The sequence below is a fragment of the Pseudovibrio ascidiaceicola genome (genome assembly GCF_900114245.1).
Classification (GTDB): Bacteria; Pseudomonadota; Alphaproteobacteria; order Rhizobiales; family Stappiaceae; genus Pseudovibrio; species Pseudovibrio ascidiaceicola.
On the sequence record NZ_FOSK01000012.1, the window covers coordinates 115,344 to 173,014 of the forward strand.

Annotated in this window: 47 protein-coding genes (2 of these 47 cut by a window edge); 20 read left to right on the forward strand and 27 right to left on the reverse strand. The window is 50.1% G+C overall.

The window, feature by feature from the left end; translation table 11 throughout:
• Positions 1 to 227 carry the 5' portion of an ABC transporter substrate-binding protein gene (locus BM231_RS20635; protein WP_093522372.1) on the reverse strand. The gene continues 796 nt to the left of window position 1, outside the view, so 227 of the gene's 1,023 nt are visible here — the first part of the coding sequence; it begins with the start codon at positions 225 to 227; its stop codon lies off the left edge, out of view.
• A gap of 313 nt (positions 228 to 540) precedes the next feature.
• On the opposite strand from BM231_RS20635, the gene BM231_RS20640 reads away from it, so the two are divergent.
• Together BM231_RS20640 and BM231_RS20645 are read left to right on the forward strand one after the other, a co-directional pair.
• Entirely contained in the window at positions 541 to 1,314 is a 774-nt protein-coding gene (locus BM231_RS20640) for a response regulator (protein WP_093522374.1), read from the forward strand.
• Positions 1,311 to 3,908, forward strand: coding sequence for an ATP-binding protein (locus BM231_RS20645; protein WP_093522376.1), 2,598 nt, complete (start codon positions 1,311 to 1,313; stop codon positions 3,906 to 3,908). The genes BM231_RS20640 and BM231_RS20645 overlap by 4 nt, the downstream gene beginning before the upstream one ends.
• Positions 3,909 to 4,163: 255 nt before the next feature.
• Here the strand turns inward: BM231_RS20645 and BM231_RS20650 are convergent, their stop codons facing one another.
• From BM231_RS20650 to BM231_RS20670, 5 genes are all read right to left on the reverse strand, one after another.
• Positions 4,164 to 5,354, reverse strand: a complete 1,191-nt coding sequence (locus tag BM231_RS20650) for an NnrS family protein (RefSeq protein ID WP_093522378.1) — start codon at positions 5,352 to 5,354, stop codon at positions 4,164 to 4,166.
• The gene (locus BM231_RS20655) at positions 5,351 to 6,163 is read right to left on the reverse strand and encodes an ABC transporter ATP-binding protein (protein WP_093522380.1); all 813 of its coding nucleotides are present in this window, start codon (positions 6,161 to 6,163) and stop codon (positions 5,351 to 5,353) included. The genes BM231_RS20650 and BM231_RS20655 overlap by 4 nt, the downstream gene beginning before the upstream one ends.
• Positions 6,153 to 6,935, reverse strand: coding sequence for an ABC transporter permease (locus BM231_RS20660; RefSeq protein ID WP_208860541.1), 783 nt, complete (start codon positions 6,933 to 6,935; stop codon positions 6,153 to 6,155). The genes BM231_RS20655 and BM231_RS20660 overlap by 11 nt, the downstream gene beginning before the upstream one ends.
• Positions 6,936 to 7,012: 77 nt before the next feature.
• Positions 7,013 to 8,002 (reverse strand): ABC transporter substrate-binding protein, encoded by a 990-nt coding sequence (locus BM231_RS20665; protein ID WP_093522382.1) that lies wholly within the window; start codon positions 8,000 to 8,002, stop codon positions 7,013 to 7,015.
• 270 nt (positions 8,003 to 8,272) lie between these two features.
• Entirely contained in the window at positions 8,273 to 9,178 is a 906-nt protein-coding gene (locus BM231_RS20670) for a ThiF family adenylyltransferase (RefSeq protein ID WP_093522384.1), read from the reverse strand.
• A 266-nt stretch (positions 9,179 to 9,444) separates the two neighbouring features.
• Between BM231_RS20670 and BM231_RS20675 the strand changes: the two genes are divergently transcribed.
• Both BM231_RS20675 and BM231_RS20680 read left to right on the forward strand, forming a co-directional pair.
• The gene (locus tag BM231_RS20675; RefSeq protein ID WP_139226379.1) at positions 9,445 to 10,713 is read left to right on the forward strand and encodes an N-acyl amino acid synthase FeeM domain-containing protein; all 1,269 of its coding nucleotides are present in this window, start codon (positions 9,445 to 9,447) and stop codon (positions 10,711 to 10,713) included.
• 193 nt (positions 10,714 to 10,906) lie between these two features.
• The gene (locus tag BM231_RS20680) at positions 10,907 to 11,392 is read left to right on the forward strand and encodes a DUF2478 domain-containing protein (RefSeq protein ID WP_093522388.1); all 486 of its coding nucleotides are present in this window, start codon (positions 10,907 to 10,909) and stop codon (positions 11,390 to 11,392) included.
• Between the two features lie 74 nt (positions 11,393 to 11,466).
• Here BM231_RS20680 and BM231_RS20685 read toward each other — a convergent pair whose 3' ends face one another.
• Positions 11,467 to 12,252: a FadR/GntR family transcriptional regulator gene (locus BM231_RS20685; protein WP_093522390.1), complete on the reverse strand. Its 786-nt coding sequence runs from the start codon at positions 12,250 to 12,252 to the stop codon at positions 11,467 to 11,469.
• 339 nt (positions 12,253 to 12,591) lie between these two features.
• Between BM231_RS20685 and BM231_RS20690 the strand changes: the two genes are divergently transcribed.
• From BM231_RS20690 to dld, 3 genes are all read left to right on the forward strand, one after another.
• Complete coding sequence (locus tag BM231_RS20690) at positions 12,592 to 13,656, forward strand: TRAP transporter substrate-binding protein (protein ID WP_093522392.1); 1,065 nt, start codon at positions 12,592 to 12,594, stop codon at positions 13,654 to 13,656.
• A gap of 102 nt (positions 13,657 to 13,758) precedes the next feature.
• The gene (locus tag BM231_RS20695) at positions 13,759 to 15,825 is read left to right on the forward strand and encodes a TRAP transporter large permease subunit (protein ID WP_093522394.1); all 2,067 of its coding nucleotides are present in this window, start codon (positions 13,759 to 13,761) and stop codon (positions 15,823 to 15,825) included.
• A 9-nt stretch (positions 15,826 to 15,834) separates the two neighbouring features.
• Positions 15,835 to 17,520, forward strand: coding sequence for a D-lactate dehydrogenase (dld, locus tag BM231_RS20700; protein WP_093522396.1), 1,686 nt, complete (start codon positions 15,835 to 15,837; stop codon positions 17,518 to 17,520).
• Between the two features lie 27 nt (positions 17,521 to 17,547).
• On the opposite strand, the gene gntR is transcribed toward dld, so the two are convergent.
• Complete coding sequence (gntR, locus tag BM231_RS20705) at positions 17,548 to 18,546, reverse strand: HTH-type transcriptional regulator GntR (RefSeq protein ID WP_093522398.1); 999 nt, start codon at positions 18,544 to 18,546, stop codon at positions 17,548 to 17,550.
• Positions 18,547 to 18,656: 110 nt separating this feature from the next.
• Here gntR and BM231_RS20710 point away from each other — a divergent pair, with 110 nt between their 5' ends.
• From BM231_RS20710 to BM231_RS20725, 4 genes are all read left to right on the forward strand, one after another.
• Positions 18,657 to 19,187, forward strand: a complete 531-nt coding sequence (locus BM231_RS20710) for a gluconokinase (protein ID WP_093522400.1) — start codon at positions 18,657 to 18,659, stop codon at positions 19,185 to 19,187.
• Between the two features lie 43 nt (positions 19,188 to 19,230).
• Entirely contained in the window at positions 19,231 to 20,250 is a 1,020-nt protein-coding gene (locus BM231_RS20715; protein ID WP_093522402.1) for a TRAP transporter substrate-binding protein, read from the forward strand.
• Between the two features lie 77 nt (positions 20,251 to 20,327).
• On the forward strand, positions 20,328 to 20,867 hold the full coding sequence (locus BM231_RS20720; protein WP_093522404.1) for a TRAP transporter small permease subunit: 540 nt from the start codon (positions 20,328 to 20,330) through the stop codon (positions 20,865 to 20,867).
• Positions 20,864 to 22,192, forward strand: a complete 1,329-nt coding sequence (locus tag BM231_RS20725; protein WP_093522406.1) for a TRAP transporter large permease — start codon at positions 20,864 to 20,866, stop codon at positions 22,190 to 22,192. Before BM231_RS20720 ends, BM231_RS20725 begins: the two co-directional genes overlap by 4 nt.
• A gap of 801 nt (positions 22,193 to 22,993) precedes the next feature.
• On the opposite strand, the gene BM231_RS20730 is transcribed toward BM231_RS20725, so the two are convergent.
• A complete protein-coding gene (locus BM231_RS20730; protein ID WP_139226380.1) occupies positions 22,994 to 23,197 on the reverse strand; it encodes a hypothetical protein in 204 nt (67 codons plus the stop codon).
• Positions 23,198 to 25,047: 1,850 nt separating this feature from the next.
• Here BM231_RS20730 and BM231_RS26885 point away from each other — a divergent pair.
• Positions 25,048 to 25,482 (forward strand): hypothetical protein, encoded by a 435-nt coding sequence (locus BM231_RS26885; RefSeq protein WP_139226381.1) that lies wholly within the window; start codon positions 25,048 to 25,050, stop codon positions 25,480 to 25,482.
• 84 nt (positions 25,483 to 25,566) lie between these two features.
• Here the strand turns inward: BM231_RS26885 and BM231_RS20750 are convergent, their stop codons facing one another.
• Positions 25,567 to 26,490 carry a LysR family transcriptional regulator gene (locus BM231_RS20750; RefSeq protein ID WP_093522416.1) on the reverse strand — a complete coding sequence of 308 codons (924 nt, stop codon included), beginning with the start codon at positions 26,488 to 26,490 and terminating at the stop codon, positions 25,567 to 25,569.
• A gap of 601 nt (positions 26,491 to 27,091) precedes the next feature.
• Between BM231_RS20750 and BM231_RS20755 the strand changes: the two genes are divergently transcribed.
• The 4 genes from BM231_RS20755 (at position 27,092) to BM231_RS20770 (ending at position 31,787) form a co-directional block, all read left to right on the forward strand.
• Positions 27,092 to 27,865 carry a hypothetical protein gene (locus BM231_RS20755; RefSeq protein ID WP_159437977.1) on the forward strand — a complete coding sequence of 258 codons (774 nt, stop codon included), beginning with the start codon at positions 27,092 to 27,094 and terminating at the stop codon, positions 27,863 to 27,865.
• 55 nt (positions 27,866 to 27,920) lie between these two features.
• The gene (locus BM231_RS20760; RefSeq protein ID WP_093522508.1) at positions 27,921 to 29,927 is read left to right on the forward strand and encodes an MFS transporter; all 2,007 of its coding nucleotides are present in this window, start codon (positions 27,921 to 27,923) and stop codon (positions 29,925 to 29,927) included.
• On the forward strand, positions 29,920 to 30,921 hold the full coding sequence (locus tag BM231_RS20765) for an ABC transporter substrate binding protein (RefSeq protein WP_093522420.1): 1,002 nt from the start codon (positions 29,920 to 29,922) through the stop codon (positions 30,919 to 30,921). Before BM231_RS20760 ends, BM231_RS20765 begins: the two co-directional genes overlap by 8 nt.
• A gap of 383 nt (positions 30,922 to 31,304) precedes the next feature.
• Positions 31,305 to 31,787 (forward strand): hypothetical protein, encoded by a 483-nt coding sequence (locus BM231_RS20770; RefSeq protein WP_093522422.1) that lies wholly within the window; start codon positions 31,305 to 31,307, stop codon positions 31,785 to 31,787.
• A gap of 390 nt (positions 31,788 to 32,177) precedes the next feature.
• Here the strand turns inward: BM231_RS20770 and BM231_RS20775 are convergent, their stop codons facing one another.
• The 12 genes from BM231_RS20775 to BM231_RS20835 all read right to left on the reverse strand — a co-directional run bounded on the left by BM231_RS20775 (position 32,178) and on the right by BM231_RS20835 (position 44,020).
• Positions 32,178 to 32,483 carry a hypothetical protein gene (locus tag BM231_RS20775; RefSeq protein ID WP_093522424.1) on the reverse strand — a complete coding sequence of 102 codons (306 nt, stop codon included), beginning with the start codon at positions 32,481 to 32,483 and terminating at the stop codon, positions 32,178 to 32,180.
• 672 nt (positions 32,484 to 33,155) lie between these two features.
• Entirely contained in the window at positions 33,156 to 33,599 is a 444-nt protein-coding gene (locus tag BM231_RS20785; RefSeq protein ID WP_093522429.1) for a hypothetical protein, read from the reverse strand.
• A 210-nt stretch (positions 33,600 to 33,809) separates the two neighbouring features.
• Positions 33,810 to 34,640 (reverse strand): site-specific integrase, encoded by an 831-nt coding sequence (locus tag BM231_RS20790; RefSeq protein WP_093522431.1) that lies wholly within the window; start codon positions 34,638 to 34,640, stop codon positions 33,810 to 33,812.
• Positions 34,641 to 34,733: 93 nt separating this feature from the next.
• Positions 34,734 to 35,282 carry a thioredoxin family protein gene (locus BM231_RS20795; protein ID WP_093522432.1) on the reverse strand — a complete coding sequence of 183 codons (549 nt, stop codon included), beginning with the start codon at positions 35,280 to 35,282 and terminating at the stop codon, positions 34,734 to 34,736.
• 170 nt (positions 35,283 to 35,452) lie between these two features.
• Complete coding sequence (locus BM231_RS20800; protein ID WP_093522434.1) at positions 35,453 to 35,830, reverse strand: carboxymuconolactone decarboxylase family protein; 378 nt, start codon at positions 35,828 to 35,830, stop codon at positions 35,453 to 35,455.
• Positions 35,831 to 35,844: 14 nt separating this feature from the next.
• A complete protein-coding gene (locus BM231_RS20805) occupies positions 35,845 to 37,296 on the reverse strand; it encodes an NAD-dependent succinate-semialdehyde dehydrogenase (protein ID WP_093522436.1) in 1,452 nt (483 codons plus the stop codon).
• Positions 37,297 to 37,404: 108 nt separating this feature from the next.
• The gene (locus BM231_RS20810; RefSeq protein ID WP_063310423.1) at positions 37,405 to 39,078 is read right to left on the reverse strand and encodes a BCCT family transporter; all 1,674 of its coding nucleotides are present in this window, start codon (positions 39,076 to 39,078) and stop codon (positions 37,405 to 37,407) included.
• 110 nt (positions 39,079 to 39,188) lie between these two features.
• A complete protein-coding gene (locus BM231_RS20815) occupies positions 39,189 to 40,655 on the reverse strand; it encodes an aldehyde dehydrogenase (protein WP_093522511.1) in 1,467 nt (488 codons plus the stop codon).
• Complete coding sequence (locus BM231_RS20820; RefSeq protein WP_093522438.1) at positions 40,655 to 41,701, reverse strand: LLM class flavin-dependent oxidoreductase; 1,047 nt, start codon at positions 41,699 to 41,701, stop codon at positions 40,655 to 40,657. The genes BM231_RS20815 and BM231_RS20820 overlap by 1 nt, the downstream gene beginning before the upstream one ends.
• 3 nt (positions 41,702 to 41,704) lie before the next feature.
• Entirely contained in the window at positions 41,705 to 42,622 is a 918-nt protein-coding gene (locus tag BM231_RS20825; protein WP_093522440.1) for a flavin reductase family protein, read from the reverse strand.
• Positions 42,623 to 42,639: 17 nt separating this feature from the next.
• Positions 42,640 to 43,446: an alpha/beta fold hydrolase gene (locus BM231_RS20830; RefSeq protein WP_093522442.1), complete on the reverse strand. Its 807-nt coding sequence runs from the start codon at positions 43,444 to 43,446 to the stop codon at positions 42,640 to 42,642.
• Complete coding sequence (locus BM231_RS20835) at positions 43,412 to 44,020, reverse strand: amino acid synthesis family protein (RefSeq protein ID WP_063310466.1); 609 nt, start codon at positions 44,018 to 44,020, stop codon at positions 43,412 to 43,414. Before BM231_RS20835 ends, BM231_RS20830 begins: the two co-directional genes overlap by 35 nt.
• 111 nt (positions 44,021 to 44,131) lie before the next feature.
• On the opposite strand from BM231_RS20835, the gene BM231_RS20840 reads away from it, so the two are divergent.
• Together BM231_RS20840 and BM231_RS20845 are read left to right on the forward strand one after the other, a co-directional pair.
• Entirely contained in the window at positions 44,132 to 44,830 is a 699-nt protein-coding gene (locus tag BM231_RS20840; RefSeq protein WP_093522444.1) for a GntR family transcriptional regulator, read from the forward strand.
• Entirely contained in the window at positions 44,830 to 45,120 is a 291-nt protein-coding gene (locus BM231_RS20845; protein WP_093522446.1) for a DUF1330 domain-containing protein, read from the forward strand. Before BM231_RS20840 ends, BM231_RS20845 begins: the two co-directional genes overlap by 1 nt.
• A 126-nt stretch (positions 45,121 to 45,246) precedes the next feature.
• On the opposite strand, the gene BM231_RS20850 is transcribed toward BM231_RS20845, so the two are convergent.
• Positions 45,247 to 45,468 carry a hypothetical protein gene (locus BM231_RS20850; protein ID WP_093522514.1) on the reverse strand — a complete coding sequence of 74 codons (222 nt, stop codon included), beginning with the start codon at positions 45,466 to 45,468 and terminating at the stop codon, positions 45,247 to 45,249.
• A 296-nt stretch (positions 45,469 to 45,764) separates the two neighbouring features.
• Here BM231_RS20850 and BM231_RS20855 point away from each other — a divergent pair, with 296 nt between their 5' ends.
• Both BM231_RS20855 and BM231_RS20860 read left to right on the forward strand, forming a co-directional pair.
• Positions 45,765 to 46,211 carry an RrF2 family transcriptional regulator gene (locus BM231_RS20855; RefSeq protein ID WP_093522449.1) on the forward strand — a complete coding sequence of 149 codons (447 nt, stop codon included), beginning with the start codon at positions 45,765 to 45,767 and terminating at the stop codon, positions 46,209 to 46,211.
• Between the two features lie 341 nt (positions 46,212 to 46,552).
• Positions 46,553 to 51,862, forward strand: a complete 5,310-nt coding sequence (locus tag BM231_RS20860; protein WP_093522451.1) for an autotransporter domain-containing protein — start codon at positions 46,553 to 46,555, stop codon at positions 51,860 to 51,862.
• Between the two features lie 106 nt (positions 51,863 to 51,968).
• Here BM231_RS20860 and BM231_RS20865 read toward each other — a convergent pair whose 3' ends face one another.
• From BM231_RS20865 to tssH, 4 genes are all read right to left on the reverse strand, one after another.
• Positions 51,969 to 52,868 carry a pentapeptide repeat-containing protein gene (locus BM231_RS20865; RefSeq protein WP_093522516.1) on the reverse strand — a complete coding sequence of 300 codons (900 nt, stop codon included), beginning with the start codon at positions 52,866 to 52,868 and terminating at the stop codon, positions 51,969 to 51,971.
• A 32-nt stretch (positions 52,869 to 52,900) separates the two neighbouring features.
• A complete protein-coding gene (locus BM231_RS20870) occupies positions 52,901 to 53,653 on the reverse strand; it encodes a type VI secretion system-associated protein TagO (RefSeq protein ID WP_208860542.1) in 753 nt (250 codons plus the stop codon).
• A gap of 112 nt (positions 53,654 to 53,765) precedes the next feature.
• Positions 53,766 to 55,337 carry a sigma 54-interacting transcriptional regulator gene (locus BM231_RS20875; protein ID WP_208860543.1) on the reverse strand — a complete coding sequence of 524 codons (1,572 nt, stop codon included), beginning with the start codon at positions 55,335 to 55,337 and terminating at the stop codon, positions 53,766 to 53,768.
• A gap of 37 nt (positions 55,338 to 55,374) precedes the next feature.
• Positions 55,375 to 57,671, reverse strand: the 3' portion of a protein-coding gene (gene tssH / locus BM231_RS20880) for a type VI secretion system ATPase TssH (protein WP_093522457.1). The gene runs 406 nt beyond the window's last position; only the last 2,297 of its 2,703 coding nucleotides appear in the window; the start codon falls outside the window, past its right edge; its stop codon occupies positions 55,375 to 55,377.

Genomic DNA, 57,671 nt, shown 5'->3' on the forward strand with positions numbered 1-57,671 from the left:
ATCTTAGGGTTGCTTGCTTCTGCACGTACCTGAGCGAGTGTTTCGCCAGTGCTTTTGCGAACCATCAGTACTTCGTTGCCGGTTTCATCCTCAAAACCGCGTGCCATCAGCTCACACCAGTCCTGCTCAGCACCGCAGACCATGTTGAGTTCTTCAGCAGAAGCCGTTGCTGGAAGTGCAGCAAGAAGGCCAACAGCAGCAAGACCACCTAAAAGAGCGTTTTTCATTATCTTCTCCCAAGTCTAAACGCATGTAGGTGTAACAACTTACAAGTACACCCACATATTCCCATAACTTGACTTGAAAATTACATGAAACATCACAGGATTGCTTATGATTTACAGTTAAGTATGTTCTCATTTAGCAGATATATATTTTAAATGTTACATTTATTACAGAAGTGAGTTACATATGAAATATTAGAATTATTGATGACAAGGCACTTTCCCGTGCATTGTCGCTGCAATCTGAAGAAAATCAAAAACGACCTCCAAGTATGCGTCTGGGAGCATGGTATGGGTTGCGAGGAAGGTTACTTAAATGGCCGAGAGTTGGGATAGGTCACCCTCAAAGGTAGCTGTCGTTGATGACGATCCGGCTATTCGTGAGGTATTGCAGGAACTGCTGCATGAGTATGGGTTTCAGGCACTGCCATGCCACGGAAGCAAAGAGCTTATCGAACTCAAAGAGCTGGAAAGCCTTGATCTGGCAATCATCGATCTGAAACTGGATGGTGAAAGCGGCATGATGCTGGCTCAGCGCCTGCGTACATCCTATGACTTTCCAATCATCCTGCTCACGGGCACTGGTGATGAAGTCGACAAGATCGTTGGGTTGGAAACGGGTGCGGATGACTTTCTGATGAAGCCATTCAATCCACGCGAACTGATTGCCCGCATTCGTGCGGTTTTGCGCCGTTACAAGAACAACGTTCCAGCAGAACGAGAGCCCGCTGCTGCCACACCTGCGCCGCATGCACCAAGCGCTGGCATCATTCCACTTGGTGAACTCTCTTTCATCTGCGATGAGCGGCGTTTGCTGGATAAGAACCTGCGTGAAATCAGCCTGACAAACTCAGAGCTGCGCCTGCTGGAATTTCTCATAGAGAACCCGAACCGCCCGATTGATCGCGTGGAACTGCTGGAGTATCTGGGCGGTGACCTTTCCCGTTATATGGACCGCACCGTCGATGTTTTGATCCTGCGCCTGCGACGGAAGATTGAGGCCAATCCATCCAAGCCAGTGTTTTTGCAAACCCGCCGCGGCAAAGGTTATGTCTTCGCACTGGATGAAGCCGCTGTAGATCTGCCATGACCCTTCTGCCCCAACGCTTGAAAGCTCTGCTTTCCATCAAAACACGTTTGCTGGCAGCCATCACGCTGCTGACTTTTGCAACACTGTTTGCAGGATCGATCGCTTGGTACTGGCTGGACCAAGCCAACGTGAAACTCGTTGGGCACTACCAAAAAACCATTGAAGCAATCGCAAGCTCACTCCAACTGGCTAATAAATCGGCAGGTCTGGTGAGTTCAGCTCCCTTCATCCTGAACCTTTCCTCGGTCTATCAGATTGAGAATGAAGGCTCTCGCTTGCTTGTTGAGCTGAGTAAGGCAGAACAGCAATATCGAGACAATTTCCCACTTGCACGGCAACAGGGCAGTCTCGGGCGTTTTCTGCCGCAAGTGCAGCAAAACCTCTCACTCATGCGCTCTCAGGTGGCTGTGCTGGTCAACGCAGCCCAGCAAATCAGCGAGTCTGAGGATCAGGTTCGCACCCTGCTTGTTGATCTCACTAAGATGGAGCGCCTCGCAGTCAAAAACTCCTCTACGTTCTACCAGAATGCAGAGGAACGTGAGGCATGGCAGGGGATTGGGCAAGCAGCTAATTTGCTGATTTCCGCAGCTCATGTGACCGATTTCCTCAGTCTGGGCGAGCTGCGTCGCCGCTATCATCTGCAGATGGCCGAGCTGGAAGGCGTATCAGCCCCTGAGGTTCAGGAGGCCGTTGAAGTTCTAAAGACAATAGCAGAGGACAACGAAGGCCTTTACGCCATCCGTCATCTGGCAATGGCGGGACAGCTGGAAGCTCGCAACGCGCTTTTCAAAATCAAATCCAGCGCGCAAGTGATCAACCAGCTGGTGGCTGAATTTGTACGTCTGTCTGGCAACGAAATCGCCAAACAAAGACAGGAAACATCCTCCTACATCTCCAGCGCACAGCTTGTTGTTCTGCTCACAGGCATCGCAAGTATTCTGCTGGCTTTAATGTCGGCACACTACATCGCCGGATATGTAACCAAAAACATCAACCGCATCTCCCATGCCATGTCCAGTCTGGCAAAGGGCAATCACACCACCGTACTCCCACGTCCTGTACGGCAGGATGATGAGATCACGCGGCTGTTGCACTCTTTCCGCATTTTCCGCGCCAACTCCATTCGGTTGCGCCGCATTTATGGCCAGTTGCAGCGTAAGACAGAGCTGTTCGAGACCACCTTTAACTGCATTGCTGAAGGGTTGGTTCTGACCAACGATGCCCATGATATGACGGCGTGGAACCCACGGTTGGCAGAAACGCTTCGCATCAGTGAGGCGGAGATCGATACGGCCAAAGACATTCGTGTGCTCATCCAGAACTCAGGGTTCAGATGGAAGGATGAAAACGTCCGCCCACATGGCACGCGCTTTCGTTTTGCAGAACTGATAGATAATGACGGTATCCTGATCGAAGTGCGCAAAAGCCCGCTACCTGAAGGTGGCGCAGTCTGGTCATTTTCTGATGCAACGGATCGCCGCTTTGTACAGGAACAAGCCCAACAGAAGCAAAAACTAGAGAGCCTTGGGCAGCTGACGGGTGAAGTGGCCCATGACTTCAACAACATCCTGACCAGCATCTCTGGCAGTCTCGGAATAATTGAGCGTAAAAGCTCAAAACTCATTGATCTGAAAGGCAACATCCAGCGCATTCACAGCGCGGTAGAGATGGCCACCAACCTGACACAGCGCTTGCTTGCCTTCGCCCGCAAACAGCACCTTGAGCCAGAGGTTGTTGAGATCAACCATCTCATTGAGAGTGTGGCTGAGATCATTTCCTTAAGCATCGATGAACGGATTGTCCTGACGACAGATTTACCAGAGGACGCAACCTATGTGCGCATCGATCCCGGTCAGCTGGAAAGCGCACTGCTGAACCTTTGCATCAATAGCTCCCATGCCATTTCAGATGCAGGCACCATCTCTATTCACGTCGTCGTCAATGGGTCCGAGAGCGTTTCCATCAGTGTGACTGATGATGGGTGCGGTATGGATCAGGAAACGCTAGAGCGTGTTTATGAGCCCTTCTTCACTACCCGACGCACCTCTGCAGGATCTGGGCTTGGTTTGAGCATGGTTTTCGGCTTCATCAAGCAATCTGGCGGGGAAATGGGTATCACCAGCGAGAAGAAGGAGGGGACAACAGTAACCCTCGTCATTCCGCAGGCACCACTGGAAGATTTTGTACCCAACACCGCGATCACATTTGACCAGCCTCGCCGCATTCTGGTGGTCGAGGATGATCTGCAAACTCTATTACGCGCCAAGACTATGCTGCAGGAGATGGGTCTCATCTGCATCGAAGCCAACAGCTACGGCTCTGCCAAGGTCCTTATCGAGAACGGAACCAAGTTCGACATTCTCTTCACGGATGTTCAGCTTGAAGATGGAAAAATTGGATGGGATCTCGCTGAAGCCAGCATCAAAGCCTGCGCAGACCAAAAAGTGGTCGTCACCTCAGGCCGTTTCCCCAAAGCACTGGAACCACAAACACAGAGCTTGGAGCGGATTACACGACTGGCTAAGCCTTACAGCAAGGAGCAACTGGCCGAAGCTTTGCTCAGCCAGATAAAGCAGTTTGAGGCTGCTGACTAAGGCTTTGCATCAGTGCCTGTTCTCTGCCCAAAGCGCATCAATGAATTGGTGTTGATCACAACCTGCATGACAAGCCTGCGAAAGAGCATAACACCGAGCATCATGACAAAACTCTCTGTCTTTCATACTGCAACCCTTGCCAGCTAATGCCGCTGCGCCGCACTCAGGTTCAAGGGCATGCGAAGCGAGGCCTTCAGAAAGGTCGGTTTTCTTCGGTTCAAATAATCTTGATAAAGAAAGCATAGTCAGTCGCCTTTATTCTACGAAGTTTTCGCGGAGAACCACGGGCAGGAAATGGATCAGGTATAGAGTGAAAGCGAGCGCAAACAGGCTCCAGGCCAGGGGCATTACATCCAGATCCGGGAGAAGCAGTGGGCCGAGTGAACGGACCAGACAAGCGCTTATGAGAGCGATGATCGCTGCTCCAAGCAGCTTGGAAAGCTTCAGCGAGTACCCCGCATGCCGCAGACCCGCTATGGTCAAAACCATAAAGGTCGCCAGAGATAGACCACCGATGAAGATCATATGCTGACCGGAAACGTAAGAGCCAGCTGACAGCAGTCCCAGCAATCCGCCAGCCTCCAAGGCAAAGCCAACTCCAAAGAACCAGTAAACCAGATAAAGCGCTTTTGCGAAGGAAGTTCGTAAAGCGCCAGCCATATGCCAGTCCTGCAGGATGTTGAGCACAGCACAGGCAGACGCCAGCGCCAGCCATCCTTGCAACGCATCAGAAACACCCAATACCTTGGCAAGAGTAAACGCAGAGATGCAGAACAGCGCTGCACGCCTCATTGGTGGGCGCGGAACAAAAACGGCGCCATCATCTCGCGTGGACAAAGCATCATTCACAATCACCATGGAAACAGGTGCAAGTGCGGTGAGGACCATCAGGACAAACGCCCCCTCCGCAATCGCGAGCCCTTGATTGAGAACGCCAATCTGCATGTACTCCCAAAAGCAAACAAGTTGCGCCACGCAAAGCAGAAGCACCGGCCACATGAGATGGCGCATCTTGGCACGCCAGAGCTTTGGCAAAATAACAATCAGTAATGCAGCAGGAAGGAGAGCCTGAACCACAAAGACAACAGTAGGCGAAAGCACGCCAAGCATCCAGAAAGCAACGCGGCCCGCCAGCCAAAGCGCGGCAAGCCCCGCCAATTGTGCGCCTGCAATTTTTGGTGTGTTTGACCAGGAGGGGACAGCAGTGGTCAAAAAGCCTGCCATCGCCCCTGTGAAAAAGCCAAAGAACATCTCATATTGATGGAAGAGGAGAGGGTCTGCATCCAGCGGCACTTGCAATACATCTGCAAGCACAAGCCCCCATACGACGATGGAGAACACCGCATAAAGCGCTGACAGCGGAAAGAAGACGCGGAACCCTTCAGAAAACACCGGAGCATCAAAAAAAGAAACCTGTTGTGCAGGCACATGGGAAAGCTCAGTCATACCAGCTGCTCCCAATTGCTCATGTTGAACAGCTGCGCAATCCGATCATCTGCCAGCAAGCTTGCCTCAAGTTCCAGAAGGTTTCGACGTGTACGCTCGGAGCGAGCCAGTGGCACTTCATATTCCTTGGCAAAATGACCCGGATCCGGCGCCATGACCAAAACACGGTCGCTCAAAGCCAAAGCCTCTGTCACATCGTGAGTGACCATCAGAACGGAACACTGTTTCTCATCAACTTCATGCAACACCAATCGGTAAAGATCGCGGCGACGGCCAATGTCGAGAGCGCTAAACGGCTCGTCCAAAAACAGCAGATCAGGTTCTACCGCGAGCGCACGTGCCAACGCTCCACGCTGACGCATGCCCCCGGAGAGCTCTGAGGGATACTTGATCAGATCATCCTCAGTGAAACCCATGGCATAAGCGACGGCCCGTGCTTTCTTCATACGCTGGAACTTGGAGAGTTTTTGTCCCTGAAGACCAAAGCTGATGTTGTTCAGAAGGCTCTTCCATGGCAGCAACCGGTGTTCCTGAAACAGGATCGCCGTTCGATCTGTAGTGCTTGAGATTTTCCCGGAACTTGCCTCAATCAACCCCGCTGCGATGCGTAGAAAAGTCGACTTCCCGCATCCAGATGGGCCAATGATACTGACCACTTCCCCTTTTTTCAGCTCCAGCGCACTCGGTGCCAGTGTTTGCTGCAAAGGATGATAGCGGTGGTCTTCCACTGACACAGATAAAACGGATGGCTTTGTATCTGCTGCACCACTTGGCACGACGGAGAGTAGGGGAGCTGTATCATTCAGCATGTTTCCAACCCTCCACATAATCTTTCACCGGGTTGAGCAACATACCTTCGATGACCAACAACAGCCCAACAACCACAACGATCCATGCCATGGTGGATGCTGTATCGATGTTGACGCGCGCTTCCGCAAGGCCAGCGCCAATGCCCCGCGTGCTGGAGAGCAGTTCTGCCATCACCACCACTTTCCAACTCAACCCCAACGCTGTTGCCCATGCTGGAAAGAGGTAGGAAACAATCTGCGGTGCCTGCACCTGCCAGAACCGTTGCACCGGCGGCACATGAAAACTTTGTGCCATCTCATCCAGCTCCTTCTCCCGCATCCGCACGCCTTGCAGAGCTCCTGCAAAAATGAGCGGGATCGTGGAGATAAACACTGTAAAGATCGGCGTGCCATCATCGCCACCAAACCAAAGCAGCGCGAGCACAATCCATGCAATTGGCGGCACCCCAAGGGCCACAGTGATGAACGGTTTACAGAGCAGCGACAGTGTGTTGGACCAACCGGCTATCAGTCCGAAGAAAATACCGAAAGCGCTCGCAAGCAGAAAGCCAGCAAAGGCACGCTTGGCAGTGATCAGGATGTATTCGAGCCCGGATGGCAAGGCGACAAGATCCACCAACCGGCTCAACGCTTCTAGTGGAGCGGGCAACACCAGAGACCCGAAGGCCTCAAAACCCACCTGCCACAGCGCGAAAATGAGAAATACCCCGGCAAGAGTGCCCCACCCACTCCAAAGCTTGCTCAGCAACGTCGATAGCATGTGATGGATCATCAGGTATTTCTCGTTGTTAGTTGGGCTCAGCAGACCAGGTGACCGTAACCTTTGTGCGGCCTGCCGAGCCTGCTTAGCTACAGATAGAAGTCTGCGTTCGGAAGTTTTCCGCCAATGATGGATGGGTTCTTTTCTGCCAGAATGGAGTAGAACTGCTCCAACTCAGACTGAATGTCTTTGGCGCGTTCTGTTGTCAGGTGCGTATGCGGAATGGACTTGGCGATCACAGGAGCAGGAAGCGTGATGCTTTCAGATGCAACGGCTGCTGCTTCCTTTGGATTTGCCTTCACCCACTCAGTGCCGGTGACGCAAGCTTTATGGAAACCTTCGATCAGCTCAGGTTGGGCATTGAGAAGGTCTTCATGCACCATCATGCCAGCCATCGGGAAGCGACCTTCGCCGCCAGTCACAGAAGCCCATTCACTGGCCAGGTCGATGGAACGATGGATCGACTTGCCCATCTTTTTGCCCTTGACCATGCCTGCTGTTGCAGCGGGTTCTGGCAGAACACAATGCTTGATGCGGCCAGAAAGCAGAAGCTGCAATGCCTCAAAGGGTGTGCTGACATAGTGCAGGGAGTAGTCTTTGCCCTCAGTCAGCCCGTTTTGCTGCATGACACGGCCAAACACCAGATCCGGCATATCATTGCGGAAGAACATGCCAATCTTCTCACCGGCCAGATCCGCTGGTGATTTCACAGAACCATCATAGCTGAGCACATAAAGCATGCCCCAGGTCATGATGTTTAGCATCTTCACTGGCAAACCTTTGTTAGCAAGGTTCGCGGCGACATAAGACGGAGTGCCGGCCAATTTCCAGTCACCGGACACGAAGCCGGCGCGAAGGACATCAGGGGATTTGTAAACGGAGAAGTCCACCTTCTCTGTAAACTCAGAGAGCAAGCCTTTGTTGGCAATGTAAGACAACACCACCGATGGCCCAACTGGCGGACCATGCAGAGAGAGAGCAGGATTAGCCGCCTGAGCCACAAATGGCAGCGTACTGCCCAGAGATGCTGCTGCAGTAAACCCTGCAGTGTGCGAAAGAAAAGAACGACGTGTGATCATTTTTGAGTTTCCATCGAAACGGGATAGAAAACGAACAGCTCGCAAATGCGAATGAATTGCAACTACTGTAGATCACGAACATTCCTTCGCTTATTTGACAAAAGTCAATAACCTGAAGATTAAACTCATATTAAGGCAATTTAGCCTGCGAAATCCCACTTAAAGCCTCCAAGATGCGCAGGAGCATTGCGCGACTTGCCCAAAACCGCACAATCTCTCTTTGTAAGGGAAAGCCTCCCACGCACCTATGTTCCTGCAATCATGCAGAAACTAGGTAAACTGCTGCATGGTCTTTTTGAGCCTGAGTTTCTGGAAAAAGTTGCCATTTCCGGACGGGAGGCGCTTGGTTACAAACTTTCCCTCATAGGCATCAAAGTGATGGTACCACGGCGCTGGCTTTAATGGCCCACGGCCCAGCAGCAGCTTGATGGCTTGCGCCCCAACCACCCCAGCGGCCAACTGGCACCCCGCAGCGGTGGATGGGCCACGTTCTTCCTTCAAGTTCAGCTGAGAGGTGTCTACCAGCGAATGACGATGTAACGCGCTTGGCGCCAAACCCAGCAGAAACTTGAAATACTGATGCAGCTCGTCTTCCCCTTCAAACTGGAAATAATCCTCAAAGCTCATGCCATCCGGAGTGAAGCACAGGTAGGCTGTGCCCATACCAAGCGGAGCAGCCGTTACCGCCGGAATCCCAAGTTCACGGCACTTTGCAAAGACCTTTCTGCGCATACCCAGCACAAAGAAATCAAAGCCATCGACAAACATATCAACGCCTTCCAAAAAGGCGTCTATGTTCTCATCGGTTACACCATCTGGAAAGGCACACAGATCCACTTCAGGATTAATGTTGCGCACCTGCTCAGCCATCACTGAGACCTTGGGCTCTTGCAGAGTGCTAACAGTGGCCCCAATCTGACGGTTGAAATTCACGATATCAAAGTGATCAAAATCAGCCACGCTGAACGCACCGATTCCTAATCGCGCTAATGTGACGGCATGGATACCGCCTACACCACCCATACCAGCAATCGCAACACGCTTACCACGCAGACTTTGTTGCTCCTCTGGCGTTACCCAGCCAATGTTGCGGGAAAAAGCAGCATCATATGAAAAGCCTGCACTTGCGTCCGCTGAAGGCCCTTGTGCCTGAGATGTAGCTAAAACAGTCAACATCTTCCTCCACCAATAAAATTTTTAGTTAGCGTGGGCAATAAAACCACACGCGCACAAATATTTATCGATTGCATACAAACTTATTACACAACCTAAATAAGATGATCTTTCACACATCAAGTATATGTCAATATTAATTATAATATTAACGTTAATAATATTTTTGCTCTATTCGAATCAATCCAGTCATTACAGAATTATAACTTTACGTAATATCGATTTTTATTCTCACTTGCACGACATTGTTCAAGTAAAGGTTATTGATCATGAGCAATACAATTAAGTCAAAACCGACCCAAAACGCCACGAATGCACGTCGCTTTTCCATTCACAGAAGAAGAGTAAGATTGCAAAACACACCGCCTGAGAATGTCATTTTCAAGCTTGCGGATACACCCGATGAACTCTCTCAGGTATGCAGACTGCTCTACGACTCCTACACTCAAGTAGGCTACATGAAGGAGGACGGAAGCGGTTATCGGTTCACCCCGTTTTATGTGCTCCCATCCTGCTACACCCTCATCGCAAAGCAGGGTGATACCGTCATTGGCACCACCACCATCATCATCAAATCTCTTGAAGAACTCCCCGTGGAGCAGATTTTTTCACTCAAACACATTCAACGCTGGAACCGCCGGATTGCCGAAGCATCCTCATTGACCATTCATCCTGACCATCGCTCTCAGGATGGCGCACTCATTCACGCTCTACTGAAGTACATGTTTCAAGTTGCCCGCGAAGATTTGGGTGTCCACGATCTCGTGATGGCCTCGACTCCCAAACACATGGTTTTCTATGAGGCGCTGCTGCTCTTTCGCAGACTTAGTGAAGAGGTGATTGACGCGTTTGACTACGTAAACGGCACAACAGCGACAGGAGCTTATCTCAATTTCACGGAAATGCACCAAGACTACGCCGCGATGTACAAAGACGTCCCAGACGAACGAAACGTTTTCAAATATTACATGGAATACGAGTTCAACACCTTTCGCAGCCTCAGCACAGCCGTCACAACTTACAACGGCAATCGCTGGCGACCAGAACACCTTAATCACTTCCTGCATGGACCAATTCAAGGCGCAAACTCAATCACGAAAGAAGACTTCGAACTGCTTCGCCGCCACTATTCCTCCAGTAACTACGACCAAGTTTTCGCTCGTCACAAACTTTCAAAGGCAACAGCGCTCATTGACGCAAACACAACGGGCATCATCCGGTCGAGTACTGGCAACAGGACACCCATCATCGTCCGCCGCATAGAGGAGGATCGGATCCACCTTACAGCAGAAAGGCCATATGAATTACTCGAAGGGAAAGAACTCCAGCTTCTCCGACAAGATCAGCAGACAGAACCAGTTCGGATTCAGTCTATAACCCTCACAGGAGAGTTAGATGCTACAGTTCGATACGACCCAACATCATCGCCTGGCATTATGGCTATGCTGACAAACGAGCAGACGACGCTATCTTCAAAAGAAGATACACTCCACAAAGCGCCCAGTTATCAAGAGGATCAGTTTACTCATGTAGGGTAGGGCGAAGAGCCACCTAAACCACAAGAAACCGGGCTGTCCTCTCTTGCGGTAAATGCGCGTAAAACCCGTTTCTCATGATAATTGTGCGCATTCGCCGCAGGGGTAACCTTGCGTAGATCAAACCAGTATTATTACAGTTTGATATGAGAGTTTTCACATAGCTGAAAAAACAGAAGCGCAAGGAAGACCCCAGATGAGAATTGCTTACACCCTACCAAAAGGGAAACTGGTGCTGACAGAGCTTTCCGAGAAACTTCGGGAAAACGGCATACGGACTTGCGGTATTGTGCAGGCAGATACGGTCAACGAAGATCGCCATCGCTGCGATATGGACGTTCTGGTCCTGCCAGACGGGCCACAAATCTCCATCACCCAATCCCTTGGCAAGGAGTCTTCCGGCTGCCGACTGGACACATCAGCCCTCGCGCAAGCTGCAGGCGAAGTTACTCAGCGGATCAACGAACCGTTTGACGTGTTCATCTTAAACAAGTTTGGCGAACAGGAAGCCAATGGCAGCGGATTTCGGGATTTGATCGTGAAGGCGCTAGAGAGCGGAGCGTCCGTTCTCGTTGGCACCAACCATATCAATATCGACGCCTTTAAAGAATTCTCCGGCGGTATGGCCGAATTTGTTGAGCCAAACATTGCAGATCTCACAGCTTGGGTTGAAAGTCGATAGGCATTAATAATATGGATCATTCGCTATGGCCTTTGCGAATGATCCTTTCTATTCCCAATACGTAAGAGTGGTAATTATTCTTCACCTCTTTGCAACGCAAAGAGTTTTGAGGAGATAAGCTCACGGCGCTGTTGATCCTGCCCGAGACGGAAGGATGTCTCCACGAAATCAATGTGCCGGTGCGCCGCCTCTTCGGCCTTTGCGCCATTTCGCGTGAAAATAGCCCTGCCAATATCCTCGTGCTGCTCTAACAATTGCTCGCCGGTCCCATCAATCGAGCGCAAGAACTCGCGATTATAGAAAACGCCCTTCTGCGTCAGCTCATAGATGGAAGACATCATATGAATAAGCATGGCATTGTGACCTGCATCCACAATCGCCAAATGGAACGCAATATCATTCTTCTTTGAAGCAATATCGTCCCCATTAGCCTGCGCTTCCCGAAGGTTTACGAGAATAACCTCAAGTCGCTCAAGATCCAGTTTGGTTGCACGCTCAGCGGCCAAACGAGCCGCAAATCCCTCCTGAACGCGCCGATATTCAAGGTAATCATAAAAGGCAGTCTGATTGCGGCTGATCAAATTGATCAAGGCTGGGCTCATAGCTGCACTGATGAGTGGCGCTATGAATGATCCTTCACCGTGACGAATAGCAATAAGATTGGAATCTTCCAGCCGTTTGAGCGCTTCGCGAACCTTCGGACGAGAGACGCCCATACGCTCAGAGATATCTCGTTCAGAGGGTAACTTCGTCCCCTCTTTCAGCACGCCGGCCAAAATGAGTCCTTCAATCTGCTCAGTTACAGAATCCACCACGGTATCGTGGTCGATAGGCTCAAAAAGATAATCTACAGACACCATTTTACACTTCCTGCCGGTCACAATTCCAATATTGGTCGATTTTATTTTCCAATTCAAGGGGAAGAGTGCCAAGAGCCACAATATTGATATATCAAAGCATGCATTACGCACTAATACGTTGTTTTACAGCGAATTTTCTACTCTTTAGGCACTTAGCTCCAAATTCTCTACGCATCCGCACCATTAGTATTTGCCCGCGTGTCAAGCCCGAAAAACGGCTAAAACCGCAAAATATATTTCTTGATTTATTTTAGAGGTCAATATTATTTACCATCAATCAGCTGCTTGGGAGGACAGCGCAAAAGCGCGTTTAGCAGCCGAATGCCATTTGGAGGAAACATGAAAAAATCTGTCTTAAGCCTTGCTCTCGCCGCCTCTGTAGCTGCATCTGTGCTCGCAGCTCCTATCGCAAACGCAGCTGACAAGCTGCTGCTGAAGACACCAATTGCCTTCTCTACCTCTCTGCCAGGTTTGGGAAGCCCAATTCCTCGTGTCGCTGATCAGCTGAAGCTGATGTCCGGCGGCTCCATTAAAATGAAGGTGTATGAGCCGGGCAAGCTGGTTCCACCGTTTGAAATTCTCGACGCTGTTTCTTCAGGCAAAATCAATTCCGGCTACACAACAGCTGGCTATTGGGCCGGTAAAATTCCTGCAGCTCCACTGTTCTCAGCCGTTCCTTTTGGTCCGGAAGCTGGTGAATACGCGGCTTGGCTTTATTACGGCAACGGCCTGTCCCTGTACCAGGAAATGTATGATCAGGCGGGCTACAACGTAAAAGTTCTGCCATGTGCAATCATCGCACCAGAGACTTCCGGTTGGTTCGCTAAAGAGATCAACTCTCCAGAAGACCTGAAGGGCCTGAAAATGCGCTTCTTCGGTCTTGGCGGTAAAGTCATGCAGAAGCTTGGCGTAGCAACTTCCCTGCTGCCAGGCGGCGAAATCTTCCCGGCGCTTGAGAAAGGCGCGATTGACGCGACCGAATTCTCCATGCCAGCCATTGATGCACGTCTCGGCTTCCACAAACTGGTAAAGTATAATTACTTCCCAGGATGGCACCAGCAGGCAACCGTCTTTGAACTGCTGATCAACAAAGACGTTTGGAACAAAGCAAGCGACACCCACAAAGCAATCATCGAGAATGCATGTAAGGCATCTGTGACTGACAGCTTTGCTGAAGGTGAAGCAATCCAGCACGAAGCTCTGCTCGACAACGTGAACAACAACGGTGTTCAGATCAAACAGTGGTCTCCTGAAATGCTCGACGTGTTCCGTTCAACATGGAACGACGTTGCTCAGGAAGAAGCTGCAAACGACGCATTCTTCGCGAAAGTTCTGGCTGACCTGACCCAGTTCCGCGACAACTACAAAATCTGGAAAGAAAACGCGTTCCTACCGCGTAAATAATAAAACTTGGGAGCGGCTCCCCCTTTGCCGCTCCCATTTTTGCTATTGGCCTCGGCCTTCCAGCCCAGATAGTTGCGACGTTGACCTGCAAGAGTGAATGCTATGATAAAAAATCCTCAGGACACATCAGATCCAATTGAGCTCTTTGAAGAAATTCTCGAGCACGAAGACACTGATAGACAGCCCATAGCCGTTGCACTGGATCACTTTGTAAAAGGCGTTGGCCACGTTGTAATGTGGGCCAACCTGCTGCTGATCCTCGCAATCGTCACTCAAGTAACGATGCGCTATCTGTTTAACTACAACTTCCCTAAGCTTGATGAGCTTCAATGGCACATCTACGGTCTGGTGACCATGGTGGGCATTTCCTACGCACTGGTTACAGACAGCCATGTACGTGTGGATCTGCTGCACATGCAGCTGAGCCCCCGGACACAGCGTTTCATTGAAATCATCGGCATTTCTGCGCTTTTAGTCCCTTTCATCTACCTCATGGTGGATCAGGGCTACGATTATTTCTACGACAGTTTCCGCGTAAGCGAACGCTCCTCCAGCCCAACTGGCCTACCTGCGCGTTGGGCACTCAAAGCCGTCATTCCGTTAAGCTTTGTTCTGCTGGGAGTTGCAGCACTCGCCCGCCTTATTCACGACGTTCATGCAATCTGGGTCAACAGTGAGAGCGAGCGTAAAGGAAAGGGCATCCGCCTGATCCTCTTTGCATTCCTTGGCTTTGCTACTGTTGCGTATGGTCTGTCTTTCCTCGTCGAGACTACCGAAGAAAAACTCGTCATCGCAATGTTCCTGAGCTTCATCGCACTGCTCTTTTCCGGCTACCCAGTTGCGTGGGTTCTGGCAGGTGTCGGCATTGCGTATTGCGGCTTGGCTTACCTGTTCGACAATGACTACATGGTCTGGACCGGCCTTGAAAGCACCTTCACCGGCCTCGACTATCTGACATTGGGCGCTACCGTAAACCGTGTTTATGCGACCATGTCCAATGCTGTTCTTGTCGCTCTGCCTATGTTCATCTTCATGGGCCTGATGCTGGACGAAAGCGGCGTGGCTGAACGCCTTATGACTTCCATGCAGAAGCTGTTTGGTACGGTGCGCGGCGGTCTCGCGATCACGGTTACGCTGATCGGCATCATCCTAGCAGCCTCTACCGGCATCATCGGTGCCTCTGTTGTACTGCTCGGCGTACTCTCTCTGCCGTCCATGATGCAGCAGAAATACTCTAAGTCCCTTGCAGCCGGTGTGGTCTCAGCTTCCGGTACATTGGGTATCCTCATTCCGCCATCCATCATGCTGGTGATTATGGCAGACCAGATGGCGCTGTCCGTTGGTGACCTGTTCATGGCAGCAGTCTTCCCGGGCATCATCATTGGCATGCTGTATCTGGTGTACATCTTCGTCGTTGCTCTTGTTAAACGCGATGCAGCACCAGTGCCAGAAGGCGCGAAGGCACCAGATTGGCACGCGATCAAGGATGTTTTGATCGCCGCCCTTCCAACCTTGTTGCTGATCCTTGCCGTGCTGGGCTCTATCTTCGCAGGTCTGACCACGCCAACAGAAGCTTCCGGCATCGGTGCACTCGGCGCAACTCTGCTGGCACTCGGTTATCGCAAGCTTACATTCCGCAAGTTGGTCAACGTGTTGAAGTCCACCTTCAACACCACCGCTTACATCTTTGCCATCTTCCTCGGCGCAACCATCTTCTCCTACGTCCTGCGTGAGATGGGCGGTGATGCACTGATTGAGGAGATGGTGGCTTCCACCGGCTTTGGTGCCAATGGAACAGTTCTGTTCATCCTGTTCATCGTTTTCCTGCTCGGCTTCGTGCTGGACTGGATTGAGATCACCTTGATCGTCCTGCCTCTGATGCGCCCTATCATCAACGGCCTTGGTCTCGATATTGGTGGCTACGGCGTGATTGATGAGCCTGCACTGATCTGGTTCGTAATCCTTGTTGCAGTCACCCTGCAGACTTCGTTCCTGACACCGCCCGTTGGCTTCGCCTTGTTCTATCTGAAGGGCGTGTGTCCGCCTGAGATCAAACTGACAGACATCTACCGCGGTATCATTCCGTTCGTGCTGCTGCAGTTGCTGGGCCTGATGCTGGTGTACTTCCTGCCTCCATTGGCCACATGGCTGCCATCCGTCGCCTATTAGGATGCCGAGATGAACAACGCAGAGCTGATCAAGCAGTTTGAAAAAGTCGTTGGCACTCGCCACGTTCTCAGCGACCCGAAAAAGACAGAGCGGTTCCGTAAAGGGTTCCGCTCTGGAGAAGGAGAGGCGATTGCAGTCGTACGTCCCGGCACGCTGTTAGAGCAGTGGAAGGTGCTGGAAGCCTGTGTTGCGGCAGACAAGATCGTCATCATGCAAGCCGCCAACACCGGACTGACGGAGGGTTCGACGCCAAAGGGGACGTATGAGCGCGATGTGGTGCTCATCAACACCAACCGGATGACACAGATTCAGGCTCTGGACGACGGCAAGCAAATCATCAGTTTTCCCGGCTCTACTCTGTTCGATTTGGAAAAATTGCTGGCTCCACTGGGGCGCCAGCCACACTCGGTCATCGGTTCGTCCTGCATTGGCGCCTCTATTATTGGTGGTGTCTGCAACAACTCTGGCGGATCGCTCATTGAGCGCGGTCCCTCTTACACTGAGCTTTCTCTGTTCGCACAGCTCAATGCGGATGGTGAGCTGGTTCTCGTCAATCATCTCGGGATTGAACTTGGCAACTCAGCTGAGGAAATTCTGAGCAATCTGGAAAGTGGCAATTACGTTTCAGCTGATGTGAATGACACCAACCAGAAAGCATCAGACAGTGAGTACCACAGCCGTGTCCGCGATGTGGACGCCGCGACACCGGCGCGTTTTAATGCCGATAGACGCCGTCTTTATGAGGCCAGCGGCTGTGCTGGTAAGCTTGGCGTCTTTGCTGTTCGTTTGGATACGTTCCCCAAAGCAGGTGCTGAGAAGACCTTCTACATTGGCACCAATGATCCAGCAGAACTGACTGAGCTGCGTCGTCAAATCCTGTCGAACTTTGAGAGCCTCCCGGTTTCTGCTGAGTACATGCACCGCGAAGCCTATGACATCTCAGAGAAGTACGGCAAAGACACCGTCGTCATGATCAACCACCTCGGTACAGATCGCCTGCCGACTTTCTTTGCTCTGAAGGGGGCAGTGGATGCGTATCTGAACAAGGTCAGCTTCCTCCCAAAGAACCTGACGGACCGCTTCATGCAAGTGCTTGCGAAGGTCTGGCCAAATGTTCTGCCAAAACGCATGTCTCAGTATCGCAGAGATTATGAACACCATCTCATCCTTAAGATGAGCGACGAGGGCATTGATGAGGCGGGGGCCTTCCTGAAGGATTTCTTTGCATCTCGTTCAGGTGACTTCTTCGCTTGTGATGCGACTGAAGGCAAGATGGCCGCACTTCATCGCTTTGCAGCAGCAGGTGCCGCAATCCGTTACAAAGCGGTGCACGAAGATGCTGCAGAAGACATTCTTGCACTGGATATCGCGCTACGTCGGGATGACCGCAGTTGGTTTGAGCAATTACCTGCGCATATCGAAGACAAGCTGATCCACCGGCTCTACTACGGTCACTTCATGTGCCATGTGCTGCATCAGGATTACATCGTGAAAAAGGGTGTAGATGTGGCAGCCCTCAAGCAGGAAATGCTTGAGATTCTAGACACACGTGGTGCGGAATATCCGGCGGAACACAATGTCGGGCATATCTATAAAGCAAAACCGGATCTGGTCGAATTCTATAAGTCCATAGACCCGACAAACAGCTTCAATCCGGGCCTTGGCAAAACGTCCCGCTGCAAACACTACCACTGACACAAAGGCCAGAGTATCCGCTCTGGCCTAAACTCTTTTGGTGCTTTCTCGCGCTGAAATAGTGTAGCTCAGGTCAACAATCGGAGTTGAAGGCGCACCTTCTTCGCCAATCACCATTGCAGCGGCAAGACGACCAATCTCTCGCAGCGGAGTGGTCACCGAGGTGATGCTTGGGACGGTTTCTGATGAGATGCCTAAATCATTGAAACCGCAAATGCCGAGTTCGTCCGGAACCTTGATACCTCGGCGCTGACATTCAAACAGCACGCCGACAGACAAGTCATCATTGTTGCAAAAAACAGCATCGCACTCAGGAAACTGCGAGGTGAGTTTATCCAGCAATGTTGCACCCAGCCGCACGTTGGAGGGTTTGTTCGTTACCGCGATACACTGCTCCCGCAATTCCCCATTGTCGCTGATCGCTTTCTTGAAGCCAGCCAGACGTTTCAGGGAGCGTGGGTCCATCTGCGCGCCAATGAAACCGATGTTCTTATAACCCGAATCGATCAGATGTTGCGTCGCTGTCTCAGCGGCCTGATCATGCGAGAAACCGACAATCATATCGATTGGTTTCGGGCTAATGTCCATAATCTGCACGACAGGAACGCCCGCATTCTCAAGCATTTGCCGAGTTTCGTCAGTTTGCTCAAGACCAGAAATGATTACGCCGGAGGGAGTAGGGTTCAGGAATGATCGCAGGATGCGCTCTTCTTCCTGCGAATCATAGTTGGTGTAGCCGATCTGCATATTGAAGCGCGATCCATGCAATGCATCGCTGATGCCACCAAGCACGTCAGTGAACACGTTGTTCGAGATGGAAGGGACCATGACCACGATGGAACTGGACTTATTTGACGCAAGAGTAGAAGCAGACTGGTTCGGCACATAGCCAAGTTTTTTCACAGCAATTTCAACTTTCGCGCGCAATGCTTCAGACACCTTTTCAGGTGAGCGAAGTGCGCGGGAAACTGTGATTGCGCTAACGCCAGCTTCTCGTCCAACATCTACAAGCGTTGGTTTTGGCATCAAAAAATACTCCCTATTCCTGAGCGCCTTTGTAGATATTTCAGATACTCCTTGCAAAATGATTGCGCAATCATTTATGATCAAATTCTCTCAGGAGGAAAACTAGGGCCGTGGAAGACTATAAAAAATCAGTATTTGTCGTCATGGGTGTTTGTGGCGTCGGAAAAACTTCAGTGGCACGCGCATTGGCTACGTGTTTACCGGCAACCTATGTCGAGGCCGATGATTTTCATCCTGAAGGCAATATTGAAGCAATGGGCCGGGGTCATCCGTTGACGGATGATATGCGCCGGCCTTGGCTGAATGATCTTTCGCAAGCGATTGTTGACTTAAACAAACAAGAAGCAACACCTGCTGTTGTTGTTGCGTGTTCTGCCCTTAAGCGGTCTTACCGTGACATCATCCGCACTTATTTGCCTCATGCCTGTTTTATCTTCCTTTCAGGACCAAAAGATATCATTCGCGAAAGAATGCTCAACCGGCAGGATCATTTCATGCCACTTGAGCTACTCGACAGCCAGTTAGAAATCCTGCAGCCTCCATCTTTGGACGAGCTGCACATCAACGTCGACGTGAGTGGCGCTAAAACTGATATCATCAATCAAATTTTGCGCCAAATCATGCCGGAAACTGTGGCCTAAGGCCGCCAATACATCGAATACTCTTCAGGGAGGTACTGTGAGTATGAAGTTTTTGAAATTTGCAGCTGCAGCAGTCATTGCAGCATCCACCGCCACAACGGCACTTGCAGCAGATTATTCTCTGCGTTTCCAGTCTTCTGATCCGGCTGGCAACCCAAACTTTGAACTTCAGCAGGCCTGGGCAGCACGTGTTGGCGTTCTTACCAACGACCGCGTTAATGTTGAAATGCTGCCAGTTGGCACAATCGTTCAGCACACTGAAACTCAGGACGCTGTTGCAGCAGGCATCATTGACGGTCACATCACTGACACCTCTTACTTCACCGGTAAAGATGCTGCCTTCGGCCTGATCGCAAACCCAGTTGGCGCATACGGTTCTCCATCCGAAATGCTCAACTTCATGGAGTACGGTGGCGGCAAGCAGCTGATGAACGAACTGCTGAACCCATATGGTCTTCAGTTCATCGGTGCGACCACTCCTGGCCTTGAAGCATTCATCTCCAAGGTTCCTTTGGACGGCGTTGATGACCTGAAGGGCGTGAAAATGCGTGCACCAGAAGGTCTGGTACAGAACGTATTTGCTGCAGCAGGCGCAGCACCTGTGAACCTGCCAGGTTCTGAAGTGTTCACCGCGCTGGATAAAGGCGTGATCGACGCAGCAGATTACACTGTGTTCTCAACCAACCACCAGCAGGGCATGCATGCTGTAGCAGGTCATCCGGTGTACCCAGGCTTCCACTCCATGCCTTTGGTTGAAGTTTCCATGAACAAAGCAACATGGGACAGCATGCCAGCCGACATTCAGGCTATCATGGAAATGTCTGTTCGTGACTTCGCACGTGACATGACTGCTCAGCTGTCCATGCGTGATGCTGTTGCAGTGGCAGAAGCTATTGCAGATCCAAACATCACCGTTCACAACTGGTCTGCAGAAGAACGCGCTAAGTTCCGTGCAATCGCACGCTCTCAGTGGGAAAAAGTTGCTGAGAAATCAGAGAACGCAAAACGCGTTTACGCGGTATTGTCCGCTTACCTGAAAGAGCAAGGTCTGCTTGCTCAGTAAGCTGATTTAAATCGCGTGAAACATACCGGACCGTCAAATTCCCCGACGGTTCGGTACCTAGCGGGGAGGCAGGGTGAATGTCAGATCACGAAGAAAAAGACGCTGGCCAAAGAGCCATACCTGAAGCGGGTCTGTTCGGGCGCATAATAGTAAAACTCAGCACACTCTTTTCACTTGCAATCGTATCGTCTGCGGCAATTCTGATTTTTGAAGTCGCAATGCGGTATCTGTTTAACTCACCAACCATTTGGGCCCACGAAACCGTCATCTTCCTGACGGCGACAACATTCCTGTTTGGTGGTCTTTACTGCGCATCGACAAACAAACATATCCGTGTGGTTCTGATTTACGATGCACTCTCTCCCGAGCTTCGACGTATCTTTAACGTTGCTATTTCCATTGCCTGTGCGCTCGCCAGTGCCTTGTTCTCCTGGGCAGGTTGGCTCGTTGTAAAACGCGCAATCTGGACTCCTGCGGGCGATTTTCGTCTGGAGACCTCCGGCTCAGCATGGAACCCGCCAACACCTGGTCTGCTAAAGCTGTTCCTACTTGGCATCCTTATTCTCATGTGCCTGCAATTTGCAATTCTGGCCGTCAACTACGCTAAGAAAAAATGACCGATTTACTCGTCCTGATCCCGGATTTTAAAGCTCTGGGCATCGAGCTGGCTACGGTTCTGATGTTCGGCTCATTGCTTCTGCTGCTGCTGACGGGCATGCCTCTTGCTTTCGTCACACTGCTTGTCGCACTCATTTTCGCACTCGGCTGGTTTGGCCCGGGCGCTGTGCCGCTGATCGTCAGCCGCATCTTCAGCTTTGTAAACTCCTTCGTTTTCGTCTCGGTTCCCATGTTCGTGCTCATGGCAGCGATCCTTGATCGATCGGGCATAGCCAAGGACCTGTTTGATGCCATGCGGCTCGTCGGCGGACGTCTGCGCGGTGGCATCGCCATTCAGACGCTTCTTGTGGCTGTTGTTCTGGCCGCCATGTCCGGCATCATTGGCGGTGAGGTGGTTCTGCTTGGCGTGATCGCCCTGCCACAGATGCTGCGCCTCGGCTACGACCGCAAACTTGCCATTGGCGTATGCTGTGCAGGTGGCGCTCTGGGGACAATGATCCCGCCATCCATCGTGCTGATCATCTATGGTCTAACAGCAAGCGTTTCCATCGGCGATTTGTTCACGGCAGCGTTTTTCCCGGGCCTGATGCTTGCAGGCATGTACGCCGCCTATATTCTGATCCGCGCTTATTCCAACCCAGAAGTCGCTCCAATTCCGGAAGCTGGTGAGATCCCGCTCGCGGAAAAAATGCGCCTCCTTAAAGGCCTGTTTCTCCCGATCCTCGTTGTGGTATTCGTTCTCGGCTCCATCTATGGCGGTATCGCGAGTGTAACCGAGGCCTCAGCAATCGGCGTGCTCGGCGTAACTATCTCAACCATCATTCGCCGTGAGTTTTCAGTTAAGCTCATCATGGGAGCGGCCAAGCAAACACTTTCAACCGTCGGAATGATCGTCTGGATTGGAGTAGGGGCCTCTGCACTGGTTGGTGTGTTCAACCTGATGGGCGGTATTCGTTTCGTTCAGGCCCTGATCACAGGCATCTCGGATGATCCAACCATCGTGATCCTGTTCATGATGCTCATCCTGTTCGTGCTTGGCATGTTCCTGGATTGGGTTGGCATCGCACTGCTTACCATGCCGATCTTCGTACCAATCGTTTCACAGCTAGGTTACGACCCAATCTGGTTCGGTGTTGTCTTTGCCATGAACATGCAGGTCAGCTTCCTGTCACCACCATTCGGCCCCGCAGCCTTCTATCTGAAGAGTGTGGCACCGCCCGATATAAGTCTGGGCGAAATCTTCAGGGCACTACTGCCGTTCATCATGATCCAGATTGTCGCCGTGGCCCTGCTGATCATCTTCCCCGGCATTGCAGTCAGCTAACAACAACAATAACCACGCTGAAGAAAGAGCCTGCGGCCACCACCGCAGGCTCTTTTACTGTTTAAGCTTAAGGTCTTCAGGCAATCACACACTGCTGTCTCGTCTGTTATCTGCAGTCCCTCTTATTTCTTTTTGCTAGATCACCCATTCCCGCTCTACACGAAGCAGCATATCTACAGTGCCAACTTCTTGGAATAGTCCTCTCTCAAAGCACTCAAACGATCTGTCGGTGGGAGCTGGAGCAAGCAACGAGAGCATAGATTTTAGATCTTCAGACAAACATTCCAGCTCAGGCTGCAAATGCTCAACTTTCTCCCAGTCTTCTGCGCAATTTCTGAATTAACTTTGGTATGCAATTCAGCCTCATGGCACCAGCTGCTTACAACTCGCGGATGCGTCGCCTCAAAATTTTGCAGTGCTTCTTCTACCACAGGCAACCAAGCGAGATCTTACTCGCTATGAGTTTATTGATAAGCTTCTTTTTTGCCTGACTTTCTTTCAACTGAGAAATAGCATCTCGCACTTCAATCTGTTAACCAGTCAGATAATAAAGACTCACCAACACATCGTCTAGCGGCATTTTAGATCGTCTCTCAGCAGGAATAGTTAATTCCAATCCTGCTGTAAGGTGGGTCTTCAGCAACTCTAACTCATGCAAATTCTTTAGCTTGGGCTCAGTCATCAAAGGAGGATCAAACTGCTTAAACTCAGACACTTCATGCGATAAAATTCATGAAACCTCATAGGCTTCAGCTTTCGCGCACTTGTGCTGTGATGAGCAGAGAATTTAGAGAGTGTATGTTAGGTCTTAGAAACCAGTTCACGCAGCCTTCCCAGAACTGAACTGTCTAAGTTGCCCTGTTTTTCAGCTCTGATGACCGTTTTACATTGCTTGCCCAGCTCGATAATCGCAAATGCAGCATCGCCTTTTGACTCATTTTTTGCACGCTGCGCCAAGACGTTACGCACATCACCAAACGAGTTTCGGTTGTCTTTTTCGGTCACTTGCCGCTTGGAGTGTACGCCTCGGCCATTATAATGCGGATTTGAAACCACATCTTTCAGTACAGACCGAGCTTCACCTTCCTCAATCAGACTGTCCTGAGTAAAAGAAAGAGAGCCCGCTTCGGTGGCATCAGGACGCGATTGATGGTGTTCTGTAGTCAGTCCATAAATCGGGAATAAAAAATTTCAACCGCTGCAAACCCCAGGACCTTAACTGCGTTGCCTGCATCGTCTCTGTCAAATTTTGTTGAATGCCAAAGCCCAGCATTTGGCACATCGTTCCGGTCACGCAGTCCTTGCTCAACACCAAAACATTCAAACTTAAACTTTACCGTATAGCCTAAAGCAAAGTGACACATAATTTTTTTGCGTTGTAAGCATATTGTTGTTCAAATACTTAATCACCGATGACATCAAAATGATAAGCACAGATCCAGGTTCTGTTATTGCTAAATTTAATCGGAGTGAGAAGAGTATTAGCCTGAGCGATTAGCTTTGGCTTGGGAGAAATGCCAGTTAGCAACTTGATGACACCCCCTTGTCGCCAAGAAACGAAGAAGTACCCAATGACTTCGCTTGCAGGAGTGGCCCTATCTATAGTTCTGAGGAGCCTCTACATATTACTTTGGCATTTCTCCCAAAATATTCTCTATTTGTTTTTAAATCACGATTTCATCGCATCACAGTAAAATTCATTACATTTTAAGTATATATTTTGTTTATTTAAATAATAAATAGCTATAATATCATAAGATTATGTAGATTAATATTTTAAGCTATGTAAATCACGCATAGCTCATAGAAATGCAGCATTAAAATTATTTGTATTGTGACTAATGTAACATAAATATATTTTTCATTGTAGTATTACTTAAGGGCGGCGATATTTGGATCTTATTGTTAACAATAAGCAGTCCCTTCCCTTCAGTTAAACAGATCTTCAAAAACTGGAACGGCCCACCCTACTTCGTGCTTACGAAACGTAGCTTGCGCCATTTTACAGTTAGCATGTTTTCTTGAAAGGATTACCCTGTGCTACGAATTTTTTTGACTGTTGCGAGCATTGTGCTCGTAACTCAAACCTTGGGCACCATCTCCGTACAAGCCACCCCTATTTCCCAGCAGGCAGATCAGACGTGCACTCCGAGTTGGGTGAACTGCGCTGACGAAGGCAAACACTGCTACCCTGACAGTGATGGCGTCATCACAATGCGATACGGTGAAGGAGACAATTACACCTACATCCTCACCCAAGGTTTAAATAGAATTTCCTGTAATAATTTTTGGGGTAATCCGTCCGACGGTAAGAACAAGAAGTGCGCGTACACTACCACTAACTTACTGAATGTTGCCTCTGAAAACAGTTATGTTGACGTCGCAAACCAAGGCGAAACGTTCAAACTGCCTTATACAGGCAAGATGCACAGGATTAGATATGGCAGTGGCAACAGGTGGATGTACACCGTGATGTCAGGTGACGGTGAGCAGTCAGTCGCGTGCACTAACGACTACTTCAATTACAATCCAAGCGATGGCACCACCAAAGTGTGCCAGTATAGCCAGAATGCATACTACACACTGTCAGAAAACGATACACTTACAGAATGCGCTACCCAAGGACAAAGCTGCGCTCCCCAAGTGGGGGATGTAGTTCTCATGCGCTATGGTATCGACGATAAATTTGATTGGCGCTTTGTACATGCAGCGACCAACACCTATGCGTGCAACAATGAGACATTTGGGACTAATCCGATCCACAAAACCAAGCGTTGTTATTGGATGGCCGTAGCACCGTCGGCAATCAGTACATTTGGGCAATGGTCTAAAGTTGGATCCTGTAACGGTAAGGGATGCTCGATTTCGGAAACTATTGCTACCGCACCACACGTACTAATACCTGGTCTACGACGGTAGAGTGGTCGACCACGGTCACAGAATCTGTAGAGGAGAGTTTTGAGGTTCTTGGCGCTGGTGGAAAGGTCAGCGAACAGGTATCGGTGAGTTTTGCATTGTCAGAGAATTTCCAAACGGCGCTATCTCGTTCTGTGACAGAGACCTTTACTGCTATTTGTAATCCAGACAAGCAGGCCAGCAATCGCGCACTTTTCCAATTCCTGACAAAGACAACCGAGAGCTGTCTGGAGAGCTTAAATTACACAGGAACCACCTTTACAAAAGATTATACCTGCGCCTCCAATCCTCCGGCTGGCTATGGCGGTCCGCAATGCGTTCCAGGTTATTGCAGAGAAGATGACCAACTCTGCCTAGAGCCTTGTGCTGAGTGATAAGTATCTTAAAGGCGGCGTCTTTATCTTGCGCCGCCTTTCCACTCAAATCACTGAGTTCATGTACAAAATCAGGCCGCAACCTTAAAGCTGACGCTCCATGAACTGCTTTTCCTGTGCCAACCCTTCGCGAAGTTTCTCAATTAAGAACTCGGCTTGCGGTGTAAGAACACGGCCCTGAATCCGATTGACGCAGACGTTGTAGTCCATGGACACATCTAACGGTAAAACTTTGATGGCGGCATCTTTAGGTGGATGGAAGGCTGTTATCATATCAAGAATACTTAAGCATTCTAATGAATCTACAAGTAATGGCAGTTGGCTGGGCGCATCCGCGCTGATCCTGGTATCTGGAACGACACCCACATGCTCCAAGGTTCTCAAAATGAGCTTACCATACAATGTAGATTCTGACGGTAAAATGCTCGGGTATTTGCCAAAATCGGATACTGAAACTTTCTTCTGAGTTGCAAGTTCATGCGTAATTGGCATGATGCCCACCATCCGCAAGGTGGTCAAAACCACACTTTCAATATCTGGATGGGGCAGCTTAGGAGTTCCTATTCCAAGGTCAATTTCCCCTCTGCGCAGCTTCCAAATCTGAGTATCCCGCCCTCCCACAGAAACAATCAGATTAATATCTGGCCAACGATCTCTCACAGCCCGGATAGCATCACTGAAGAGGCGCAGTTGCGCTCCAGGCACAACAATCATCACCCTGAGGACTTGCTCACTACCGCGACGCAGTGATTGAACAGACTGATCAATATGCTCCAGCTGATCAAACATATCCTTGCACTCTTGGTAGAGCGCATCTGCTTCTACGGTTGGTCGCAGGCGCCCCTTTTCATTGACGAAGAGGTCAAATCCCAATGTCCGTTGAAAATTACTGATATGCTTACTAACGGTAGGTTGCGCAAGTTTAAGCTCTGACGCTGCCTGAGTAAGACTTCCATTCTCATAGATTGCTCGAAAGATCTCAAGTCTCTGAATGGTCAATGTACTCAATTACCCTCCTCCGCCTCATAGCTTATAGCTATAGGACCTTCAATTTCTTTTTGTTGCGGTGGCCTAATGAGTTGCTTACTCACTGTCCGTAGTTTTACTAGAGCGCAAAATGGAAATGGAACGAACCGAATGTAATGAGTGATGATAAGTAACGAGAGACCGCATTCCGCGTTACATTTAATCTCTGTGTTTAACTCGAGGTTGCGATAGTGTGCATTTCGGACTGAGATCTATATTCGCTGTTAGTAGATGTCAATAATACTGCGTTTAATTTTGATGTTATTAAGTAGTAACCTATCAAAATTAGCATGAAAGATGTAGTAATAATGTATTCCCTCGTTAGATGCCCTATTTTTAAATTTAAAATATAGATTAATTCATTTATTAGGCAAGTAAAACTCCAAAGAAACACTAATTACCTTAATTAGAGCCAGAGGTGGTGCTTGTCTGATTGGCGCCACAACTATTCCACAGAACCACGACGACGCCCCGTGAGCCGCAGTGCTTCGGACCCGCCTTCCAAACAGAAAATCCAGCGAACGTCGCAGATTCGGTTTACATGCGGCGGTAAGACTAGAGAATTTATTTTATGGATACTCAGATGATCTCTGGTATTAGATTGCGAGTTGTTGTTTCGGCGCTTGCAGTTATTGCAGTCATGCTTGCGCTCCAAAGTGCTTTAAGCTTGCTTAAGTTTCGAACACTGGTCGTCGAGGCAACGTCATCTCGGTTGCAAGTGACAGCAAACGCTATTGATGTGGTTATCCGGCGCGCGGAGGCTGTCGGCCTTAGTATGCACGAAATATCCGATCTAAACGCGTTGGTCGAGCGCGAACGCTTACGTGACCCAAAGATACATCAAATTCTTCTCTTTGATCTTCAGGGCACCATTTTGGCTCAATCTGGAGATCGCAATGTCTTGCGCGAGGATATGCATGAGATTCTACCTCGAGTTCTGACGAGTGATGATAAAACCATAACGCGTGAAAGCGGAGAGTATCTGTACGCTGGCCGTATTCTGAGAGATTCTTCAAACTCCATCATGGGAGCTATCCTAATCTCAGAGCATACTAAAGAGCTATCAGCAGAGGTGAGAGACACATGGTCCCGTCTCACACTTAAGTATCTGGGTATTTTTGCAATCGTTGCGGCTTCAGTAAGCCTTTTCTCCTTGTTCCAGCTATATGCTCCAAAATACTTTTTCAGGAAGTCTGGTAAGGCGAATTTGGGAACTCTTGATCCCAATGGTTCTGATGAGCTGCAAAAGCAGATATCGAAGGGCAAGAAGGTGCAGGAAACTGCACTAACTGATCTTTCGAAAATCTCCAAACTCAGCGCAGTTACCAAACTGAGCGATCGGCTTGAGGAAAGTTGACGCGATGATGTTTTCAAGGTTCGCAAGGCATTTTTTGCTTACTATGTCAGTTGCTATGTCGCTGGCAGCATTTTTGAGTGTTGTTGTTACTCTGGCCGAGTTTAACTCTGGCCTAAACCCATTCTTGCTTGCTAAGGCACGTAGCGTAAGCGAGTCCGTCAAGCAAAATCTGGAATATGCTAGTGAGATTGGTATTCCGTTCTCTGAAATTAGAGGGGTGAGCAAATACCTCACTGATCTAACTGCAGAACACAGAGAAATAAGTGGCATTTCAATTGCTGCTGCTAATTCTTCCGTGCATTTGGGAGAGAGTGAGACACGCCTGCTGGAGATAGAGAGTACCAAAAGTAAAGCTATTTTACTTGCTCAGCAAACTCTCGACTCCATCTCAAAGTTAGGAACCTTTATTTTTGGTTCTGATAATAGGAAACAGACGGTTTTAACGGATGTAGTTGTGAACGGCGCTACTGTTGCTCGAGTGCAAACAACTTTGGATGAGAACTACGTCAATAGCCAGCTCACCAGTATCTTTCTTGATACATTTGTTCTTCTCTTGGCAGCATGTCTGATCGCGGTTGAAGTCGTGGTTGTTTGTGTCAATTCAACCATAACAGTGCCATTTCGACTTGTTGAAACAGCCATAGTAAAATGTGCCGAAGGGCATTTGGGCACATATCATGGTTCTGATCGTAAAGATTGGGCCGGTCGGTTCATTGCAGCGATGAACCGGCAAAACGAAAAAATTCGCAAAACACTTGAGCAGCTACTGCAGACAAAACATATAGCGCAGGATGAGGTGCGCGCTTTCGCTAAGAAATACAAACTGTATCGTGTTGAAGACGGTAATAAAGCATCTGTTACGGATGCACGGATACCGCTTTTTGTATTTTGCTTAGCTGATGAACTTCAAAAGTCGTTTCTACCGTTTTTTTCCATGGAGTATTACGGTGAAAACGATTGGTTTGAGAAAGACATCATGATGGGGTTGCCAATTTCAGCCTTCATGATCGTCGTCGCTATCATTTCACCGTTTTCAGGACAACTTATCGAACGTTTCAGCAATAAAAAACTTTACCTCGCTGGTCTGATACCTGCAATCGGTGGTTATATTTTCTGTATTTTAGCACAAGACGCAAATGACATTGTTATTGCTCGTTCGATTACGGCAATCGGTTACGGGATTATTACAATCAGTTGCCAGAGTTATATTGCTGCTGTCGCAGAAGAAGGGAGCCGCGCAAAAGCAATGGCAACCTATGTAGGCGTTACCATGACAGCCACCATGTGTGGAACTGCAATTGGTGCAATTTTGGCCGATTGGATTGGTTACAAGCCAGTTTTCGTAATCGCTATCAGTCTTATGGTCCTTGCAGGTTTTCTGGGATGGCGAATGCTGCAGACCGAGTTGCCAAGCCTCAAGTCCGAAGCCACCTCAACAGCGTCAAAAGCAGGTAAACCGTTCATAACGCTCATAGGGAACACGCAGTTTGTGGCAATCCTAATGTTTTGTGCAATTCCGACCAAAATCGTCCTCACAGGATTCCTTTACTTCTTTGTTCCGATCTATCTGGCGAGCTTAGATGCCAGTCAATCTGAGATTGGCCGGATTATGATGGCCTATTCCTTGATCATTATACCAATTAGCCCACTGGCTTCTCGTCTTTCTGATCAGCTTGGGAAAAATCTTTCAGTGATCACATATGCAACAATTGCATCAGGAGTGGCTCTGCTGGCTCTTTACCAAAACACAAACGTTATCTCTGTGTTTATCGTGGTCGCTTTGGTAGGCCTCGCCCATGCCTTCATCAAGGCTCCTATTATGGTTGCGGTAATGGAAGCAGTCGAGAAAGACCAGCAAATTAGCAGAACCGGTGCGCTGAGTTATCTTCGTATGTTCGAGCGTGTCGGCAGCGCTGCTGGTCCACTTATCGTGGCGGCACTGCTGGTAAAGCAAGAGTACACCACTGTTGCCGCATTTCTGGGTGCTGCGATTATTAGCGCGGGAATCATAATGCTTCTGGTCTCACGCTCCTCAAAACAGGAGGTGCAAGTTCATGCCTAAAGTGATGCTCATCATTGCCGCCCTTGTTGTAATGACAGGGGCAACAAGAGCCCGAGAGGACGTCCTGGAACCTTATCAGGTACACATGGTTGTTTGGCGAGGCTGTGAAGAGGCTTGCAGAAGCTTCACTCATTACTTCGAGAGCAGAAAGCTTCCTGTAAATGTGACCGTTACTGACGTGGCGAAAGACAAAGGCCTCTTGCCGGAAGTGAAGCAACGGCTAATTAAAGAGCGACCTGATCTTGTTATCACCTGGGGAACAACAGTCACTCGTTCTCTCATTGGCACGATTGACGATTACGGTACAGGCTCAGGTTTGGGTGACATCCCATCCCTTTTTATGATTGTCGCAGACCCGGTTCGCGCAGGCATTATCGTAGACCATGAAACCTCAGGTAGGCTCTTGGTAACCGGCGTGCACAATCGTGTAAATGAGACAGTTCAGCTCAAGCACATTTTTGAGTACCACCCCATAAAGCGCCTTGCAGTTATTAATGAGCCTAATGCAGTTAACTCGCGCCAGAACACTCAGAAATTGGCAGCTCTTTCAGATCAACTGGGTTTTGAAGTCATTGCTCTTGAGTATAGTCTTGGCGCAGATGATCGCGCAGATCCAGCAGAAATTCCGCTCAAAATTGCCGAGGCCAAAGCCTTAGACGCAGACGCGTTGTATGTGGGATCCAGCTCATTTAATCTCGAAAACCGACGAAGTTACACCGAAGCTGCGATATCAGAAAACCTCCCGGTTTTCAGCGCATATGAACAAATGGTTCGTGATGGTATGGCCCTTATGTCTGTTTCTAACAGTTACAAAAATGTGGGCAAATTAGCAGCTTCGCAAGCCTACCAAATTCTATTTAAAGCGCAGCCGCCTGGGGAGTTATCAGTCAAGGCTCTTGAGCGATTTTCGGTGCTCGTAAACATGCAAGCCGCAAACCGATTGAGCCTCTACCCTCCCTTGTCGATCATTAGCATCGCAAAGATTGTTCAATGACAATTGTATTAACTGATTAGCATTTGTGGCCCTGACAGGCTGTGGGTTAGCATATTTCCAAATGATCTGCGCCGAATGTCTTTGCCCCGCGTCTCAGCTGCATGACTGGCAGTCCTTGCATTTTTCCAGTTGCTCGCTCCTACTCAACTAGTTGATCTGTTCACTTGGTGTTGATGACAACCAACATCGCCTTTAGCACGTCATGCGGCTCGCTCAGTCGCATATTCACGATTTGCTCTACATTTTAGCCACTGAAGTGTTTTGTAAAAGACCCCGCATTCCCCCTCCTACGTTTCATTGCTTTTTGCAATAAGTCCTTCAATTTCTTTCTGTTGTGAAAGTCCAAGGCCTAATTACTTTCTGCAAATGAAATTGCTGAGAAGTTGGATACTAGAGGAAGGGTAAGCAATGCAGTTTTCAAATTACAATATTCAAATCAGGAAGCTATCTCAAATCTTTACCTGGCAATTCTGGCTTTAGGTGCTTTTCAATTCTTGTTGGGAGTTGGGTTTTTCGAGCAAAAGACAGAGGAGATCGACGCGGCGAGCTACACGCGCTTCTATGCATTCTGGGGTAAGGGGCTTTTGATTGCCGTTTTTGGAAAGCTCATCCTACTTTATTTTATAGAAAATCGCAGATTTCTCAACAAACGGCACCATTGGTTTCTACGCCTATTAATCACACTGCTATTTGCTCTCCTTGTTGTTTTGCCTCTCGTAGGCGGAATGAGAGTGCTGGTAAATGAAGGATTTAGCAGCTACTTGGGACTTACTTTGGCTAGCAGGATGCGTGGGGATAGCGTTTATTTTCTAGCTGAGTTGCACACTGCACTGGCCTATGCGCTTGGCTGTGCCACAATTGTCTAGGGCTTGAGCTGGGCGGTAAATTACATTCACTCTGTGAACAGAGAACTGTACCACATTATTCTACAGGATCCATATGCTTAGAGGTGAAGCTTCGCAATAAAGCCAAGCCGGCAACTTTATCAAATTTCACTCTATGAGAAACATCGCCGCCTTTAGCACGTCATGTAGCTCACTCAGTCTCATATTCGTGGTTTGCTCTACATTTTAGCTACTGAAGTGTTTTCCAAAAGAGCCCGCATTCATCCTCGTCCTCCTCATAACAAGCAGCAACAAAGGTCATTCTCCCAAGTGATCTCATAGGGCTTAAGGAAGGGAAGACGTTTGGCAGCCTCTATATAGTCCCTGAGGTTCTGGTCGCCATGATCAGATTTAGGCGTGAAGCGAATGATCTCAGCCATAGACTTGGGCTTCGCGTATACGGATTGCCTCAAGAAGGTCAGAAATAGCAATAATGGGCTGCGTTAGTGTCTCAGCCTCCGCTGAGTGGCCCTGGTCCTGAAGGCGGTTTTGTTCTTCGATCAGGTAGTCCAGCAGCAGCACATGAGGGGCATCGGCCCAGATCCGGAATTTCCGGAACGAGTAACAAGCAAATGGTGCAGCACCAGTCTCCAAGGCATTGCATCCGCCAGCTTCACAGGACCCTATTTCTGTGAGCTCAGCATCATGCAAAAGCGAGGAGGAGGGTTTCACACACATTCTGATCCTCCGATGCCGTGACGATACGCCCCATGAAACGGTCGGCAATCGGTATAAAAGCCGCACCAACATGCTCTTCCATAAGTTGGAAATGGTCAACACTCGCATCAACATAGGCCTGTCAACTCTGAGGGCTGGCATGACCTGCGTGGGTTGCAATTACCTCTGCAGCGCAACCAACCATGACAAGCATTGTGAGCAAGGTATGCCGAACCCGGCGAGGATTACCTTTAATCAGCTCACCAGTGATTGGGCTAATCAGTGGCGTCGAGCCTAAAGAATCTTGGTAGATACGAAAGAGCATGCGAAAATTACAATAACTAGTACCATCTATTGGTCTGCGCGGTTTTGGGAATAATAGCGCCTCTGCAAGTGGTACACCTTTGGACAACCTCAGTTTAACATTTTCATGGATATCCATCTGTAAAACGTGGCTAGGCGTCGGGAGATGCGTTTCCATGGCATAAACATCCTTCACTCAGGGATGCCTCTTTGTTTTGCCATTGGAACTCGCAGAAAGTATCCACTATTGTCTGAACGGAAGTCACAAACCTTCATAACCAAGAGCTGAACTGGTCTTAATCCTATGCCGCAAAACATCCTCAACACAGTATAATCCTTGAGGGATAAGGTGCCCGAGCTATATGCGTCATCTAGGGCCACCTTGATGACTTAAAAAAATGCAATGAAATCAAGCACATCTTCCTCAATCAAATTCCCTCCGTATGCCATCCATGGTTTAATTAAGGCCTTCCTCATTGCGACACCTGTTGAGCGCTGCTGTTGCACCATGATAATAACCTCGCAGGAAATTGCTGCCATAGACAAATTAAATTGGTCGTGATGGGATTGTGCTGAAGCTACGACTGTTCGCAATGCTGAGTAGCAGGTATGCGAATTTCTAGTTTCCGCCAAAACTCGAAACACTCGCTTGATTTTCGTAAAAAGTGGAGCACTTGTGAGTTTTCTAAAGCTTTGAAAATGCAGATGCTTCCTATCTCCGAGAATATGGATCGGCCAAGTATCCTCTTTGGGGTTAAAGCTCACTCCATAAGCAATTACCGCGTGCTCCGAATGGTGGAACTGGGCGAGGGAAGCTTCTATTGTCTTATCCATTACGTTCTTCTTCCGCTCTTAATCCTGCCTCATAAGCAATTCGCGTGAGCTGATCGCCACGATATTTTGATGCACTGGCGCTCAAGTAACTCCAGCCACCAAGATAATTCGCTATACGGTCAAGTTGCCCGCTTTTAATGTTTTCTACGATTGCCCAATTGGTTAGCTCTTGAACCTAGGCATGACGCAGGGCATGCAGATTAAGATCCTTCACGATCCGATCCACAAGTTTGCCACTGGCTGGTCGCCCTCCAGAATAGTAGCCAATCGATCGGAAATCGGAATAACTCTATCTGCGGTTTTGGCGTTAGGTTCCCTTCTGCGTGGGTCCTCGGGATCATCCGGCCGTCTGCCGATGGTGACCGTCATTCTCTGAAGATCAATATCATCAACCTTTAACTGAAGCGCTTCTCCTTCTCTCATTCCTGTTGTTACTAAGGGACTTACCAGCGCCCAGTTTCTTTGGCAGTGCGCTACATTTTGCCAAATTTCTGAAGGGGCACCATTAGCGATGAACTTGACGAATGACGCTAACTCAGTCTCGGAGAATGCTGACCGCACTCTGGATGAGCGCATCTTAACCTTGTGCTCGCGAAGACAATTAAGCATTTGCTTGCGCTCAATTGTCTGCTTGGAGCGTTTGGAGCCAGACAACGCGCTTTCACCAATCCTTGCTATTAGATCAATGTAATCTACGAGGGCACTGAGATGCCCGTTTTTCTTCGCATTTGCAATGACATCAGCTCGAGAAAATCCCAACCCCCGGCGGATCTCAGCAACAGTAGTAGAATTGAAACGTCGTAGTGCTTTGATGGTTACACCGCAGTTTTCAGCGAGGGTTGCAACGTCAAAGCTTGACAGGAGATCTCCAGTTTCAAGTCTGGCATTGACGTCAAACTGAGCAGGGATAAAGCTCAGGCCCTGATGCATCAGATCCCAAGCCAAAGCTTCGAGGGTTGATGACGCCAAATGCTTGGCGCGCTTTGATAGGATCAGGCAGGTCGAATAGTGGGTGGGCACACCGTTGCCGTCGACAACCATTGGCAAGCGCTCACCGTCGAGTCTAAGAAGTATTTGAACCGATCAAAAATACCGTAGCTGGCACTTCTATTTCGCAGATTCAACCTTATGGAACTAATTTGACCATTTGATCGAACATCCAATGCTTGGGATCTGTTCTTCAGGCCCTCGACCTGTTTCTGCGATTAGCTGCATCGCGTCCAAAAGCTCAGTTTTGCGTCCGGTCGGATCGTGAAACCCTGCATCATCCAAACGGCCACGATATTGCAACTCACCTTTATTGTTGAGACCAAAAAAGTCTGGCGTACAAACTGCGCCATATGTCTTTCCTACTACTTGGTCTTCATCAACCAGATAAGGAAACTCAAAGCCATAAAGTTGCGAAAAGTCCTTCATCTTACGCGGAGCATCTGCAGGAACCGAATGATAGTCATTGGACATTACCGCTAAGACCCCAAATCCTTCAAAAATAAGCAGACTGGTATCTGCTGCTAAACGGTCACCAACCGCCTGCACATAAGGGCAATGATTACAAATAAAAGCAATTAAGAGCCCCTTATCACCAACACACTCCGACATAGTGAAACTATTTCCATCAGGGTCTTTAAGCGTAAAATCCGGCGCCTTCCAACCAAAGTCACAAACAGGAGTATTCAAAAGCACAATGCCATCCTTTTAGATAACTTATCTGGATGAAGGTTCTCATAGATTGGTTTGGAATGTCTATTAGAACAACCAACCTATGAGTTCATACTTGCACTCTCGAGGTGCGGTTTTCTTATCCAATTTCAGTATGTACCAAAAGCAAAGCACTAACTTTTGCCAAACACCGATTAAAGTTCACCCGCCTCTTCCAGCACTTTCCGTGCGCTGCGGAAGCATTCTACTCCGGCGGGGACGCCGGCGTAGATGGCGACTATGTGGCAGGCGGCGCGGATTTGCTCTTTGGTGACGCCGTTGCGCAGTGCGCCTTTGCAGTGCAACTCCCATTCGTGCATTTTTCCGAGAGCACCGATCATGGCCAGGTTCATCAGACTTCGAGTTGGTGCATCGATAGCATCATCTCCCCAGCCGAAACCCCAGCACCATTCGGTCATGGCTTCCTGAAACGGACGATTGAAGTCATCCGCCTTTGCCAGGTTGGCTTCGACGTACTCAGCGCCAAGGGTGGATTTACGCTGTTTCAGGCCTTTTTCAAACCGGTCAGACATTATCATTTTCTCTCTTAAACGCTGATGCAGATGTATTTCATCTCAACATAATCTTCGATGCCGTACTTGGAGCCCTCGCGGCCAAGGCCGGATTGCTTGACGCCTCCAAACGGTGCAACTTCAGTGGAGATCAGGCCCGTGTTGACACCAACCATGCCGTACTCCAATTCTTCCGCCACTTTGTAGACTGTGGAGAGATCATTGCTGTAGAAATAGGAGGCAAGGCCGAACTCAGTATCGTTCGCTGCTGCGATAGCTTCATCAACTTCCTTGAAGCGGAACAGTGGGGCGAGCGGGCCGAAGGTTTCTTCTCTTGCCACGTCCATCTCACTCGTCACATTGGTAAGAACGGTTGGCTCAAAGAAGGTGCCGCCCTTGTCACTGCGCTCACCACCGCACACAATACTAGCGCCGTTTTCGAGTGCATTTTTGATGTGGGATTCCACTTTTTGAACAGCGGCTTCTGTGATGAGGGGCCCGATGGTTACGCCGGACTGGAATCCATCTCCAACATTCAGATTACGAACTGCATCTGCAAGTTTGTTGGCGAAAGCATCGTAAACACCATCCTGTACATAGATACGATTGGAGCAGACGCAGGTTTGGCCAGCGTTGCGGAACTTGGAAATCAGTGCACCTTCAACGGCCTTATCCAGATCCGCATCATTAAACACGATAAACGGTGCGTTGCCGCCCAGTTCCAGGGAGAGCTTCTTAATCTGGTCAGCACTTTGACGCATGAGAATGCGGCCAACATTTGTGGAGCCAGTGAAGCTGATCTTTTGGACAATGTCGTTGGTGCACAGCTCTTCACCAACGGCGACTGCATCCGTCGATGGAAGGATGCTTAGCACGCCTTTCGGGATGCCTGCCTGCTCGGCCAGCGATGCCAAAGCAAGCGCGGAGAGAGGGGTTTCTGCAGCAGGTTTTACAATCATGGCACAACCAGCAGCCAGTGCAGGCGCAGCTTTGCGGGTGATCATGGCATTGGGGAAGTTCCATGGCGTGATAGCACCAACAACCCCAACAGGCTGCTTGATCACCATGATACGTTTGTCTTCCTGATGGCCCGGAATAGTATCTCCGTAAACACGCTTTGCTTCTTCGGAAAACCATTCAATGAAGCTGGCGCCGTAAAGGATCTCACCTTTTGCTTCTGCAACTGGCTTCCCCATTTCTGCGGTCAGGATAGCCGCGAGGTCATCAGCATTCTCAATCAACAAGTCGAACCAGCGTCTCAGAACCTGCGCGCGGTCCTTGCCTGTGCGCTTGCCCCATGCTTTTTGCGCAGTCTTCGCGGCGTTGATGGCATCGATCACATCAGAGCGCGAGCAATCTGCAACATTGGCAATCAGTTCACCTGTAGAGGGGTTGTTGACTGCAAAGGTTTTCTGGCGCGAAACAAAGCTGCCATCGATATATGCACCGGATTGCAACAGGCTTGGGTTGTTCAGCTTCAGGTCCATGGCGACACCCTTTGTCTTTCATTGTTGTCACATCGGCATAGTCATCACGCCGGAAAAGAATGGGGACCAGATGTGGCCCCCATTCCGTTCATTTTCCGTTAAGTCGGATTAGGCTCGCAGTTCACGGTCCAGCGCAGTCCCGTCCGGAGCAACCTCTTCATGAGGGTCTCTCACCGCACTTGAATCTTGCATGAGCGACTTCACAATTCCCCATGACATGAGAACCACAAGAGCACTGATCGGCAAGGCAGCCGCAATAGCAGCTGTTTGCAGAGCGGATAGTCCACCCGCCAACAAGAGCGCCGCAGCGACAACACCCTGAGCAACACCCCAGATCACACGGTGCTGTTTAGGTGGGTGTGCATTGCCCATAGACAGGATGGTCGTGATAACCAAAGTGCCGGAGTCGGACGACGTGATAAACCATGTCGCCAGCAAGAAGGTGGTGAGTGCTGCAATCAACCAGCTGATTGTGCCATTAGAGGTCATCTGCTCGATGGTGCCATAGAGCGCGCCACCAAGGTTCCAACTGTTGACGGTATCAATCAGACCTGCAGTACCAACACCGCCTGGTGCATTCATTTCGATGAACAGTGCGTTGCCGCCAAAAATGGTGATCCAGAGGAAGGCCATCACGGTTGGCACAAGCATAGCGCCGAACATAAACTCACGAATGGTACGACCGCGGCTGATGCGTGCGATGAACATGCCCACGAATGGTGCCCAGGAAAGCCACCAGCCCCAGTAGAACATGGTCCAACCGCCCTGCCATTTTACATCGCCCGGTTCACTTGCGGTCCAGAAGCCCATGGACAGGAAGTGGGACATGTAATCGCCAACGGATGTGAGGAAGAAGCTTGCCAGCCACTGAGATGGACCCGCCACCACAAAGAACAGGATCAACAGCAGTGTAAGAGCAATGTTCCACTCGGAAAGAATACGAATACCCTTACCAATGCCAGAGACAGCAGACAGTGTCGCGATGATGGAAATACCAATAACCAGAGCAATCTGGGTAAGAGTGCCCGGATCAACACCAAACAGCACATTCAGGCCCTGTGCCATCTGGTTTACGCCAAGCCCCATGGACGTCGCGATGCCGAATACGGTGCCAAACACAGCAAGCAGATCAACAGCATGACCAGCCGGACCATAGATGCGCTCGCCAAGGATCGGATAAAGCGCGCTACGGAATGTCAGCGGCAGCTTTTTGCGGAATGAGAAGTATGCGAGGCAAAGACCGGTGATGGTGTAAATCGCCCAGCCATGCAGACCCCAGTGGAAGTTGGTCACGCGAACCGCATCAACTGCACGGTCCATGTTCATCTCATTGTGGCCAGCCATATCCGCAAACGGGTTGTTCGGGTAACCCCAACCAGCGGAGTTGTCGAAGTAGAACAACGGCTCAGCAACACCAAAGAACATGATGCCGATGGATACACTTGCGGAAAACAGCATTGCAAACCATGCAAAGTTGCTGAATTCCGGACGTGCATCATCATCGCCCAGACGGATGGAGCCAAATCGGCTGACCATCAAGCCAATGCAAATGAAGAAGATGATCATGACTGAGGAGATGTAGTACCAGCTCAGCGCTGTTTCGACCCAGCTGCGTACCGCCCCGTACAGCTCACCAGCATAATCAACATTCAAAATCGTGAACACAACAAATGCCGCAACCATAGCCTTGGCCGCGATCGACATTCCGTTGTGCAAGCCCTTAAAGAGCCCCGTTTCGGCAACATTCAGATCTTTCTGAATGTGCTCTTTTTCGATAGCCATAGTTCCCTCCCAGGCTAAATTAATCGGACATTGTGTCCATGCCGGGTTTCACCACCGGCTTATCTCCAGCCCCTGCTGAACAGGAGCTACGGATGGGGTTCTCCCTGTTCTCAGCGCATAACGAATGGATCCGGTATCGGATCATCAGAGGTGCGCAACCAAACTGTTTTGACTGTTGTGTAATCCAAGGCTGCCTGCAGTCCGCCTTCACGGCCATGACCGGAAAGTCCCTGGCCACCAAACGGAGCGACAGGGGAAACTGCGCGATAGGTGTTCACCCACACGATGCCGGAGCGAATACCCTTCACCATACGGTGTGCCCGCGTCAGGCTTTGTGTGAAGATGCCGGAAGCCAGGCCAAATTTTGTATCGTTCGCCATCTGCAGGGCTTCAGCCTCTGTCTCAAAGGTAAGAACAGAAAGCACTGGGCCAAACAACTCGGTTGTCACGCAAGGAGCATTCGGCACCTCTGAACAATCCAGAATGGTTGGTGGGAAGTAGAAGCCGTCACGATCGCAATCCACACCACCGGTCAGCACCGTCGCACCAGCCTCAACGGAAGCTTTGATCACTGCATTAATGTGATCGCGCTGGCGCTGACTGCACAAAGGGCCAACCTCTGTTGCCATATCCTGCGGATGCCCGATGACGACGGCTTCAGCTTTGGCCTTCAAACGAGCAAGAAACTCATCCTTGATGCTCTTTGCGATTATCAGACGTGAACCTGCAACACAGCTTTGGCCTGTCGCTGCGAAAATGCCGGATATCTGTGCATTTACGGCGCTGTCGATATCAGCATCTTCAAACACGATAAATGGAGATTTTCCGCCCAGCTCAAGTGACGTGCTGGCAAGGTTTTCCGCAGAATTGCGCACGATGTGCTTTGCCGTTTCTGGTCCACCAGTAAACGCGACATGAGCCACGGACGGATGCGATGTCAGCACCTGCCCACATTCAGCACCAAATCCGGTGATGATATTGACCACACCTTTGGGAAAACCAGCCTCTTCAATAAGCTTGGCAAACTCCAAAAGAGGCGAAGGCCCTTCTTCTGATGCCTTCACGATCAACGTACAGCCGGCAGCCAATGCTGGGCCGATCTTAACCGCGGACAGGAACAGCTGATTATTCCATGGAACAATGGCAGCCACCACGCCAACAGGTTCACGGCGTAGCCAGACTTCCATGTCCGGCTTGTCGATTGGAAGGTGAGCCCCTTCAATCTTATCTGCCAAGCCAGCATAATACCGATAGTAATCCGCTACATACGCCACCTGGGCAGATGTTTCGCGGATAATCTTCCCGGTGTCCTGCGTTTCCAACTGTGCCAGCTTAGGCGCATTCGCCTCAACCAGATCTGCCAGTTTGTAAAGCAGCTTGCCGCGCTGTGTTGCGGTCAGGCTGCTCCAGGCAGGATCAAAGAAAGCCCGCTCAGCTGCTGCAACAGCACGGTTTACATCCTCAGTCCGCGCCTCGGGCATTTCTGCCCAAGGCTGGCCTGTTGCCGGGTCCAGACTTTGAAATTGCGCTGAGCCATCTTCAAAACGACCATCGATATAGTGCTGGAAGCGTTTCATCATGCATCCTTTTGGAAAGCAGGCATCACTTCATTGATGAAGCGTTCAAGAGAGGCTTTCTTGCGCTCAAACGTCATGCCGCTATCAATCCAGAATGAGTATTCATCGTAGCCAAGGTCTTCGTAGTGCTTTAGACGCTCGATGACTTTTTCAGAGGTACCGATCACATTGTTGGTACGCATCTGCTCTGCACTGTAGAACGGGTGGTTCGCAATATCTTCGTCGCTGAGCGGCTCAATAAGACCCTGAGTGATTGGGCGTTCGTTTTTGAACCATGCACCAAAGTAGTTGTAGAAACGGTTGACCTCTTCAGCACCCTGCTGAACATCCGCTTCATCACCACCAACATAGGTGTGGCGTAGCAACATAATTTTCGGGCGTGGAACGGACGGGCTCTTCTCACAAGCATCGTTGAAGCGCTCCATGAGGCTTTCAACTTCATCGTCCCCGTTCCAAAGCGGCGTAACCTGCACGTTACAACCATGCGCCACAGCGAAATCATGGGAGTTCGGATCACGCGCAGCAACCCAGACAGGTGGGTGCGGATCCTGCATTGGTTGTGGTGCAGACGTTGTTTTCGGGAACTGCCAATACTCACCTTCGTGAGCATAATCGCCATCCCAGAGCTTTTTGACGGCAGGAACCAACTCGCGCATGCGCTGACCAGCTTCCCACGCATCAAGGCCCGGGATCATGCGTTCATATTCAAAACTGTAGGCACCACGAGCAATACCCAGCTCAAGACGGCCATCCATAATGATATCCGCCATAGCTGCTTCGCCAGCCAGCTTGATTGGATGCCAGAAAGGGGCGATGACAGTTCCTGTTCCAAGACGTACATTTTCGGTCCGCCGTGCCAGATCTACAAGGTTGATGAAAGGGTTCGGCGCAATGGTGAAGTTCATGCCATGGTGTTCACCAGTCCAGATCGCATGCATGCCGCCTTTGTCTGCAATCTCACAAAGCTGCAGAAACTCGTCATAGAGCTTTTGCTGGCTCTCATCGGCGGAAATGCGCTCAAGATGGATGAAAAGTGAAAATTTCATGGCTTACTCTCCCAGTGCGATTTTGCGCACTTCGCCGTTTTCATGATTTCCAAAATAGATGCCGAAATTGCCCTTCTGCGTCTCCTTCGCAAATCGGCCCAGCATTTTTTGAGTAGCTGCATCCTGCACCCGCGCCAGAACATCATCTGTCAGTGCAAGGAAGTTTCCAGATTGGCTGGTCCCTTCACCGGCTGAGCAATGGAAAGCCAGATGCTGGGCATTCGCCTCTTCATCTTCATAGACGGAGTAAATGAAGCCGACAGAAGACGGGACGCCAATTTCTTCCAGCAATGCTGTAAGTTCTTTGGTTGGTGTACCTTTGCTGACATTGCGCGTTGGCAAACGCAGGTGCCCGGCATCATCCTCAAAGAACAGAACTTTTTTGTCTCGTTCCAAGAGAGCGCTCACAACGGTTTCACTATCTACCTGAATGGAGCTGACTTCCTGTGTCGCAGTAAAATACGCACCACGAGCGTAACCGAGACCATTGGCAACGCCGGTCTCAAAGGCTTTCACTTCGCCAATCAAAATTGCATGGTCGCCCGCATCCACCACATTGTGCATTGAGCAATCAAACCACGCAGCAACATCGGAAAGAACCGGCGACCCGTGAGGACCAACTTTCCAGTCAACAGTCGCAAAACGGTCTTCAACACGGCTGGCAAAGGTGTTGGACACATCCTTCTGGGTTTCTGCCAGAATATTGACAGCAAAACCGGATGCATCAGTCAACGCATCATAATTGCTGGAGCTCTTCGCAAGACACACCAGCAACAATGGCGGATCCAGAGAAACGCTTGAAAAGGAATTTGCTGTAAAGCCAAGCGGCTCACCATCCTGCCCGTGGGCTGTCACAACCGTTACACCGGTAAGGAATGTACCAAATGCATTCCTCAATGTACGTGGGTCCATCGCTGTCATCGGGTAGATCTCCCTTTCTATCCGTTTGTTCTTATTGGCTGTTTTAACCAGCTTGCCATTGCGGCATTGACTTGTTCCGGTGCTGTCAGATTGACCATATGACGATGGCCTTCAATGATGCAGACCATGCCGTCCTGCGCTGCTTTGGCCATATCCACCGCCATTTCCTTGGTGGAGTTCGGATCACCATCACCTGTCAGCAAAAGCGCCGGGCATCTGATCTCTTCCCATTTGTCAGCATAGGTCGCGTCACCATGTGCAAATGCGTTGTAAGTGACCGCGTAGCCAACTGGATCAACCTCCCGGAGCCAATTGCCGACTTTTTCTTTCGCCTGCTGATCTGCAGTGCTCTCACTAAACCAACGGCTCAAAGGGCCATCGATGTTGATGTTGCCCTCCGCGATTTCCTTTGCCCGTGCCTCCACAGCACTGCGAGCTTCAGGAGATCTGCGGTAAACACCGTTCAACAAAGCAACGCGTTTTACGCGTTCCGGGTACGTTGCTGCGTAACCACCGCTGATCAATGCACCCATGGAGTGACCAGCAAGATTCACCTGTTCAAATCCAAGCGCTGAGATCGTTGCATGCAGCCACGCTACATAATCTTCCAGCTGAGAGCCTTGAGGAAGCGCACTGCTTCCTCCATGCCCCGGCATGTTTACCGCAATAACACGATGCGTTTTCGCAAAGTGCTCGATTTGCGGTTCCCAGGAAGCATCCTGCATGCCAACCCCGTGGACCAGCACAAGCGGCTCACCTTCGCCAACCTCACGGTAGCAAACTGTGCCCTTAGGATGTGACAGCTGCAGGGTTGTCAACGTCATGTCCCAGCTCCTTAAGGTCCTGATAACGATCACCAATCCGGTGGTGCGGGCGTCCTGAGAGTGACGCTCCCAGTGCGATGACGATTTCATCTGGACCCGGAGCATCCGGAATAGCAAGCTGAATGGTGAGATAGTGTGAACGGCGCCCACCGTCATTCTTGTCCATCAGCGGAATCATGATCGGAGCGTTTGCACCAGCGCGGGTGTTACAGAACGCCAGATAGGTTTTGGCGCCAACAGCTTCACGGTAAAAATTGCCAAATTGCAGCGTGTGAATGAGCGCGGAGGCATGCTCAACTTCACCATTCACACCAACAACAGCTGCCTTGCCGTAGCCTTCAACAGCCTCACCAGAACCTGCAAAGTTGATGATCATGTCCGTCAGCAGTTTGCCAACATCTGGTGCAACATCATGGATGCCCGGACGCAGATCCTCAACAAAGCCCTGCCCTGCCCATGGGTTTTTGACAACAGCAACTGCCGCAATCATCCGCAATGGGGTCTCTGCTTTTTTGCCACCTTCAATCAGCGTGTCTTCCACGTGAAGAAGTGTCTTGCGTATCTCTGCTGGCATTGGTCTTCCGTTCATTCCACTGTCAAATTCAATGGTGATAAGATGGTATACCATAATACCGAATGTCAATACCTTCTTGCGAATGAAGTCAACGCGGGCTAGATTGCTGCCATGATCTCTACTGCAAATAATCCTTTGAAAATTGAGCGTCCCACTATGACGCTCCGCGATATGGCTCTTGAGAAAATGAGAGCCGCTATCATTGCCGGCCACTTCCAGTCAGGAGACCGCCTGGTCGAGCGTCCGCTCTGCGACCAGCTTGGTGTAAGCCGTTCAGTTGTAAGGGAAACAATCCGATATCTTGAAGCGGAAGGCCTTGTTGAGATACTCCCAAACAAAGGCCCGATTGTTGCAAAACTGGATTGGGAAAACGCGCAACAGATCTACGAAATCCGCATGCTTTTGGAGACCAGCGCCGCACAAAAATGCGCAGAACTGGCCAAAGATGGGGATAAGAAAAAACTTGGCAAAGCACTCGCTCAGCTCAAGTTGGCCTACAGCAGTGGCGAAACAAACGACCTGTTTGAAGCAACAACATTATTCTATCAGTACATTTTCGAGATCAGCGGCCAAAACGTTGCCTGGGAAGTTGTTCAGCGGCTCAATGGGCGTATCAGCCGCCTGCGTGCAATGACGTTAGGCACCCGTGACCGTCACGATGCAGGGTATAAGCGGATCGAAAAAATCTTCTCTGCAATCGACACAAACGACCCTCAAGCCGCTGCAGCTGCCATTCAGTTACACCTGACGGAAGCCGCAAATATTGCCAAAACCCTTCTGACTGCTGAACTGAGCAAAAGCGAAAAATAATGCCTAAAGCCTATTGGATTGCCCACGTCACAGTCACGGACGCTGACGCCTACACAAACTATACCCAGGCTGCTCCAGCCGCCTTCCAAAAATACGGCGCTCGCTTCCTCGCCCGCGGTGGAAAAACAGAACACCTGGAGGGCACCTCACACCCCCGTAACGTGGTCATAGAGTTCGACACCATGGAACAAGCCCTGGCCTGCTACCACTCCCCAGAATACCAAGAAGCCAAATCCCACCGCAAAACCGCTGCCTTGGCAGACATTATGATCGTCGAGGGAATAGAGTAAGCTCCCCTATCCTCTCATACAAACCAGACCAGGCCTAGCCAGATCCAGAGGGGGGCTGGGACTATGGCCCAGATGAAGATGGCGGGGAAGTATTCGTAGATTTTCATGGAACTCTTCCGCTTTCTATCAGATCAACTCGAACGCTTCGGCCAAAGTTACAACGCAAGCGATTGATATGCCGAGTGTTACGAAGACACGAAGATGTTTGAAAAAAGCCAGCTCGGCCTTGGGTCTCACCGCTGAACCGTATCCTCTGCCATCCAGATAGATGCTTGTGATCATCGTAAGGAATAGCAGGAACCATAGGACAACCAGCCCCTCTGCGATCAGGACAATTGCAGGCAACATAACGACCTCCATCACTCAAAATTTTCTACGCTGAGCAAAACGGAACGCCGGACAATCTGCGTTTCAGTTTCCAGACGCCGCATTTCGACTCATAATATCTATTTCATATATATCTTTATCACAGGGTATATTTTAAGGTATATATAAAATACATCTTATTCGAGAGCCGATGGCTTACACCGCTGATATTGTTAAATGCATCAGATAGTTATGTGGTTTGGAAAAACTTGTTGAATTCAACATTCAGACAGTAGGGCATTTATGATATACGCTCGATATATCTTTGGAGCTTCGTCATGCGTTTAAATCAAGCCAGTGATTTTGCCTTAAGGCTCGTTATGCAATGCGCCATGCAACCAGACATACTTCAGCGCATCGATCAAATCGTTTTGCAGCAGGGTTTTTCTCGCGGACACGTGATGAAACTCGTTAATCAACTTTCGCGGGCGGGCATTCTGGAAACAATGCGTGGACGCGGCGGTGGGTTTAAACTGGGGCGTGCCGCAAAAGACGTCAGTGTTGGAGATGTGGTTCGCGCAGTGGAGAACGACTTTGCAGTGGTCGAATGTCTACGACAGAGCGAATGTGGAGAAATCCAATGCTGCTTTCTCCCCTCTTGCAGACTTAAGCCCTTGATGCAAAGAGCGTCTAGCGCCTTTCTAGCCGTGCTCGACGAAATGACGATCGAGGGTGCTGTGGCTGATTTGCCGATGCCAGCAGCTTTCGCATCTCAGCAAAACTAACACAAAGAAAATCTACAATATTCATGTAAATTTATATTAAGCACTTCTTGCCAGCGATTTTATCAATTCACAATTAAATCTAATTTAATAAATAAAAACTCTATTAATGACTATATTCGATTCAGTTAATCTATAGCCTGTGAGACATGTATTTCGTATCACTTCATGGCTCTTCTGTCGGATACAGCATACTTGTGTAGCGCAAAGAAATCTTAACAGATTACTAACGCGATTACTTACACTGAAGCTGCGTTTTGCTCTGCGCGGTCTTCCGTCATGGCTGTGCTCGACTGAACAACTGTCTCAGAACTGCTGTTGCTAGCAACTGTGTGAGGGTTGAAATGTGGTACAGTGAGCGTCTTCTGGGAACAACTGCACTTGCAGGCCTCGCGTTTGCCTGTCTGCTCAGCCTTCAGGTGCAACGAGCAGATGCCCAAGAAATCATAACGGGCACCATCAATGACCCACCGACTACGGTCAATGGCTCAAATGGCATGTATATTGGCTTCAACACTGATGGCACACTAAACCTATCTTCAGGTCGATCAGTCGCTATCGGACGGTTTTTAAGAGTTGGCGTCGCTAATGCTGATGGAACTTTAAATATCTCCAATGGCGCAGCCATGTTCCAAACCGGAGGAAGCTCGCTTATTGAAGTTTCTAATGGCTTTGATCGCGGCACCATCAACCTGCATAACAGCGGTGTGCTTTTTGCGCCTAACTTTGATCTTGTTTTGCGTTCTCAAGGAACCATCAATATTGGCGGAGAAGAAGGCTCAGCTGCTCTTGCCCCCGGTTTTCTCGAAGTTGACGACCTTATCATGGTCAATGGCTCCAAAATTGTCGTCAATACAACCAGCGGCGGCGGTGACCATCTGGTAGCCGATCTGATTTCCAACACACATGGGGCGGGCGAGGTTCTCTTTGAACAAGGCACTACACGTCTGTTCCGCAACAATAGCCAGTTTTCAGGGAAAATGTTCTTTGAGGAAAACGCGACAGTTGTTTTCACCGGAACCAACGCGGTAGGAAATGCTCAACTCGACTTTGTCGGCGGGAAAATTGTGACCACTGGCAGCACAACGATCAACGGCGATATTGAAGTCACAAATGTGGGGGCTTTGAATGACGCCACATTCGAAACCTCCAATAGCAATTTAACTCTTGCTGGAGACATCATCGGCAACGGCAAGGTTAGATTTGAAGGCAATGGCATAACCACGCTGACAGGCAACAACACCTGGACCGGAGGTGCCGATATTGATGGCACAGAGGTTGTTTTCTCCAACGCCTCCAATCTTGGCAGTGGCCCGATTGAGCTCAACAACGGCCACCTCACCTTCAATGGAACGACTGCCACGGTCAACAATCTGTTCGATCTGGACGGCACTTCCTCCATGGAGGTTGGATCTGGCGACACGCTCACTCTCAGCAATGATATCAGCGGCTCGGGCCGACTAAAAAAGCTAGGTGACGGAACTCTGGTTCTCGGCGGAGCAGGCAGCAATTTCAGCGGTGGGCTGGATCTGGCCGACGGAACTGTAGAGTTTGGAGCAGCGGCTAATATCGGCAGCGGTAACATCATCTACTATGGCGGTGATCTGAGCTATGTTTCTGGCTCGGATGCAACCATATCAAACACGTTCGAGATGCATAATGACGGCGATCTCGACGTACAATCCGGGCGTACTCTCACGATCACAGGCGACATCGTTGATGGTGGCAGTTCACCAGGCAAACTAACCATCGGCTCTGGCGGGACAGTTGATCTGCAAGGCACCAACACTTTCTCTGGTGGTCTTGTCGTTCAGGAAAACAGCACTATTGGCTTCTCTGACTCCGACGATCTTGGCAGCGGTTTTGTTGAGCTCGACAACGGCAACCTCACGTTCAACGGAACCACCACAACCATTAGTAACCTAATTGATCTGGATGGCACGTCCTCCATGACAGTTGGGACAGGTGATACTCTTACCGTCAGCAATGATATCAGCGGTTCCGGCCGACTGAAAAAATTCGGTGATGGAACACTCGTTCTTGGCGGAGCAGGCAGCAGCTTCAGCGGTGGATTAGATCTGGCAGAAGGCACCGTTCAGTTTGGGGCAGCAGCTAACATTGGCACTGGAAACATCATCTACTACGGTGGTGATCTGAGTTATGTCTCCGGCTCAGATGCAACCGTCGCAAATACATTCGAAATGCACAATGATGGCACACTCAACGTGCAATCCGGGCGTACTCTCACCATATCAGGCAACATCGTTGACGGCGGAGGCTCACCCGGCACGTTGACAATCGGCTCTGGCGGCACGGTCAATCTGCGAGGGAGCAATACATTTTCCGCAGGCCTTACCATTCATGAGAACAGTACTGTTGGCTTTGCAGATTCCAATGACCTAGGTACCGGCACAGTTGCACTCGACAACGGTAACCTCAACTTCACCGGAACCTCCGCAACAATCGCAAATACGATTGAACTCTATGATGATAGTAGTCTTGACCTGCAATCCGGGCGTACTCTGACAATCACAGGCAACATCGTTGACGGCGATGGCACACCGGGCTCCTTCACCATCGGCTCCGGCGGCACAGCCAACCTGCGAGGAACCAACATATTCACTGGTGGTTTGATCGTTCAGGAAAACAGCACGGTTGGCTTTACCAGTGCCAACAATCTCGGCACAGGTGCAATTGAACTCGACAGCGGTAACCTCAACTTCACCGGAACCACTGCGACCATAACCAATCTGATTGATCTGGATGGAACATCATCCGTGACAGTGGGCTCTGGTGATACCCTCACTGCAAGCAATGACATCAGTGGTACAGGGGTGCTGAAGAAACTCGGGGCAGGAACGCTGGTTCTGGGTGGAGCAGGCAGCAGCTTCAGCGGTGGACTAGACCTGGCAGCCGGTACTACACAGTTCGGAGCAGCGGCCAACATCGGCACAGGTGACGTTCTCTTTTACGGTGGTGATCTGAGTTATATTTCCGGTGCAGATGCGACCATCGCCAATAATTTCAAGATGCATGATGATGGTACGCTTGATGTGCAAACCGGACGCACTTTGACACTGACTGGTGATATCACAGATGGAGGCAGTACACCGGGGTCTCTCACCATTGGGTCTGGCGGCACGGTCAACCTGCAGGGCGACAACAGTTTCTCTGGTGGCCTCATTGTTCAGGAAAACAGTTCCATCGAATTTACTGACCCGGACCGCCTTGGGCTTGGCACAACCACCCTCAGCAATGGTAACCTGCTCTATCAGGGTACCACAGACGTCAATCTCTCAAGGATTGCTATCGCCAGTGGCACAAGCAACACAATCGACATTGATGACAATACGGTCGATCTGGAAATCTCCTCGAACCTTTCCGGTTCAGGCAACTTGTCCATCGATGGAGGTCAAACTGCTACCCTTACCGGCACCAACAGCTCATGGACTGGAGATCTTGGGGTAACCGATACCGAGTTGATCTTCAACGACGGCACCAACATCGGCAATGGTAACGTTGGAATCACTTTGAATTCCTCAACCCTGACCTACACCGGCGGCAGCACGGTCACCATCAATGAACTCGCCTTCTCCGGAGCTGGCAACGTGGTTGGTACAACCGATATAGTCGGCCAGATCAACATCATGTCCGGTTTAACGGGCTCTGATCAGGTGACCTTCACCGGTCCGGGCGAGGTCAACTTACTCGGCGACAACTCCGGTTATACAGCTGACATTGAAATCGACTCCGGTACTGTTGGTCTGGAAGGCTTTTCCGCAGCTGCCATTGGCTCCGGCAATGTGATCGTAAACGGCGGAACCCTTTTCTATCTGGGCACTGGCAGCGAAACTGTCGATACGACCAAGCTGCAGGTAGATAGCAATGACAATACCATCGACATGGCAAACGCAGGTGCAACCCTCACCTGGACAGGAGATGCTACTCCGGGTGGAGGTACCTTCCTAAAGAACGGTGCAGGTACGCTTATCCTGTCAGACGGCACTAAATCGCTGGTCAGCTCCACCATCAACGGCGGCACCATGCGGATTGGTACGTCCTCAACGGATAGTTCTACTCTGACAGGTAATTTAGCCGTGAACGCAGATGGTCGGCTCGAAGGGTACGGCACAGCCAGCGGCAGCGTTACGCTTAACGGAGGCATTATCGCACCCGGAGCGTCCTTCGGCACTATTACGCTCGGCAGTCTGGACGCGACTGGCACCGGTGGTACACTCGAAATGGAAATCGGCTCTGATCCAGTATCTGGAATGGCAAACGCGGATCAGATCCAGATCCTCGCAGGTGGCAGCGTTGACCTAAACAACGTGGCCCTTGATCTCATCAGTGTTTCTGGCCCAACCCCAGTTAAGATCGGCGATGAGTTCGTCATTATCGACAACCTGTCCACTCCAGATACAGAGCCTCCGACAGGCACGTTCGACTCCGTGAACCATGACATGTTCATGCTGGATGTGAACGTGCTCTACGGTATTCCGGGTGGTGATGCAAACGACGTTGCAATCCAGTTCATCCGAAGCTCCAACAACTTCAATGGCCTGGCAGATACACGCAACGAGCATTCAGTCACTCTGGCATTAGACACCATCAATGAAAGCGGCGATCTCTTCACACAGCTTGCTCCCATGAACAACGCTCAGATTAATGCTCTTCTCGACCCACTCGCCGGTGAAATCAACGCTTCAACCCGTGCCATCCTTCTTGCAGACAGCCGCTTCCTGAGACAAGCGGTGAATGACCGCCTTTACAAGGCCCACAGCGCATTTGCCTCAGAAGTGGATGACGACACAGTTTCCCGAAAAGTTGGCCCCTTTGAAATGTGGGGACAGGTCTACGGCAGCTGGGGTCAATTCTTCTCTGATGGCAATGCCCGCACCACAGGCAGAAGCGTTGGCGGTGTTCTGGTTGGTGTTGATGCGACTTACTTTGACATGGTCCAGCTGGGTGTGGTTGCAGGTTTCGGCAGAACCTCCATCGACATCAGCTCCATCGATGCGTCATCTGACAGTGACAGCTACAGTGTCGGCGGCTACGCCAGTGCCAATCCAATCAACAACGTCAAACTGCGCGGAGGTGTTGCCGGTACTTGGTACAACATTGCAACTAATCGCGATGTAAGCCTCTTCCCGGAAGAAACACTGTCATCTGACCAGTTCGCTGGTTCTGTGCAAGTGTTTGGTGAGCTTGGATACACGTTGGAAAGCACCTACGGCAATCTGGAGCCTTTCGCAGGAGTTGCTTATGCTTACCTCTCCGGTCCCGGTTTCAATGAAACCGGCGGCGCAGCAGCACTCAAAGCAGATGGGCAATCCAACTCTCTCACCTTCCTGACGCTGGGAACGCGCGGCGAGTTTGATCTATCCAGTTACCTTTATGGGGATACAAGCTTTGTTGGCCTCGCAGCCTGGCAATACTCTTCTGCTGATACGCTCGATTACACCCAGAGCTTCATCGACAGCGGCAACCCCTTCACCGTCGCCAGCGTCCCGATCGCCCGCAACGTGGCCCTGATCGAAACAGGTCTCCAGTCCAACCTCAGTGATCACATCCAACTCAACATAAACTACTACGGCCTCCTCGCCGACCAAGCCGTAGACCACGGCGCCAACGCCCGACTATTCGTGCAATATTGAGGAAAAAGGCAACTAGAAGAACGTTTTTAGCCAATTTGAGGTTACTGACGTCGATTTGAACGCTAAGCAAGAGAGCGTTGTTAGTGTTCACGAATACAACCACCTATCATGTGATAGGTGGGCGGATGACTTTTCCTTTTTCGTTGATGACTTGGACGCTGGCCCATTGTTCGACTGAGAATAAGGCCTTCCATTTTTCTTCTATGCGTGCACGGTTTACGTTTGCTTGGGAGAAGTTTGCGTTGGTGAGATCGGCGTCGTCGAAGACACTGTCCGTTAACAAGCAATAGCTCAGGTCGGGGCCGTGTGTACTTGATTTCCCGATCAGACCACCACTGTTTTTCATGCCCCGGAAATAAGCTCCGCTTAGATCCAGCTGAATGCTTCTATCTTTCTTTTTGAGCAGCTTTCTCAGCTCAGACACCTTCTGCACTGATGCAATCAACTCCCCGCGGGCACGAGCGTGTTCTTTGCCCGCCATCAAGTTTGAGCGTTGTGCAGAGCTCGTGCTGCGAATATGAGCGGCCAGAAGTTGTAGCACATCCTGAAAGTGTTCATTTGGATTGGACTTAGCGATTTCAGAAAGGATCACGACACCGGCTTCACGCAGAGCACCATTCCCTGATTCAAGGAGTTCTGCGGCTTTGGTGAACTGTCCCAAAACATAGTTACGCCGTGTTGCCTTAACTGCTGCGAAAGCTGAACTGGCGATATATGCGAGCAACAAAAACGCTGGAATTGCGACAAATACAGTAAAGAGTGCGCTCAGCCCTGCTGCAACATTGTAAAATACAGATGTTTGCTCAATTGGGGTGTAAGGCACGCCTTTGGGGACAGGCAACTGACTTCTAAACGTTTCAATCTTACCACCCGCAAGTACGACAAGGTTGCGCACCATGGAATACTCATCAGGAATGAGATTGAGATAGTCACAAATCAAATAGGCTGGAATTGTCAGAAACCCGAGGGTTACCAGGATCACAGCAATACGGAAACTATGCTTCATTGGAAAAATGCCTGTCTCGAAAAATAAAATTCCTACCAGTGACATGCCTTGCGAAGAGGCGGCAGCATGTCCTGAAGGTTTGCCAAGTCGAATAGGTAGGCACGGGAGCCTTTGTCTGACACAACATCAAGCTGCACTCGATCCACATGCGCCCATCGATTAATGTGTGCGATGCTGGTCAATCCGCGTGGGCTGATAAGAATGCGTTTGCTCTCCGCGCTCTGCCAAACATCGTTGTCGATGCGCTGATCGCGAAGCATGACGCGGATTGGAACCCGGCGTTTAGCGTGAGGTTCATTGAGTACCAAGGCAACTGTTGTGATGTCTTCAACACACGATAACAGCAAGATTGCGGGTTTCTCTTGGATACCTGCATCAACAGATTGCAATGCTTTCATGCTGAGATAAACGTTGGTTTCACCCGGTTGAACAACTGGTTGTTGTCCCTCCTCAGTTTGCAATGCCTGCGCCTTCTCTGGGATTGCCCCATCGCGTTGCTCCAGAGGTTGAGCGGGGATGCTCTCTTCCTGAATCTCATCCCATCTGAATATTGCTGGATGTCCTATTGCACCAAAGCGAAACTGCCAGTTGAGGTCCCCTGATGATCGCATCCGCTCCATTGCTTTCGCCTGCCGCTCCAAACGGCCTGCTGGTGCGTTTACATTCTCAACAAATTCTGGGTTGGGTTCTCCTGCAGATAACACCTCAAGTGGGGTTTCAAGCAACTGGTCAAAGCATGACAGACGATTAACCCGGCCAATGGTGAGAGTGCATTTTTCAACCATTCTCTTCTCCAGGGCAATCGTCTCTGCAAAGGAAGTCGATGATAAAAAAATACTCGTAGGAACAGCTACTATGCCGGCCAGAGCCGCTGCAAAAATTGGGTGAGCAAACCTGCTAGTTCTCATGGTCGAACTCCATTGTTTGACAATTGAATTTGCTCAGTTTGTTGGCGAGCGTGCGTTTTGGAATTTTCAAAAAATCCGCCATTTTGCTGCGATCCCCTTCGAATTGGGAATACACGTTTCGTAGCAAGTCTAGTTCGAAGTTTGAGACAACCGTGCGAAGTCCTTGCTCTGCCAGCAAGAGGCCGTCATATCCCTTCTCACTTGCAACAGAACTGATCTGATTGTCGGAGGCAACGACAGCAGGGACTTGCTCATTCATGGCTTGTTTGAGAATGCTGCCTGAAATTTCGTCAGTGTCGAGAGCAAGAAAGACAGCCTTGATCATGCAGTTTTGCAGTTCACGAACATTGCCTTTCAGCTCAGCGGCTTCCAACACGGCGATGGCTTCTTCACTCAGAGTTTTGGAAGTGTCTCCGTTGCTAACCGCAATCTCCTGCAGGAAGTAACGTGCAAGATAAACTCTATCACCCTCACGGCGTCGCAATGGTGGTACGTCAATAGTGAGCTGTGTGATACGGTAGAAAAGATCTGCCCGGAACTTCCCCTCTTCAATCGCCTGTTTCAAGTTCACATGGGTGGCACAGATGAGCCGGAAATCAACGGCTTCATCCTTACTCCCCCCCAATGGACGGAGTTTCTTCTCCTGAAGAATGCGCAGTAATTTGACCTGAAGATCAACGGACAGATCACCAATCTCATCAAGGAACAACGTTCCGCCAGAAGCTCGTTTTACGAGACCATCTCTGTTTTCAATTGCCCCGGTGAAAGCTCCCTTTTTGTAACCAAACAACTCACTTTCAATGAGGTTCTCTGGCAAGGCGGCTATATTTTCTGCAATAAAAGGTCCCTCGGAGAACTGAGAGAGCCGGTGTAAGGAGCGTGCAACGACTTCTTTGCCTGCTCCTGTCTCTCCTTGCACTAATACCGCGTATTTGTTCTGCGCGTATTGCGCTATTTTCTCTCTAACCTGGATGATCTGCGGCGAACGTCCCACAAGACTATCTGACAGCATGGAGTCGACCTGACCCTTTTGATGCTTCGACTTTTCAACCTGCGTTTCCTCTGTTTTCTGCAGGTTTTCTAAAGAGTGAAGCAAAGGAGACAGGTGGAAATAAGAGCGCCACAAGACATGCAGTGTGTGGTGCTCCTCTTGAAGTCTTGGAGCGCTGCCCGCTGATACGAGCAGGAAAACGTAGACCTGATTGTGAGTGTTCTGTCCTTCTGTCGTTTCAAGCAGTATCCGATGGGCAACGAGAGCCCCATGACGGCAGAATAGAGCTGTGCTTAGATCTTGGGCTTTTGCAGAATTCGGCGTTTTCCCAAAATAGAATGGCTCTGTCTGCAGGACATCCAGTTCACGAAAGCGCTCAGTGCCGACTTCGTTGTCAAGCTGCGGAAGCCGGGCAACTGGCAGCCCACCATCGCACGCAAAAGGTATCAGTTTGCGACCAGTGATATCTGGCAGGTACACAGCGATGGCTTGTGCTTTGGTTGATGCTAGTACAGTCTTCAACATCACTGCGCGCAGTTCATTTTCTGACCTGCACGTCATCAATGTCATCAGAGCGTCTGTTGTAGAAGGTGCCTCCATACCAATACTAAGACGCCTCTTCTAAAGCTAACTCTTCAGCTGGTTCCTCTTCAGCATCTGCCTCATAGGCTGCTGCGAAAGTGAAACCATCCTCTCCTTCCGGGCTGTCGATGGTAATCGCGGAAATTTGCTCACCGCGATGACCAGCTTCCAACAACTCAATAGAGAGCGTAGGCAGCAACTGGCGTTGAATAACCTGATCGACAAGACGGGCACCATTAGAGGCCACACGGCACATTTGCGTGACCCGCTCATAAGCCTCCTCACTGATGGAAAGCGTAACCTTCTGCGTGTCCTTCAGGAGCTGGATAAGATCTGCAAGGCGCATTTGCACAATGTCAGCCAATACTTGCTCAGATAGAGGCAGGTAAACCAAAGGCTCCATGCGCGCGAGAAGCGCTGGCTTAAAGTGCTGCGCGAACAGTGGTGTGAGAGACTTCAACATAGAGCCATGACTTGGGACCTGACCATCTTCGGCATTGGCAACCCAGTTTTCAATCTGGTCTGAGCCAAGATTGCTGGTCAGGAAAAACACGACATTGCGGCAATCGATGAGGCGCCCTTCCCCATCTGCAAGCTCGCCCTTATCAAAAGCCTGATAGAACAGGTTAAGCACGTTAGGGTCGGCTTTTTCCACTTCATCAAGCAGTACGACGGAGTAAGGCTTCTTGCGAATGGCTTCTGTCAGAACACCACCTTCGCCATAGCCGACATATCCGGGTGGGGAGCCGATCAAACGGGAAACCGTATGACGTTCCTGATACTCCGACATATTGATGGTGGTAATGAACTCTTCGCCGCCGAAGAGCCTCCGCGAGACCTCAAGGGCTGTCTCTGTCTTACCTATGCCAGAAGGTCCGGCCAGGAAGAACACGCCGAGCGGTTGACCCTTCTTGTGCAGATCAAGCCGTGACGCACGCAAGCGAGCCTCAATGGCATCAATGGCGTGGTCCTGACCCTTGATGGCTTTCTTCATAGTTTCAGCAAGGGTCAGGAGACGATGGTAATCATCCTGCACCATGGAATTGATCGGAATACCTGTCCAGTCGCTGATGATTGCAGCAATCTCTGAGGGTCCAACTTCTACCGAAATGAGCGGCTCGGCCCCTGCTTCCGCTATGAGCGCATTTTTGTGACAGGCAAGGTTTGTGCGCACTTGCTCCAAGGCATCTTCGTCGAGTGTTTCTGGCAGTTTTTGGAACAGATCTTCACGAGCTGAAATAAAGCTTTCAGCTAAGGAAACCTGAGCATCAAGACGCTGTGAAAGCTCTGCTTTACGCGCTTCAAGCTCATTTAACTGGTCTGCGATAGCGTGGAGACGCTCTAGTTGCTCAGGCTCCAATGGACCTGTGTGTTGATCGCGTTCCAGGCCCTCTCTTTCCCAACTCAACGTTTGAAGGCTCTGCTCAACATCTTGCAGCTCAACTGGCGGCGTATTTGCCCCGGCTCGAACGCGAGCACAGGCCGTATCTAGAACATCAATTGCTTTGTCAGGAAGCTGACGGCCAGTGATGTAACGTGCGGCCAGACGAACGGAAGCACCAATCGCTTCTTCAGTGATGTAGACACCATGCGCGTCTTCGTAGGCTTTTTTAAGCCCGCGCATGATGATGATTGCCTCATCAATGGTCGGTTCATCCAACTTCACCAATTGGAAGCGACGGGTCAGGGCCGGGTCTTTCTCAAAGTACTTTTTGTATTCAGACCACGTTGTTGCGGCAATTGTTTTCAGCTCGCCTCGGGCCAACGCAGGCTTTAAAAGGTTCGCAGCATCGGAACCACCTTGATCACCACCAGCACCGATTAGAGTGTGTGCTTCATCAATAAACAAGATGATCGGCTCAGGACTGGAGCGAACTTCATCAATGACGCCTTTCAAGCGCTTTTCAAACTCACCCTTCATAGAGGCACCAGCTTGTAGTGCTCCGATATCCAGCCCCCAAAGGGAGACATTGGCGAAATCTGCTGGCACGTCACCATTTGCAATGCGTAGTGCAAGACCTTCTGCTAGCGCGGTTTTACCGACACCAGCTTCGCCAACACAAATTGGGTTGTTCTTACGGCGACGGCACAAAATCTCGATGATCTGACGGATTTCATTGTCCCGGCAGAAGATCGGATCAATTTGTCCATCTTTCGCCAGCTGAGTGAAGTTCGTACCGTATTTTTGAAGGAAGCCGTCAGCCCCCTCTCCGGCACCTGATGTTGCTCCCGGCACGGCACGGTGATCTTTTTCGAAAGACCCAGCCGTCAACGCTTCGAAATCACGCAGCAAAACGTCGGGAGAGATCCGCTCCAGCATTG

Bases quoted from the DNA above. Each gene is read 5' to 3' on its own strand.
- BM231_RS20680 (WP_093522388.1), top strand. From the start codon at position 10,907: ATGAGAATTGCTTACACCCTACCAAAAGGGAAACTGGTGCTGACAGAG.
- BM231_RS20665 (WP_093522382.1), bottom strand. From the start codon at position 8,002: ATGATCACACGTCGTTCTTTTCTTTCGCACACTGCAGGGTTTACTGCA.
- BM231_RS20775 (WP_093522424.1), bottom strand. From the start codon at position 32,483: ATGTGTGTGAAACCCTCCTCCTCGCTTTTGCATGATGCTGAGCTCACA.
- BM231_RS20670 (WP_093522384.1), bottom strand. From the start codon at position 9,178: ATGTTGACTGTTTTAGCTACATCTCAGGCACAAGGGCCTTCAGCGGAC.
- BM231_RS20755 (WP_159437977.1), top strand. From the start codon at position 27,092: ATGATCTCTGGTATTAGATTGCGAGTTGTTGTTTCGGCGCTTGCAGTT.
- BM231_RS20645 (WP_093522376.1), top strand. From the start codon at position 1,311: ATGACCCTTCTGCCCCAACGCTTGAAAGCTCTGCTTTCCATCAAAACA.
- BM231_RS20830 (WP_093522442.1), bottom strand. From the start codon at position 43,446: ATGACGTTGACAACCCTGCAGCTGTCACATCCTAAGGGCACAGTTTGC.
- BM231_RS20655 (WP_093522380.1), bottom strand. From the start codon at position 6,163: ATGCTGAATGATACAGCTCCCCTACTCTCCGTCGTGCCAAGTGGTGCA.
- BM231_RS20820 (WP_093522438.1), bottom strand. From the start codon at position 41,701: ATGAAATTTTCACTTTTCATCCATCTTGAGCGCATTTCCGCCGATGAG.
- BM231_RS20695 (WP_093522394.1), top strand. From the start codon at position 13,759: ATGATAAAAAATCCTCAGGACACATCAGATCCAATTGAGCTCTTTGAA.
- BM231_RS20685 (WP_093522390.1), bottom strand. From the start codon at position 12,252: ATGGTGTCTGTAGATTATCTTTTTGAGCCTATCGACCACGATACCGTG.
- BM231_RS20650 (WP_093522378.1), bottom strand. From the start codon at position 5,354: ATGACTGAGCTTTCCCATGTGCCTGCACAACAGGTTTCTTTTTTTGAT.
- BM231_RS20865 (WP_093522516.1), bottom strand. From the start codon at position 52,868: ATGAAGCATAGTTTCCGTATTGCTGTGATCCTGGTAACCCTCGGGTTT.
- BM231_RS20840 (WP_093522444.1), top strand. From the start codon at position 44,132: ATGATCTCTACTGCAAATAATCCTTTGAAAATTGAGCGTCCCACTATG.
- BM231_RS20815 (WP_093522511.1), bottom strand. From the start codon at position 40,655: ATGAAACGCTTCCAGCACTATATCGATGGTCGTTTTGAAGATGGCTCA.
- BM231_RS20850 (WP_093522514.1), bottom strand. From the start codon at position 45,468: ATGTTGCCTGCAATTGTCCTGATCGCAGAGGGGCTGGTTGTCCTATGG.
- BM231_RS20725 (WP_093522406.1), top strand. From the start codon at position 20,864: ATGACCGATTTACTCGTCCTGATCCCGGATTTTAAAGCTCTGGGCATC.
- BM231_RS20760 (WP_093522508.1), top strand. From the start codon at position 27,921: ATGTCGCTGGCAGCATTTTTGAGTGTTGTTGTTACTCTGGCCGAGTTT.
- BM231_RS20810 (WP_063310423.1), bottom strand. From the start codon at position 39,078: ATGGCTATCGAAAAAGAGCACATTCAGAAAGATCTGAATGTTGCCGAA.
- BM231_RS20855 (WP_093522449.1), top strand. From the start codon at position 45,765: ATGCGTTTAAATCAAGCCAGTGATTTTGCCTTAAGGCTCGTTATGCAA.
- BM231_RS20720 (WP_093522404.1), top strand. From the start codon at position 20,328: ATGTCAGATCACGAAGAAAAAGACGCTGGCCAAAGAGCCATACCTGAA.
- BM231_RS20660 (WP_208860541.1), bottom strand. From the start codon at position 6,935: ATGATCCATCACATGCTATCGACGTTGCTGAGCAAGCTTTGGAGTGGG.
- BM231_RS20870 (WP_208860542.1), bottom strand. From the start codon at position 53,653: ATGGTTGAAAAATGCACTCTCACCATTGGCCGGGTTAATCGTCTGTCA.
- BM231_RS20825 (WP_093522440.1), bottom strand. From the start codon at position 42,622: ATGACAGCGATGGACCCACGTACATTGAGGAATGCATTTGGTACATTC.
- BM231_RS20640 (WP_093522374.1), top strand. From the start codon at position 541: ATGGCCGAGAGTTGGGATAGGTCACCCTCAAAGGTAGCTGTCGTTGAT.
- BM231_RS20875 (WP_208860543.1), bottom strand. From the start codon at position 55,337: ATGACATTGATGACGTGCAGGTCAGAAAATGAACTGCGCGCAGTGATG.
- BM231_RS20860 (WP_093522451.1), top strand. From the start codon at position 46,553: ATGTGGTACAGTGAGCGTCTTCTGGGAACAACTGCACTTGCAGGCCTC.
- BM231_RS20790 (WP_093522431.1), bottom strand. From the start codon at position 34,640: ATGGTTGTCGACGGCAACGGTGTGCCCACCCACTATTCGACCTGCCTG.
- BM231_RS20765 (WP_093522420.1), top strand. From the start codon at position 29,920: ATGCCTAAAGTGATGCTCATCATTGCCGCCCTTGTTGTAATGACAGGG.
- BM231_RS20675 (WP_139226379.1), top strand. From the start codon at position 9,445: ATGAGCAATACAATTAAGTCAAAACCGACCCAAAACGCCACGAATGCA.
- dld (WP_093522396.1), top strand. From the start codon at position 15,835: ATGAACAACGCAGAGCTGATCAAGCAGTTTGAAAAAGTCGTTGGCACT.
- BM231_RS20845 (WP_093522446.1), top strand. From the start codon at position 44,830: ATGCCTAAAGCCTATTGGATTGCCCACGTCACAGTCACGGACGCTGAC.
- BM231_RS20805 (WP_093522436.1), bottom strand. From the start codon at position 37,296: ATGGACCTGAAGCTGAACAACCCAAGCCTGTTGCAATCCGGTGCATAT.
- BM231_RS20835 (WP_063310466.1), bottom strand. From the start codon at position 44,020: ATGCCAGCAGAGATACGCAAGACACTTCTTCACGTGGAAGACACGCTG.
- gntR (WP_093522398.1), bottom strand. From the start codon at position 18,546: ATGCCAAAACCAACGCTTGTAGATGTTGGACGAGAAGCTGGCGTTAGC.
- BM231_RS26885 (WP_139226381.1), top strand. From the start codon at position 25,048: ATGCTCGATTTCGGAAACTATTGCTACCGCACCACACGTACTAATACC.
- BM231_RS20690 (WP_093522392.1), top strand. From the start codon at position 12,592: ATGAAAAAATCTGTCTTAAGCCTTGCTCTCGCCGCCTCTGTAGCTGCA.
- BM231_RS20800 (WP_093522434.1), bottom strand. From the start codon at position 35,830: ATGTCTGACCGGTTTGAAAAAGGCCTGAAACAGCGTAAATCCACCCTT.
- BM231_RS20715 (WP_093522402.1), top strand. From the start codon at position 19,231: ATGAAGTTTTTGAAATTTGCAGCTGCAGCAGTCATTGCAGCATCCACC.
- BM231_RS20785 (WP_093522429.1), bottom strand. From the start codon at position 33,599: ATGGATAAGACAATAGAAGCTTCCCTCGCCCAGTTCCACCATTCGGAG.